Source organism: Pseudomonas sp. RW407 (genome assembly GCF_003176655.1).
Lineage (GTDB): Bacteria > Pseudomonadota > Gammaproteobacteria > Pseudomonadales > Pseudomonadaceae > Pseudomonas > Pseudomonas delhiensis.
This window is the reverse complement of sequence record NZ_QGSL01000107.1, coordinates 951,071-1,000,091: the sequence shown is the minus strand read 5'-3', so window position 1 is coordinate 1,000,091 and position 49,021 is coordinate 951,071. Positions and strand designations below refer to the sequence as shown.

Here is a 49,021-nt window from a genome sequence, read left to right as displayed (position 1 = left end):
GCCCCCACCGTCTACTATTGACGCTGCGCAAGGGAATCCACCCCGGGGAGAGCTAGAGTTTTCCCACCAAGCCACTCATTGAGGGATACATCATGTACGAGCGCATTCTGGTAGCAGTGGACGGCAGCCCGGTTTCGGACCGCGCACTGGGCGAGGCGGTCAAGCTGGCCCAGCTGACCGGCGGCGAGCTGCGCGTCATCACCATCGTCGACAGCCCGCTGCGCCATCTGCCCGACTATGCCGTCTACTACAACCCCGAGCCGCTGCGCGAAGCCGCGCTGAAGGCCGCCGACGACGTGCTGGCCAAGGCCCGCGAGCTGGTGGGCGACAAGGTCAAGGTGAAGTTCGACCGGGTCTGCCAGGAGCGCGCCAGCGAGGAAGTCGCCGAGCGCATCGAGCTCGAGGCCGAGGACGCCAAGTCCGATCTGATCGTCATGGGCACCCATGGCCGCCGCGGCGTACGCCGGCTGATGCTGGGCAGCGTGGCCGAGGGCCTGCTGCGCGTCAGCAACCGCCCGGTGCTGCTGGTTCGCGACAAGTAAGTCCAACCCCAATGAAAAAGGCCGTGCGGGGCGCCTCGCACGGCCTTTTTTCGCCTGCCCCCACCCTGTAGGAGCGAGCTTGCTCGCGAACGAGCCCCACTGCGGACTCTGTTCGCGAGCAAGCTCGCTCCTACGAAAGCATCGGCGTCATTCACCCGCCGCCACGGCATTGCCGCGGCAGGAGTGGAAGATATCCAGGCCGGGCTGGTACAGGCTGGTGCGCACGTCCATCAGGCCGAGCACCGAGTGGAACAGGTTGTCATGGCTCAGGCCCTGCTCGTCGCGCTTGCCGGCCAGGCAGCCACGGTCGATGCCCAGGTCGCGCAGGGTCGAGGGGCCGAACCACATCACCATGGGCACGTGGGTCTGCGCCGCCGGGGCGATGGCGTAGGGCGCGGCGTGCAGGTACACGCCGTTCTCGCCCAGCGACTCGCCGTGGTCGGAGACGTAGAGCATCGAGGTGTCGTACCTGTCGCTGTTCTTGTTCAGCAGCTCGATGACCTTCGCCAGGAAGAAGTCGGTGTAGAGGATGGTGTTGTCGTAGACGTTCACCAGCTCGTCCTTCGAGCAGCTACCCAGCTGGTTGGTGCGGCACACCGGCTTGAAGCGCTCCATGTCCGCCGGGTAGCGGTCGTAGTACTCCGGGCCGTGGCTGCCGTCGGCATGCAGGACGATGATGGCGTTGTCCTTCAGGCCGTCGATGTACGCCTGCAGGTCCTGCAGCAGGGCCTCGTCCAGGCAGCGGTTGCCGTCGCAGAAGGGACCGGGCTGGTTCTTCGGGATGTCGCGGTGCGGCACGCGCAGGCAGGTGCCCTTGCAGTCGCTGTTGTTGTCCAGCCAGAGCACCTGCAGGCCGGCGCGCTGCAGCACGTCCAGCAGGCTCTCGTAGGTCTTCCCCTTCTTGTCGCTGTAGTCCTCGCGGGGGAACTTGGAGAACATGCAGGGCACCGACACCGCGGTGGAGGTACCGCAGGAGTGCACCTGGGTGAAGTTGAGGATGTCCAGCTTCGCCAGTTCCGGGTTGGTCTGCCGGGCGTAGCCGTTGAGGGAGAAGTGGTCGGCCCGCGCGGTCTCGCCGACCACGAAGACGAACAGCGACTTCTTCGCCCGCTGCGAGGCCTTGGCGCCCTGCACCGCGTCCTCGCCGATCTTCTGCACCACCAACTCGGCCTTCTTGATGCCCAGGCGCTGCTTGCCGTACTTGCTCACGGCGTAGATGTAGTTGGTCGGGTTGATGAAGTGGGTCAGCTTGTCTTCCTCGCGGAAGATGGGCGCATAGGTGGAATAGAAGCCGCCCACCATGACCGCCACCGCGGCCACGCAGGCGAACACCACCAGCACCTTGTTCAGCAGCCCGCGCAGGAAGGGCTTGTAGGCCACCGGCAGCGCCCAGACCAGCGCCGACGGCAACGCCCCGAGCAGCAGCAGGTAGGCCACCAGCCGGCCGCTGAACAGCGCCTCGGCCTCGCCCGGGTTGGTCTCGAAGACGTTCTGCACCATCACCGTGTCGATGGTGATGCCATAGCTGTTCATGAAGTAGGCCGCCGCCGCCGAGCACAGCGCCACCAGGGTCAGCACCGGCTTGAGCAGCAGGCGGAAGGACACCAGGGTCAGCAGCAGGGTGAAGGCGGCCCAGAGGAAGACGCCGAAGGACGCGAAGAAGGCGATGCGGTACGCCCCCTGCAACGGCACCAGGCCGTCCAGCGCCTTCCAGGTGGCGAGGTTGTAGAACAGCACCAGGGCCAGGGAAAACAGCAGCACCAGGCGGTTGGAACTGATCGTGGGTAGCAGGCGACGGTTGCCCTCGGACATCGAGGCACTCCTTGACGGTACAGCGGAAAACGGAAAAGCCCGCCGTCCCCGGCGGGCGGGCCGAATCTACTGATCAGTTAGTCAAAAAAGTGTCAAATTCGCCACTGAATCGATACAACGTTTGTCGGCTCAGGCCGGGCGCAGGCGCTCCCGCCAGGCCGGCAGCCAGCCCAGGCCTGCGGCGGTGACGCCCTGCGGACGGTATTCGGCGCCCAGCCAGCCGTCGTAGCCCTGGGCCCGCAGCGCCGCCAGCGCCGGCGCGAAGTCCAGTTCGCCGCTGCCCGGCTCGCCGCGCCCCGGGGCGTCGGCGAACTGCACGTGGCCGATATGCCCTTGCAGCTGGCGCACGCATTCCGCCAGGTCCAGGCCCATGCGCGCCATGTGGTAGAAGTCCAGCTGCGCCGCCAGGTTCGGGTGGCCGACGCGCGCCAGCATGTCCAGCAGGTGCTGCGGAGTGTTGAGCAGGAAACCGGGCATGTCGTGCAGGTTGATCGCCTCCATCAGCACCGCGATGCCGCGCCCGGCGAAGGCCTCGGCGGCCTGCCCCAGGTGTTCGGCGAGCAGCGCCAGCGCCTGCTCGCGTTCGACGCCCTCGGCCAGGCGCCCGGCCAGCACGTTGATCTTCTGCGGGCGCAGCACCTCGGCGTAGTCCAGGGCCTGGCGCAGCCCGGCGGCGAACTGCGCCTCGCGCCCCGGCACCGCGGCCACCCCGGCGCCGCCCTGCATCAGGTCGCCGGCCGGCAGGTTGAACAGCACCAGCGGCAGGCCGCTGCGCTGCAGCTCGGCCTGCAGTGCCTCGGCCGGCACCTCGTAGGGAAACTGGACCTCCACCCCGGCGAAGCCGGCCTCGGCGGCGGCGCGCACGCGCTCCAGCAGCGGCAGCTCGGTGAACAGCAGGGACAGGTTGGCGCAGATCGGCATGGCGGCGTCCTCAATCGCGGGGTTGGCGGTACTGCTCGACCAGGGTGGCCGGGTCGTGCTCCAGGTGGCCCTGGCTGCCGTGCAGGCGCATCAGTTGCGCGGCCAGGCCGCTCATGGGCGTGGCCGAGCCCTGTTCGCGAGACAGCTTCACCGCGGTATCCAGGTCCTTGAGCAGGGTGCGCACGTGCCACTTGATGGGCTCGAAGCGGCTCTCGGCCATCTGCGGGGCGAGGATCTGCAAGGGCCTGGAGTCGGCGAAGCCGCCGGCCAGGGCCGGGGCGATCAGGCTGGCGTCGACCCCGGCGCTCTCCGCCAGGGCCACCACTTCGGCGATCACCAGGGCGTTGCAGGCGACGATCATCTGGTTGCACACCTTGGTCACCTGGCCGGCGCCGACCTCGCCCATGCGCGTCAGGCGCTGGCCGAGGTGGGCGAGAACGGGGCGGATGCGCTCGATGTCGTCCACCCGGCCGCCGGCCATGATCGCCAGGGTGCCGGCCTCGGCGCCCGGCGTGCCGCCGGAAACCGGCGCGTCGACCCAGCGCATGCCGCTGCGCGCCTCCAGCTCGGCGGCCATCTCGCGGGTGGCGGCCGGCTCCAGGCTGGAGAAGTCCACCAGCAGTTGGCCGGGCTTCGCCCCTTCGACGATGCCGCCGGGGCCGAACACCACCTCGCGCACGGCGGCGGTGTCGGCCAGACACAGCATGACGATCTCGGCTTCCGCGCACAGCTCGGCAGGGCTGGCCACTGCGTGGGCCCCCTCCCCGGCCAGCAGCTCGCGCTTGGCGGCGGAGCGGTTCCACACGCTCAGCGGGTAGCCGGCGGCGAGCAGCCGGCGGCTCATGGGCACGCCCATCAGGCCGAGGCCGGCGAAGGCGATGGAGGGCAAGGCAGACATGGACGACTCCTGTCGGGCAAAATGGCGGGCACGGGGGCGGCCATCTTACCGCCCACCAGCGCCTTCGCCGAGCCTGCGAGCCCGCCGCCGTGGTCATTTCCACGCGCACCGGCAGACCGCCACTATACTTCCCAGGCTTTTTCCGCTATTGAACCGGAGACTGCTCCCATGCTGAAACGCACCCTGGCGCTCGCCGCCTGCTTTGCGCTGTCCCTTTCCGCCAGCCTCACCCAGGCCGACACCCTCAAGGAACTGAAGGTCTCGGCAATCCCCGACGAAGCCCCCACCGAGCTGCTGCGCAAGTTCAAGCCGCTGGGCGAATACCTGCAGGAACGCCTGGGCATGCCGGTGAAGTTCATCCCGGTGTCCGACTACGCCGGGGTGGTCGAGGCGCTGGCCGCCGACCGCCTGGACATGGCCTGGCTGGGCGGCTTCACCTTCGTCCAGGCGCGCCTGAAGACCGGCAACGCCATCCCGTTGGTGCAGCGCGAGCAGGACCAGCAGTTCACCAGCAAATTCATCACCGCCGACGCCAGCGTGAAGTCGCTGCAGGACCTCAAGGGCAAGACCTTCGCCTTCGGCTCGGTGTCTTCCACCTCCGGCAGCCTGATGCCGCGCTACTTCATGCAGAAGGACGGCATAGTGCCCGAGCAGTTCTTCTCCCGCGTGGCCTACTCCGGCGCCCACGACGCCACCGTGGCCTGGGTCCAGGCCGGCAAGGTGGACGCCGGCGTGCTCAACGCCTCGGTCTGGCAGAAGCTGGTGGACGCCGGCAAGGTCGACACCGACAAGGTGAAGGTCTTCGCCACCACCCCGACCTACTACGACTACAACTGGACCGTGCGCGGCAATCTCGACCCGGCCCTGGCCGAGAAGATCAAGCAGGCCTTCCTCGACCTGGATCCGAGCAAGCCGCGCGACAAGGCCATCCTCGACCTGCAGGCGGCCAGCCGCTTCATCGAGACCAAGCCCGAGAACTACAAGGGCATCGAGGAGTCGGCCCGCGCCGCCGGCCTGTTGAAGTGAGCCTGCGCCTGACCGGCGTGGAGCACCTCCACGCCAATGGCCAGCGCGCCCTCGCCGGCATCGACCTGCGTGTCGAGGCCGGCGAGCGGGTGGCGATCATCGGCCCCTCGGGCGCCGGCAAGACCACCCTGCTGCGCGTGCTGGCCACCGCCCTGAAACCCAGCCACGGCGAGATCGAACTGCTCGGCAGCCAGCCCTGGCGCCTGGGCAGCCGGGCCCGCCAGCGCCTGCGCGCGCGCATCGGCCTGATCCACCAGGCGCCACCACTGCCACCGCGGCAGCGGGTGGTCAACGCCGTACTGGCCGGGCGCCTCGGCCAGTGGCCGCTGTGGAAGAGCCTGGCCAGCCTGGTCTACCCGCTGGACATCGACGGCGCCCTCGCCGCCCTGCAGCGCCTGGACCTGGGCGACAAGCTGTTCCAGCGCTGCGACCAGCTTTCCGGCGGCCAGCTGCAGCGTATCGGCATCGCCCGCGCGTTGTACCAGCAGCCGGAACTGCTGCTGGCCGACGAGCCGGTCTCGGCCATGGACCCGGTGCTCGCCGGGCACACCCTCGCCCAGCTCACCCACGAAGCCGACGCCCGCGGCCTGACCCTGCTGGCCAGCCTGCACGCGGTGGAACTGGCCCTGGCGCACTTCCCGCGCATCGTCGGCCTGCGCGATGGCCGCATCGCCTTCGACAAGCCGTCCGCCAGCGTAAGCCCGGACGACCTGCGGCAGCTCTACGCCAACGAGCAGTTGAGCGTGGATGCCCCGGCGCCGGTCGAGCCGCTGCACGTGGTGCAGATCCCGCGATGCTGAAACCCCGCGACCCCGCCGCCCTGCCGCGGCTGCTGCTGACCCTGCTGGCCCTGGCCCTGCTGTGGCCCGGCGTGCGCCTGAGCGAGCTGGACATCCCCGGCCTGTTCAGCGGCGACAACGCCCGCACCATGGCCGGCTTCCTCGCCGGCTTCTGGCCGCCGGCCCACGACGCCGAGTTCCTCGCCATCCTCGGCCGCGCCACCCTGGAAACCCTGGCCATCGCCACCGCCGGCATGGCCCTGGCCTGGCTGATCGCCTTCCCCGCGGCCCTGCTGGCCACCCGCGCGCTGTCGCTGTCCGCCCTGCCCCGCGGCGGCCTGCCGGCCTGGTGGGCACGCGCCCTGCGCTGGCCGGTGCGGCTGCTGCTGATCGTGCTGCGCAGCATCCCGGAGATCGTCTGGGCGCTGCTGTTCGTCCGCGCCGTCGGCCTGGGCCCAACGGCGGGTGTCATGGCCATCGCCATCACCTACGGCGGCATGCTCGGCAAGGTCTACGCGGAAATCTTCGAGTCGGTGGACCCGCGCCCCACCCGCGCCCTGCTGCTGGGCGGCGGCTCGCGCCTGGGCGCCTTCGCCTACGGCCTGCTGCCCCAGGCGGCGAGCGAGATGATTTCCTACACCGTGTACCGCTGGGAATGCGCGATCCGCGCCTCGGTGGTCATGGGCTTCGTCGGCGCCGGCGGGCTCGGCCAGCAGGTCGACCTGTCGCTGCGCATGTTCGCCGGCGGCGAGGTGGCCAGCATCCTGCTGACCTTCCTGCTGCTGGTGCTGGGCGCCGACCAGCTCAGCCGCTTCCTGCGCCGGAGGCTGGAATGAACCGCGCCCGCGCAGGCCTGCTGCGCAGCCTGGGCTGGAGCCTGGCGATCCTGGCCGCGGTGGCGGCCTCCTTCGTCTACCTGCAGATCGACAGCGACGGCCTGCTCAGCGGCGAAGGCCTGCGCCAGATGCTCGGCTACGCCCGCGACTTCTTCCCGCCGGACCTGTCCGCCACGCACCTGCGGGCGGTGGGCCGCGGCGCCCTGGAAACCCTCGCCATGTCGGCCCTGGGCACGCTGCTCGCGGCGCTGCTGGGCATGCTCTTCGCCCTGCCGGCCGCCGGCCGCTTCGGCGCCGCCGCGCAGAGCCTGGCGCGCTTCGTTCTCAACGCCCTGCGCGCGGTGCCGGAACTGGTGTGGGGCGCGCTGATGGTGCTGGCCGCCGGCCTGGGCCCGAACGCCGGCACCCTGGCCCTGGCCCTGCACACCGGCGGCGTGCTCGGCCGGCTGTTCGCCGAGGCCCTGGAAAACACCCCGGCGGAACCTGCCGAGGCCCTGCGCCTGGGCGGCAGCGGGCGGGTCGCGGCCTTCGCCTACGGCACCCTGCCGGCGGTCTGGCCACAACTGGTGGCCTACATCCTCTACCGCTGGGAGAACAACATCCGCATGGCCAGCGTGCTCGGCTTCGTCGGCGCCGGCGGCCTGGGGCAGATGCTCTACTTCAGCCTCAGCCTGTTCCAGCAGGCCCAGGCAGCCACGGTGATCCTCGCCATGCTGGTGCTGGTGCTGGGCGTCGACAGCCTCAGCGCCTGGGCGCGGCAGCGGTGGGTCAGCGCCTGAGCCGTGCCGGTGAATGGGGTTGTCGGTGGCATTGGGGTTGGGTTGACGCCGGGATAGTCCGGCGTCGCCAATGAATCCAATCGCGGATGGAGTCCGCTCCTACAGGTTGCTGTGAGACATGGCATTCCCACCGAACTTTTCCGCGATAGCCGGAAATATCGGTGCGATTCGCGAATGAGATCCTACCCCGCCACCGCTGTCCCACCTGTAGGAGCGCGCCCTGCGCGCGATTCGCGGGCAGGGCCCGCTCCTACAATGGGGCGACATGGGAGACACGAATTTCGATCCAGTCACTCCCGCGAACGAGGGAGCCCAGAAGACAGTTGCTCCTACGTTATTTTCTATTCGCGCCGAGGTGCTCTTCGTAGGAGGACCCCGGCACACCAACCATCGAAGTGGCGCATCAGCGGGAGCGGTATTTCCAGAGCAGATACAGCAGATGGGCAATGCGTCTCACATATCGCATGGCGAACATGGCCAATAGCAGAGACACGGCAAAGGCCACGGTGGCATGGAGGTTCACGAAGCTCTCCATCCCATGCAGGCCCAGCGCACCGCTTGCCCAATCCAATGCCTTCACGGGCAACGGGCGATACAGGATGCCCCCCACAAAGGGCGCGAAGAAATAAGTGAGACCTGCAGTAGCAGCGATATACAGAAGGACGAGAGCTGTCTTTTTCATCTTACCTGCAGCACGCCATAGGCACGACTTCCATCGGCAAGCACCATCGGCAAAGTACATTTCAAAGCCGCCGATAGCCAATCGAACTGAACCTGGTATTGCAACACCACACACCCCTTGCTAAGTGCGCCAGGGCCTATCGGATGCAATCTGAAATTGCCTCGACGGATGTGCCGGACAAACGTCCAGTCATCAATCACCTCGTCATCCCTGTAGAACGAAAACCAGCGCTCCTGATCGACGCCGAATACACGGCTTGCCTTGTTGTATAGCCAGCCGAGACGTCCACCGGACTGGCGATCGAATATGTAGTAACGCCCCCTGGGCAGAGGGCCTTCGTCCACCCGGGAAACGAATCTCGGGTCGTTGCGAGTCGCGCTGTCACCGGAAAAGGCCGGAAATCGCCCCACCCCACCACACTCCAGATCACTGAAGAGCTTGCCATTGAGTTCGAACGAGCAATAAACGGGCATGCCTGCATCACCTGAGCAATCCATCCGCTCCCACTTCCGGAAAACCACGGCGGTGGGAAGAGTGATGCCTAGGTTGGTCGTACAAACCTCAGGAAAGAATCGCCCGAATACGTCAAGGGATGTAGGAGCCTGCTGTTCCTTCAGGCGAAACGATCGTCACTTGGGTAGCCATCGCTGTCCGGAAATGAAGAAGCCCAGCACTGGCCATAATGCAAGGCTGCTGGGTTTCTCTCGTCCCTGAGACAGAAACCTCCGCTTCACACGCATGAAAAAACCCGGCATCTGCCGGGCTTCTTCGTATCAGGGCTCACTCGTCGCCATGGATCACCTTGTCCAGGTCCACCGGGTCCCCCGGGTGGGTCCCCAGCTTGACGCGGATGTCCTCGAACATCGCGTCGTATTCCTTGTGGATGCGCACGATGGGCCCGAAGCGCGGGTGCAGGCCATGCTTCTGGGCGATGCGGGTGGCGTCGCTGGCGAAGTTGAAGGCCTGGTCCTTGGGCATGTCGAACTCTTCCTTGAAGGCATTGCCGTCGATGCTGCCGTCCATGGTGAAGTGGACATAGGCGCCCTTCCCGGCGTCGTGGCGAATCTCGTAGTACAGGTTGATATCCAGCGCTTGCTGGTCAAGGCCCGGCAGGGCGTGGAGATGCAGGTGACCAGGCTCGAACATGACATACCTCCTTGCAGTGGTCCCGCAAGTCTAGCTCGCCTGTGGGTAACGCAAGGGGCCCCGGATCAATGCAGGCGGTTTTTTTCCGCACGCTCCTGGACCAGCACCCAGGGCGCCACCACCACCGCCCACAGCTGCGGGTCGCGTTCGAGGAAGTCGCGGGCGCGAGCCTCGTCGACCCTGGCCAGGCCGCCGCTGGCCAGCCAGGCAGCGACTTTCTGGCGGTCGTCCTCGGCCACGGCCTGCGCGGCCTCCACCAGGTCGACGGCCTCGGCCACCTGCAATAGGGCGCCGCGGGCGAAGAACGGCTGCAGCTCCTGCCAGGAAATCATCGCGGTCTCGCCGAGCAGCTTGGCATAGAGGGTGCTAGTTTGTTCAGTCATGGTACTCACCGGGAAATCAGGCGGCGCCATGATACCGCCCGGTCGGCGCCAGGCAAGTTTCCCGGGAGCCGCGTGGGGGCGGATGGACCAAAGGAGGGGTACTGGCACAACGCCGTTTTTCTATACGTTTGTTTCGTCTTTGCGACATGGGTCGAAACGCCCCGCCGCCACCCGCTTTTCAAGCGGCGAAGCGGCACTCTACACTGTACCGGTACAGTTGCCGGCGGATTCCGCCCCGGGCGCAGAACCCGGCGAACCGCGGCCACGAATCACAAGAACGAAAACACAAGAATGAGTGGAGCATTATGAAAAAGGGTACTCAACGTCTTTCCCAACTGTTGACCGCCATGGCCCTGGCCGGCGTCGCCAGCTATTCGATGGCCGCCGATACCATCAAGATCGCCCTGGCCGGTCCGGTGACCGGCGCGGTCGCCCAGTACGGGGAGATGGAGTTCGTCGGCGCCAAGATGGCCATCGAACAGATCAACAAGGCCGGTGGCGTCGACGGCAAGCAGCTCGAAGGCGTGGTCTACGATGACGCCTGCGATCCGAAGCAGGCCGTGGCGGTCGCCAACAAGATCGTCAACGATGGCGTCAAGTTCGTCGTCGGCCACCTGTGCTCCAGCTCCACTCAACCGGCATCGGACATCTACGAGGACGAAGGCGTCCTGATGATCTCCCCGGCCTCCACCAGCCCGGACATCACCAGCCGCGGCTACAAGCTGATCTTCCGCACCATCGGCCTGGACAACATGCAGGGCCCGACCGCCGGCAAGTTCATCGCCGAGCACGTCAAGCCGAAGATCGTCGCCGTCATCCACGACAAGCAGCAGTACGGCGAAGGCATCGCCACCGCGGTCAAGAAGACCCTGGAAAACGCCGGCGTGAAAGTCGCCGTCTTCGAAGGCATCAACGCCGGCGACAAGGACTTCTCCTCGCTGATCGCCAAGCTCAAGCAGGCCAACGTCGACTTCGTCTACTACGGCGGCTACCACCCGGAACTGGGCCTGCTGCTGCGCCAGACCTCCGAGAAGGGCCTGAAGGTCGGCTTCATGGGTCCGGAAGGCGTGGGCAACAAGGAAATTTCCGCAATTGCCGGCCCGGCTTCCGAAGGCCTCTACGTGACCCTGCCGAAATCCTTCGACCAGGATCCGAAGAACCAGGCCCTGGTCGCCGCCTTCAAGGCCAAGAACCAGGACCCGAGCGGCCCGTTCGTGTTCCCGGCCTACGCCGCCGTGCAGGTCATCGCCGACAGCATCAAGAAAGCCGGCAGCGAGGACACCGACAAGGTCGCCGCCGCCCTGCGCGCCAATACCTTCGACACCCCCACCGGTGCCCTGGCCTTCGACGAGAAGGGCGACCTGAAGAACTTCAACTTCGTGGTCTACCAGTGGCACAAGGACGGCACCAAGACCGAAGTCAAATAAGGTCTGCCGCCTGAGTCCAGAGCCCACTGCACCAGCAGTGGGCTTTGTTTATTCCGCGTATTCCGGGGGTCCGTCGCGCCACAAGCGCCGCTTCACGCGACGCCCGAGGAGTTAGGTGATGCCTGAGCTCTATCACTACCTGCAACAGCTGATCAACGGCCTGACCGTTGGCAGCACCTATGCCCTGATCGCCATCGGCTACACCATGGTCTATGGCATCATCGGCATGATCAACTTCGCCCATGGCGAGGTCTACATGATCGGCTCGTACGTAGCCTTCATCGTGATCACCGGCCTGGCCATGATGGGGATCGTCAGCCTGCCGATCGTCATCTTCTGCACCTTCGCCGCCGCCATCATCGTCACCAGTGCCTACGGCTACAGCATCGAACGGATCGCCTACCGGCCGCTGCGCGGCAGCAACCGGCTGATCCCGCTGATCTCCGCCATCGGCATGTCGATCTTCCTGCAGAACGAGGTCCTGCTCGCCCAGGATTCCAAGGACAAGGCCATCCCCAACCTGCTGCCGGGCAACTTCGTCTTCGGCGGCGACGCCGGCGTGACCATCTCGTACATGCAGGTGCTGATCTTCATCGTCACCCTGCTGGCCATGTACGGCCTGAGCATGTTCATCTCCCGTTCCCGACTGGGCCGCGCCTGCCGCGCCTGCGCCGAGGACATCAAGATGGCCAACCTGCTGGGGATCAACACCAACAACATCATCGCCCTGACCTTCGTCATCGGCGCCACCCTGGCCGCCGTGGCCGCGGTGCTGCTGGGCCTGCAGTACGGCGTGATCAACCCGAACATCGGCTTCCTCGCCGGCATCAAGGCCTTCACCGCCGCGGTGCTCGGCGGCATCGGCAGCATCCCCGGCGCCATGCTCGGCGGCCTGGTGCTGGGCGTGGCCGAAGCCTTCGGCGCCGACGTGTTCGGCAACCAGTACAAGGACGTGGTGGCCTTCAGCCTGCTGGTCCTGGTGCTGCTGTTCCGCCCCACCGGTCTGCTCGGTCGTCCGGAGGTGGAGAAGGTATGAACAAGCGACTCAAGACGGCCTTCTTCAGCGCCCTGCTGGTACTGGCGGTGGCCTACCCGATCCTCGGGGTGAAACTCAGCGTCATCGGCATCGGCCTGCAGCTGGAAGGCGTCAGCCCGGCCACCCTGTGGACCATCGCCGCGTGCGCCGTGGGCATGTTCGTCTGGCAACTGGTGCGCGACCGCTTCAGCCTCAGCCGCGGCCGTACCCTGCACCTGGGCGAGAACAACTTCCTGTATCGCTCCCTGACGCGGCCCTCGGTGCAACGCCAGGTGATCGTCCTGATGATCCTGGTCGCCCTGGTCTGGCCCTTCTGGGGCTCGCGCGGCGCGGTGGACATCGCCACCCTGGTGCTGATCTACGTGCTGCTGGGCCTGGGCCTGAACATCGTGGTGGGCCTGGCCGGCCTGCTGGACCTGGGCTACGTCGGCTTCTACGCCGTGGGCGCCTACAGCTATGCCTTGCTCTCCCACTACTACGGCCTGGGCTTCTGGACCTGCCTGCCGATCGCCGGGGCGATGGCAGCGCTGTTCGGCTTCCTGCTCGGTTTCCCGGTGCTGCGCCTGCGCGGCGACTACCTGGCGATCGTGACCCTGGGCTTCGGCGAGATCATCCGCGTGCTGCTGCGCAACTTCACCGACCTCACCGGCGGCCCCAACGGCATCAGCGGCATCGAGAAGCCGTCCCTGCTCGGGCTGACCTTCGAGCGCCGCGCCCCCGAGGGCATGCAGACCTTCCACGAGTTCTTCGGCATCGCCTACAACTCGAACTACAAGGTCGTGTTCCTCTACCTGGTGGCGCTGCTGCTGGTGCTGCTGGTGCTGTTCGTCATCAACCGCCTGCTGCGCATGCCCCTGGGCCGCGCCTGGGAAGCGCTGCGCGAAGACGAGATCGCCTGCCGCGCGCTGGGCCTGAACCCGACCATGATCAAGCTCTCGGCCTTCACCCTGGGCGCCTGCTTCGCCGGTTTCGCCGGCAGCTTCTTCGCCGCGCGCCAGGGCCTGGTGACCCCGGAGTCGTTCACCTTCATCGAGTCGGCGACCATCCTCGCCATCGTCGTCCTCGGCGGCATGGGCTCGCAGCTGGGCGTGATCCTCGCCGCCGTGGTGATGATCCTGCTGCCCGAGCTGATGCGCGAGTTCAGCGAATACCGCATGTTGATGTTCGGCGCCATCATGGTGCTGATGATGATCTGGCGTCCGCAGGGCCTGCTGCCGATGCAGCGCCCGCACCTGGAGTTGCGTAAATGAGTCGACCGATTCTTGAAGTATCCGGCCTGACCATGCGCTTCGGTGGCCTGCTGGCCGTCAACGGCGTCGCGCTCAAGGTCGAGGAAAAGCAGGTGGTCTCGATGATCGGCCCCAACGGCGCCGGCAAGACCACCGTGTTCAACTGCCTGACCGGCTTCTACCAGCCCACCGGTGGCCAGATCCTGCTGCGCGGCGAGCCCATCCAGGGCCTGCCGGGGCACAAGATCGCCCACCGCGGCGTGGTGCGGACCTTCCAGAACGTCCGCCTGTTCAAGGAAATGACCGCGGTGGAGAACCTGCTGGTCGCCCAGCACCGGCACATCAACACCAACTTCTTCGCCGGCCTGCTGAAGACCCCGGCGTTCCGCCGTGCCGAGGCCGAGGCGCTGGACTATGCGGCGCACTGGCTGGAAGTGGTCAACCTGAAGGACGTGGCCAACCGCCCGGCCGGCACCCTGGCCTACGGCCAGCAGCGCCGCCTGGAAATCGCCCGCTGCATGATGACGCGCCCGCAACTGCTGATGCTCGACGAGCCGGCGGCCGGCCTCAACCCGCGCGAGACCGAGGACCTCAAGGCGCTGATCGCCATGCTGCGCGCCGAGCACGGCGTGACCGTGCTGCTGATCGAGCACGACATGAAGCTGGTGATGAGCATTTCCGACCACATCTACGTGATCAACCAGGGCACGCCCCTGGCCGACGGTACCCCGGAGCAGATCCGCGACAACCCGGACGTGATCAAAGCCTATCTGGGGGAGGCCTGAGCCATGCTGAAGTTCGACAAGGTCTCCACCTTCTACGGCAAGATCCAGGCCCTGCACGAAGTCAGCCTGGAAGTGCAGCAGGGCGAGATCGTCACCCTGATCGGTGCCAACGGCGCCGGCAAGTCGACCCTGCTGATGACCCTCTGCGGCTCGCCGCGGGCGGCCTCCGGCAGCATCAAGTACCTCGGCGAGGAACTGGTCGGCCAGGAATCCTCGCACATCATGCGCAAGAGCATCGCGGTGGTCCCCGAAGGCCGCCGGGTGTTCGCCCGCCTGACCGTCGAGGAAAACCTGGCCATGGGCGGCTTCTTCACCAGCAAGGGCGACTACCAGGAGCAGATGGAGCGCGTCCTGGGGCTGTTCCCGCGCCTGAAGGAGCGCTTCAGCCAGCGCGGCGGCACCATGTCCGGCGGCGAGCAGCAGATGCTCGCCATCGGCCGCGCGCTGATGAGCAAGCCCAAGCTGCTGCTGCTCGACGAGCCGTCCCTGGGCCTGGCGCCGATCATCATCCAGCAGATCTTCGACATCATCGAACAGCTGCGCAGCGAAGGCGTGACCGTCTTCCTCGTCGAGCAGAACGCCAACCAGGCGCTACGGCTCGCCGACCGCGGCTACGTGCTGGAGAACGGCCGGATCGTGATGCAGGACACCGGCGCCAACCTGCTGGTCAACCCCAAGGTACGCGACGCCTACCTGGGCGGTTGAGCCCCTGGCGGTAATGCAAAACGGCCCTTCGGGGCCGTTTTTCTTTGCGCGCCGGCCTGGCAACAGCGAGCTTGCCCGCGGACCGGAAATCCATCATGAGGAAACCTGGCTTTGCAGTCCCTCCCCTGTTTCGACAACCGCGCAGGGGACAGAAATGGCGTCAGCCCAAGGCTCCGCAATTGCCGGAAAACACCGTTCGCGAGCAAGCTCGCTCCTACATCCAGCGGCCCGCATTCTTCCTAGCCTGGAACCTCCCACTCAAGGAGGCCAAACATGGAAAGAGGCACCGTATTGCAGAACGACCGCAGCCTGGCCGCAGGCCGCCCCCGCCTGCTCACCCACGCGGGGGCGAGCAGGGGCAACGGTTTCGATGCGGCGAGTCTCAACACCGACTTGTGGCGTAACTCGCACTGGACTAGACTAACCGAACTTAGTCCATCGAGCCCCGCCATGCAAACCGTCAACATCCACGAAGCCAAGACCCATCTGTCCCGGCTCGTCGAGCAGGCCGCCAAAGGCGAATCCTTCGTGATAGCCAAGGCAGGCAAGCCCATGGTCAAGGTCGTTCCGCTGGACGCGCCGGACGCGGGTCAATCGAAGCGACTGGGCTTCATGGCCGGCCAATTCAGCGTCCCGGACGATTTCGAGCGCATGGGCCAGGCTGAAATCGAGCAGCTTTTCGGCAACGACGCATGAAACTGCTGCTGGATACCCATCTGCTGCTGTGGGCAGCCAGCGAGCCGGAGCGCCTGTCGGGGGAAACCCGCGCCTTGATCGAGGCGCCGGAGAACGAACTGTTCTTCAGCCCGGCCAGCCTGTGGGAAATAGCCATAAAACGGGGCCTGGGCCGCAATGACTTCCAGGTGGACCCACGGCTCCTGCGCAGGGGCCTGCTGGACAACGGCTATGGCGAACTGCCCATTGGCAGCGGGCATGCAGTGGAAACCGACAGCCTGCCGTCGATCCACAAGGACCCGTTCGACCGCATCCTGGTCGCCCAGGCCATGGTCGAAGGCATCACCCTGCTGACATCCGATGCCCTGGTTGCGCAGTATCCCGGCCCGGTTCGAAAGGTCTGACAGCAAGAAGAACCCACTGCTTTCTTCAACGCCTCGAGCGACCCCTTCGGGGGTCGTTTTTCTTTGCTCAGGAAACCTGGCTCGCCCGCGCCTCGTCCCCTTCCCGCTGGGCAAGAAACTCCAGCATCTTCTGGCTGCCATCGGTGAGGTCGGCGCAGATGGCCGCGCGGGCCGCGGCGCCATCGCCCTTGCGCAGGGCATGCAGCACTTCCCAGTGGTGCTCCACCGCCATGCGCTCGTTGAAGCTGCCGTAGGTCCGCGCGATCAGCGGCCCGGTGCGCATCCACAGGCTGTCGAGGAAGCCCTTGAGCAGCGGCATGCCGGCGATCTCGGCGAGGGCGAAGTGGAAGGCCTGGTTGAGCTTGAGCGCTGCCACCAGGTCGTCGGCATGGATGGCCGCGAGGTTGTCGCGGATGTTCTTCTCCAGCATCGCCAGTTGCTCGGGCGTGACGCGACCGGCCGCGGTCTCGGCGGCCAGGCCCTCCAGGGCCACGCGGATGCTGCGGATTTCCAGGTACTGCTCGCGGCTCAGCACCGGCACGCGGATGTCCCGCGGCGTGCGGAGCACCAGCGCCTGCTCCTTGGCCAGTTGCAGGATGGCGTCGCGCACCGGCGTCACGCTGGTGCCCAGTTGCTGCGCCAGGTCGCGGATGCGCAGGCGGTCGTCGGGCTGGAAGCGCCCGGTGATCAGTGCCTCGCGCAGCAACGCGTAGACGCCGCTGCCCAGGTAGGCATGGTTGAGGCCGTCGATGGGATAGTTCATGGCTTCCTCGTGGGTCCGGGCGCGATGATGCGGTGCTGGCCGGCGAATTGCCAGCCACCCGCTCAGACGTGCTGGCCGCCGTTGACGTGGATCTCCGCGCCGTTCACGTAGGACGCCCCCTGGGTGCAGAGGAAGTGGATCAGCGAGGCCACCTCCTCCGGCTTGCCCAGGCGGTGCATGGGAATGTCGCGCTCGACGATCAGTTCGGTGCCCGAGGACAGGATCGAGGTATCGATCTCCCCCGGCGCGATGGCGTTCACCCGCACGCCATGGCGGCCGAAGTCGTAGGCCATCTCGCGGGTCAGCGCCGCCAGCGCCGCCTTGGACGAGGCATAGGCCACGCCGGCGAAAGGGTGCACCCGGGAGCCGGCGATGGAAGTGACGTTGATGATGCTGCCCTGGGCCGCCTTCAGTTCCTCGAACAGCCCGCGGGCCAGCAGCGCGGTGGAGAACAGGTTGACGTTGAACACCTTCAGCCAGGTGCCGTAGTCGCTTTCCAGCACGCCCATGCGCTGCCCCTCCGGGCCCTTGGGCGAGATGCCGGCGTTGTTCACCAGGGCGTCCAGGCGCCCGCCAAGCTTCTCGCGGATCGCCGGCAGCGTGGCCTCGACGCTGGCGATGTCCTCCAGGTCCAGGTGGATGTGGTTGAGCAGCCCCTCGGCCCAGGGGCATTCGGCCACCCAGTCCTGGCGCGAGGCGGTGAACACCCGCCAGCCGGCGGCATTGAAGTGCTTCACGGTGGCGTGGCCGATGCCGCGGCTGGCGCCGGTGAGCAGCAGGGTCCTGGGTTCGCTCATGCAGGTATCCGTCCGTTTCGGGCTCGAGGGAGTAGGCTGAATCATGGCTCAAACGATGCGCATTGAAAATATGATGCATCATATTTTATTTGTGATCTAATGGCCGCCAGCACAACCCAGAACGACAAGAACCGGAGTCCAAGCGCATGCCGCTGACCGCCCTCGCCCACGATCCCCTGCTGGAAGCCGCGCCCGCCCAGGTCACCGCGGAACAGGCCGCGGCCATCGCCCGCGACCTCTTCGGCCTGCCGGGCCCGCTGCAACGCCTGGCCGGCGAGCGCGACCTGAACTTCCAGGTCGGCGCCCACGACAGCGCCAGCCGTCTGCTCAAGCTGTCCCACCCGCTGGAGGACCCGCAGGTGGTGGACTTCCAGAACCGCGCCCTGCTGCGGGTGCAGCAGGCCGACCCGAACCTGCCGGTGCAGCGCGTCTACCCGGCCCTCGACGGCCAGTACCAGACCTGGGTGGAAGTGGACGGCCAGCGCATGCTGGCGCGGTTGATGTCCTTCGTCGAAGGCCTGCCGCTGCACCGCGTCCCGCAGCGCTCGCCGGCCCTGCGGCGCAACCTGGGCGAAGCCCTGGCGCGCCTGGACCTGGCCCTGCACGGCTACCAGCACCCCGCCTCCGGCCACGAGTTGCTCTGGGACCTGCAGCACGCCCAGCGCCTGCGCCCGCTGCTGCGCCACATCGAGGAAGCCAGCCTGCGCGAGCTGGTCGAGCGCGCCCTGGACAACTTCGAGGAACACGCCCTGCCGCGCCTGCCGACACTGCGTGCCCAGGTGATCCACAACGACCTCAACCCGCACAACGTGATAGTCGACGCCGCGCACCCCGAGCGGCTGCGCAACATCCTCGACTTCGGCGACATGGTCCACGCCCCGCTGGTCAACGACCTCGGCGTGGCCGCCGCCTACCAGTTGGGCAGCGAGGGCGACGTGCTCGCCCCGGCCCTGGAATTCATCGCTGCCTACCACGCCCGCAACCCGCTGCAGGAAGCCGAGCAGGACATCCTCTGCGACCTCATGGCCACCCGCCTGGTGCTCACCCTGGGCATCACCGCCTGGCGCGCCAGCCTGCACCCGGAGAACCGCGACTACATCCTGCGCAACGCCCGCCAGGCCCGCGCCAGCCTGCAGGGCCTGGCCGGGCTGTCCCGATCCGAGGCGCGCGAGCGCATCGCCCGCGCCTGCCACGAGGAGTCCCCCGCATGACCATGACCAACGGCTACAGCCCGGCCGACGCCGAGCGCCTGAGCGACAAGGAACGCAGCCTGATCGAGCGCCGCGAGCGCCTGCTCGGCCCGGCCTACCGGCTGTTCTACGAACGCCCGCTGCACACCGTGCGCGGCGAGGGCGTGTGGCTCTATGACGAGCAGGGCCGGCAGTACCTGGACGCCTACAACAACGTCGCCTCGGTCGGCCACTGCCACCCGCGGGTGGTCGAGGCCGTCGCCCGCCAGGCGGCGGTGCTGAACACCCACACCCGCTACCTGCAGGAAGGCATCCTCGACTACGCCGAGGACCTGCTCGGCACCTTCCCCGCCGACCTGTCCCAGGTGATGTTCACCTGCACCGGCAGCGAGGCCAACGACCTGGCCCTGCGCATCGCCCGCCACCACACCGGCGGCAGCGGGGTGATCGTCACCCGCTTCGCCTACCATGGCGTCACCGGCGACATCTCCGAACTCTCGCCGGCGCTGGGCAGCGGCATCACCCTGCCCGCCCATGCGCGCACCGTGCGCGCACCGGACGCCTACCGCCTGGGCGCGGAGAACGTCGCCCGCCTGCTCGCCGAGGACGTGCGCGCCGCCATCGCCGACCTGCGCGCCCACGGCATCAAGCCCGCCGCGCTGCTGGTGGACGGCATCTTCGCCAGCGACGGCGTGTTCGCCGGCCCCGCGGGCCTCCTCGCCGAAGCCGTGGCCGTGGCCCGCGCCGAGGGCCTGCTGTACATCGCCGACGAAGTGCAATCCGGCTTCGCCCGCACCGGCGAGCACATGTGGGGCTTCCAGCGCCATGGCGTGCAGCCGGACCTGGTCACCCTGGGCAAGCCCATGGGCAACGGCCAGCCCATCGCCGGCGTGGTGGCGCGCCCGCAGGTACTGGAGAGCTTCGGCCGCAGCGTGCGCTACTTCAACACCTTCGGCGGCAACCCGGTGAGCTGCGCCGCCGGCCAGGCGGTGCTCGACGTGATCCGCGACGAAGGCCTGCAGCAACGCTCGGAACGGCTCGGCAGCTACCTGCGCGAAGGCTTCCAGCGCCTGGCCCAGCGCCACGAGCTGATCGGCGACGTGCGCGGCGCCGGCCTGTTCCTTGGCGTGGAGCTGGTCGCCGACCACGCGACCAAGGCCCCGGCCGCCGCCCAGACGCGCCGGGTGGTCAACGCCATGCGCGAGCGCGGCGTGCTGATCAGCGCCGCCGGCCCGCAGGAGAACATCCTCAAGATCCGCCCGCTGCTGGCCTTCCAGCAGGAGCACGCCGACCTGCTGATCGAGACGCTGGACGCGGCCCTGGGCGACGTCGCCGGCTGAGCGGGGCGCACCGCTACAGGTGCACCCCGACGTTGATCATCCCGGCCGAGTTGCCCAGCACCACGAACTCGCTGGCGAAGCGGCCGACCTGCGCGCCGATCGAGGGAATGACGGCCGGCGCCACGCCGTAGCGGTTCAGCGGGATCTTGTCGCGGTACTCGCCGTGGTAGCCCTGCAGCGCGCCACCGGTGACCTTGAAGTAGAACGGCGAGCCGTCCAGGTCGAAGCGCTTGCCAGCGTATGCGTAGTTGGAGCGCTGGCGGAACGAGTTGCGGAAGGTCGCCCCGCCCCACACCCAGCCATCGGCGCGGTTGCGCTCCAGGCCGACCAGGTCCTGGTGGTTGTTGTGTTCCGGGTCGTGGTTCCAGTGCCGGGTGATGACGCTGGTCTGCAGGTACCAGGAGTCACCCTCGCCCGCCCAGGCGAGGGGCGCCAGCAGCAGCGCGACGAGCGCGATGATCGGCTTCCTCATGACTATGCCTCAGAGCGTGACGCGGCTGGCGCCGTTGACGCTCATGACGCGCACGCGGTCGCCGACGCGGAACACCTGCGCAGGGTCCACGGCCTGCACGTAGGCGCGGGAGATGCCGTCGTCCTCGCGGACCACGATTTCCACGCCCTGGGTGCGGGTGACGCCCTCCTCGATGGCCGAGCCGGCGGCGCCGCCGGCCACCCCGCCGAGGATGGTGGCGATGGCCGCGCCACGGCCACCCCCGATGCCACTGCCGGCGATGCCGCCGACGGCGGCGCCGGCCAGGGTGCCGATCGGCGTCTTGGTGCCTTCGATCCGCACCGCCCGCAGCGACTCCACGGTGCCCATGCGCACGGTCTGCACCGCGCGGGCGTCGGCGCGGGAATAGCTGCTGCCGGACAGGTCGGAGGCACAGCCGGAAAGCGCCAGGGCACTGCCGACGAAGGCGGCCAGCAGCAGGGAGCGGGGGCTTTTCAGGATCGAAGCTTTCATGGACGGAGACTCGCAGAGGGTTGCCAAGGGAATGGGCAAAGCCTATCGATCTACCCCTGAACCTCTCCTGAACCCCGTCTGAACCTTCGCTGAACGAAACTGAACGAAGCTGAACGGCGCCGGTTTCAGCCCTGCAAGCGCAGCAGGCGCTGGCGCGCGCGCTCGAACCAGGCCAGCAGGTAGTCCACCAGCAGCTGCGTGCGCCGTGGCAACCCGCCCTGGTACGGATGCACCAGGAACACCGGCGTGCTGCGCGTCTGGTAGTCGCACAGCAGCCAGCGCAGGCGGCCGTCGGCCAATTCGTCCTGGAGCATGTAGGACGGCAGCCGGGCGATGCCGACGCCGGCCAGCGCGGCCTTCTTCAGCAGGGTGTAGTGGTTGCTCGCCAGCACCCCGCCGACCTCCACGCGGAACAGCTCGTGCTCGCGCTGGTACAGCCACTGGTCGGGGTCCGGGTAGTGGGTGTTGAGCAGGCAATTGTGCCGCGCCAGCTCGGCCGGGCTGCGCGGTTCGCCGTGGGCGGCGAGATAGTCCGGCGTGGCGCAGGTCAGCTCCTGCAGGGCGAACAGCGGGCGCGCCACCAGGCGCTCGTCGCCGGCGAGGCCGGAGCGGATAGCCAGGTCGAAGCCCTCGGCCACCAGGTCGCGGCGCTCGTTGGCCAGGTCCAGCTCCAGGCGGATGCCCGGGTGGCTGCGGGAGAACTCCACCAGCCAGGCATCGAAGAAAGTCTCGCCCAGGGACACCGGCACGCTCATGCGCACCGTGCCGCGCGCTTCCTCCTGCAGCCGCGCCACCGCCTGCCGCGCCCGCGCCGCCTGGGCGTTGAGCGCCTGGGCCTCGGGCAGCAGGGCCTGGCCGGCGGCGGTCAGCGCCAGGCGCCTCGTGGTGCGGTGCAGCAGGGTCACGCCCAGGGCCTGCTCCAGGGCGCTGATGCGCTTGGACAACTGCCCCTTGCTGCACCCCAAACGCTCGGCGGCGCGGGTGAAGCTGCCGCATTCCAGCAGCACGGCGAAAGCCGAGAGGTCTTCCAGCTCGCCCATGATTGTTTCCCCACGAAAACGGAAGGTTGCCGATTGGCCTGGTTATCCAAACAAAATACGTCCCTAGACTGGCTCCGTCACCCACCCGTTCCCGGAGTCAGCATGAAGATCATCCTCGTCGGCGCCAGCGGTACCCTCGGCCAGGCCGTGGCCAGCGAACTGGGCCAGCGCCATGAGATCGTCCGCGTCGGCCGCAGTAGCGGCGACCTGCGCGTGGACATCACCGACAGCGCCTCGATCCGCGCCCTGTTCGAGCAGGTCGGCCCCTTCGACGCCCTGGTCAGCGCCGCCGGCAAGGTGCACTTCGGCCCACTCGCCGAGATGGGCGAAGCCGAGTACGCCGTCGGCCTGCGCGACAAGCTGATGGGCCAGGTCAACCTGGTGCTGATCGGCAGCCGCTACGCCAACGACGGAGCCTCCTTCACCCTGACCACCGGCATCCTCAGCGAGGAGCCGATCCGCCAGGGCAGCTCGGCCACGATGGTCAACGCGGCGGTGGAAGGCTTCGTGCGCAGCGCCGCCATCGAACTGCCCCGCGGGCAGCGGATCAACGCGGTGAGCTCGAACGTGCTGGTGGAGTCCATGGAGGGCTACGGGCCCTTCTTCCGCGGCTTCAAGCCGGTGCCGGCGGCGGACGCGGCGCTGGGCTTCGCGCGGAGTGTGGAAGGGGCGGAGACGGGGCGGGTTTACAAGGTTTGGTGAGCGACGGGGGCGGCTGGCTTTTCGTAGGAGCGAGCTTGCTCGCGAACGGAATTACCTGGTGACTACGGTGTTTCGGGATGACGCCGTCCCCTCTCCCCAACCCTCTCCCTGAAGGGAGAGGGGGCTTGTCCGTGCCGAGAAAAGGAATGGTTTCAGCTGGAAACCTGCGGTGTTGCCGGCTAACACCAGAACATCCAGCCCTACCCAACGGCCCCCTCTCCCTTCAGGGAGAGGGGGCTTGTCCGTGCTGAGAAAAGGAATGGTTTCAGCTGGAAATCTGCGGTGTTGCCGGCTAACGCCAGAACATCCAGCCCTGCCCAACGGCCCCCTCTCCCTTCAGGGAGAGGGTTGGGGAGAGGGAACGGCGTCAACCTCAAACACCGAAGCCACCGGGTAACTCCATTCGCGAGCAAGAACTAGGCGTCCCCCTCGCTCCTGCAAGAAGCCCGCACACCCTCACTCCTTCTTCCCCGCATAGCAAACCGGCGAACTCCCCTCCCCCACCCTTTCCATCTCGTCCTCGAGGAACTCCGCCAGCACCCGCGCGTTGTTGTGCTCGGTGTCCTTCGCCGCGTAGAGCAGCGTCAGGTCGCCCTTGCCGGCGATGCCCAGCAGCTTCCACCAGTGCTCCGGGTGCGCCGCCAGCTCGGCGTGGTAGGCGCGGCGGAATTCGTCGAACAGGCTGGGATCGTGGTGGAAGCGCTGGCGCAGTTCGTTGGACGGCGCCACCGCCTTGAGCCATTCGTCCAGGTGCAATTCCTCCTTGCTGATGCCCCGGGGCCAGAGCCGGTCCACCAGTACCCGGTAGCCGTCTTCCGCGGCCGGGGCCTCGTAGGCCCGCTTGTAACGAATCATCGGATGCCTCCTTTTGCGACAGTCCCTACCACTGTAGCCCTTGAGCGGGTGCCCCCGGCTCGGTAACGTGGGCGCATTTTTCCGGGAGCCCTACCTCATGCGTCCAGCCCGCCTCTTCCTCTATGCCCTGCTGCCCCTGTTCGCCGCCTGCCAGGTGTGGAAGCCCGAGCCCACCCGCCAGGATGCGCCGACGCGGGTCCAGGGCGAGATCACCCGCCAGGACGGCGGCCTGGTGCTGCGGCCGTGCAACGAGCAGCGCCAGTTCAACCTGGTGGACGGCCCCGACAGCGCCGTGGCCCGCGAGTCCCGCGACCTGTTCGCCGATGGCGCCGGCAAGCTGTTCATCGACGCGCGCGGCGCCTACTCCGGCGGCCAGGCCAGCAACACCGACGGCAAGTTCGAGGTGCGCTCGCTGTACCGCCTGCAGAACGAGGGCCATGGCTGCGACGACCCCAACTTCCGCCAGACCATCGTCCAGGCCGGCGGCAACGAGCCGGGCTGGAGCGTGATGGTCAACGCCCAGGGCCTGCTGCTGCAGCGCCCCGGCCAGGCGGACCAGGTGCTGCCCTACGTGGTGGAAAGCGTGCCCGGCGGCAGCAGCAGCTATTCCACCGAGGCCAATGGCGAGAAACTCGAGCTGTGGGTAGCCCCGGCACGCTGCGTCAACGACATGAGCGGCGCGGTGAGCAGCCTCACCGCCGAGCTGCGCCTGGACGACAAGGTCATGCGCGGCTGCGCCTACCCCGGCGCCGCCTACCAGGAGTAGGCCGGCCCGTCACAACCCCAGCGTCGGCAGCGCCTCGGGCAGTGCGCTGCCCTGCTCCACGCAGGCGCGCACCGCGTCGATCAGCGGCTCCAGCTGGAAGCCCTGCTGGATCAGCCACAGCGGGTCGTAGTAGCTGGTGGCATAGCGTTCGCCGCCGTCGCAGAGGATCGCCACCACCGAGCCGGATTCGCCGCGCGCGATCATGCCCTGCGCCGCCAGCAGCGCGCCCACCAGGTTGGTCCCGCTGGAGCCGCCGACGCGCCGCCCCAGGCGCTGCGCCAGGTAATGCATGGCCGCCAGCGACCAGGCATCGGGCACCTTGACCATGGCGTCGAGCACCGCCGGCAGGAAGGAAGCCTCCACCCGCGGCCGGCCGATGCCCTCGATGCGCGAGCCGCAGTCCAGGGTCAGGCTGCGGTCGCCGGTGCGGTAGGCGTCGAAGAACACCGAGCGCTCGGCGTCGGCGCAGAGCACGCGGGTCTGGTGCCGGCGGTAGCGGGCGAAGCGCCCGAGGGTGGCCAGGGTGCCGCCGGTGCCGGGGCTGGAGACCAGCCAGGCCGGCTCGGGAAAGCGCTCGTGGCGCAACTGCTGGAAGATCGATTCGGCGATATTGTTGTTCGCCCGCCAGTCGGTGGCGCGCTCGGCGTAGGTGAACTGGTCCATGAAGTGGCCGCCGCTCTCGCGGGCCAGGCGCTCGGATTCGGCGTAGATCTGCGTGGGGTCGTCCACCAGGTGGCTGCGGCCGCCGTAGAAGGCGATCTGGGCGATCTTCTCCTTCGAGGTGCTGGCCGGCACCACGGCGATGAAGGGCAGCCCCAGCAGGCGCGCGAAATAGGCTTCGGAAATCGCCGTGGAGCCGCTGGAGGCCTCGATCACCGGCGCCCCCGGCTTCAGCCAGCCGTTGCACAGCGCGTAGAGGAACAGCGAGCGCGCCAGGCGGTGCTTGAGGCTGCCGGTGGGGTGGCTGGACTCGTCCTTGAAGTACAGGTCGATGCCGGGCAGGCCCGGCGCCTCCAGGGGGATCAGGTGGGTGTCGGCGCTGCGCTGGAAGTCCGCCTCGATGATGCGGATGGCTTCGCGGGTCCAGTCGCGGATGTCGATGGACATGGGGCGTTTCCTCGTTCGGTCAGTCGAGCACCCCGGCGGGCGCGGGCGTGGCGCTGCGCCACTGGCTGAGGGCGACGCCGGCGAACACCAGGGCGGTGGCCAGCAGTTGCTGGCCGTTTAGGCGCTCGCCCAGCAGCAGCCAGGCGAACACCAGGGTGAACACCGGGATCAGGTTGATGAAGCCGGTGGCCTGGCTCGCCGGCAGCCGGCTGACGCCGAAGTTGTACAGGCCGTAGGCGCCGACGGTGACCACGCTGCCCAGGTACACCAGGGCGAACAGCCCCTGGCCGCTGGGCGCCGGCGGCAGGCCCGAGCCGACGGCCGCCAGCGGCAGGAAGAAGACCGAGCCGATGAAGGCCTGCATGGCGGTCAGGATGAACGGCGAGTAGCGCGCCGACAGGTGCTTGAGCAGCAGCGTGTAGCCGGTGGCGCAGACCATCGCCAGCAGCTCGAAGAAGTTGCCCAGCAGCGGCTGCGGCGCGTGCTGGTCGGGCTCGCCGGCGAGGGTCAGCCAGAGCGCGCCGAGCACCGCCAGGGCGAAGCCGGCCCAGGTGTTGCGCGCCACCCGCTCGTGCAGCAGGAGGAAGGCGCCGACCGCCACCAGCAACGGCAGCAGCGCGGTGATCATCCCGGCCTGGGCGGCGCTGGTGTACTGCAGGGCGAAGGATTCGCAGACGAAGTACAGGCACGGCTCGCACACCGCCAGGCCCACCAGGTACTTCCAGTCGCCGCGCCGGTACTCCATGCGCCCGCGCCAGCGCCAGGCGGCGAGGAAGATCAGGCTGCCGATGGCCATGCGGGCGAAGATCACCCACATCGCCGGCCATTCGGCGAAGGCCAGCTTCAGGGCGATGAAGGAACTGCCCCACAGCGCCATGGCCAGGACCAGGCATGCCAGGGCGAAGGGCCGGGACTGCTGCACGGGACGCTCCGAGAAATGAATCCCCGCAGTATAGAAGCGCGCCGCGGGTGGCTGACAGGCACAGCGCCGGGGGAAAACTGTAATGGCCCCGCCAAGGCTCTTCGTAGGGCGCATAACGCCTACGGCGTTATCCGCCGTTGCCCTCGGCCTCGGTGCTCGAGCCAGCGGCGGATAACCGCGAACGGTTATTCGCCCTACGCGTTCACCTGCCCCGTTCCCAGCGACGGATGATCGCGGATAAATCCGCGCCACCATCCCAAGGAGTGGTCCTACTCCCAAGGCTCCCCGCGGGTACGCGGCATGCGCGGCAGGCGCGCCTGCATGGCAGCCTTGGCCAGCAGGTGGGCGCTGACCGGCGCGGTGATGAACAGGAACAGGGTGATCAGCACCTCGTGCAGGCTCACGCCGCTGCCGCTGCTGAAGTACAGCAGCGAACCCAGCGCCACGCCGCCCACGCCGAGGGTCGAGGCCTTGGTCGGCGCGTGCAGGCGCGTGTAGAAGTCCGGCAGGCGGTACAGGCCCACGGCGCCGAGCAGGGCGAACAGGCTGCCGCCCAGCAGCAGCGCGCTGACGAGGATTTCCACGAACAGGTTCATTCGATGATGTCTCCGCGCAGCAGGAACTTGCACAGCGCCACGGTGCTGACGAAGCCCATCACCGCGATCAGCAGCGCCGCCTCGAAGTACAGGCCGCTGCCGCGCCAGATGCCGAACAGCAGGATCAGCGCGATGGCCTCCACCGACAGGGTGTCCAGCGCCAGGATGCGGTCGGCCGCGCTCGGCCCTCGCACCAGGCGCGCCACCGTCAGCAGCAGGGCCAGGGCGATCAGCGCCAGGCACAGCGGGATCACGTAGGCGAGCATTCGAACACCTCCTTCAGCGGCGCCTCGTAGCGCGCCTTGATGTCCGCCACCAGGGCCTGCGCGTCGGGCACGTCCAGGCCGTGCACCAGCAGGCTGCGGCGGTCGGCGCTGAGGTCGGCGGAGACCGTGCCGGGGGTCAGGGTGATGACGCTGGCGAGGATGGCGATGGGCAGGTCCTCGCGCAGCTCCAGCGGCACCTCGACGAAGCCCGGGCGCAGGTCGCGAGTCGGCCCGAGCACCAGGCGCGCGACCTGCAGGTTGGCCATGACGATGTCGTACAGCACCAGGCCGATGAAACGCAGCAGCAGGCCCGGGCGCTGGATGCGCAGCGGCGCCAGCAGCATGTCGCGGCACAGCAGCGGCAACGCCAGGCCGAGCACGGCGCCGAGCAGCCAGTGGCCGAAGGAGAAGTCGTCGACCAGCAGCACCCAGCCCAGCAGCAGGCACAGGCTGAGCAGCGGATGCGGCAGCAGGCGGCGGATCATGCGCCACCTCCGGCCAGGATCGCCCGGCGGTAGAGGTCGACGTCCAGCAACTGCTCCGCCGTAGCCTGCAGGTAGGCCTGCAGCGGCTTGGCGAACAGCACCAGGAGCACCGCCGAGGCCAGCAGCGCCACCGCCGCCAGCAGGCGCAGCGGGTCACGCTCGGCGCTGCCGAGGACGGTGCGCCCGGTGTTCCAGAACAGCGTGCTGCCGGCGCGGCTGAGGGCCACGGTGACCAGCAGGCCGCTGCTCAGAACGATGGCCCACAGCGCCAGGGCCTCGCCGCCGCTGGCCGAACGCAGGATCAGCAGCTTGGCGAAGAAGCCGGAGAACGGCGGCAGGCCGGCCACCGCGATGGCGCCGACGAAGAACAATGTGCCCAGCAGCTGCGGCTGCAGCAGCGCCGGGCCCTGCACCAGCAGGCCGGCCTTGTCGCCGCGCTGGCGGGCGATCAGGTCGGCGAGCAGGAACAGCCCGCCCACCACCCAGGTGCTGTGCAGCAGGTAGAACAGCAGCGCCGCCAGGGACTGCGCCGAGCCCAGCGCCAGCACCGCCAGCTGGGTGCCGGCGGACACCACCACCAGGTAGGCCAGCAGGCCCTGCAGGCGGGTGGCCGCCAGCGCCCCGAAGGTGCCGGCCAGGATGCCCGCCAGGGCCAGCGGCCACAGCCAGGCCTGGGCCAGGTTGGCCAGCTCGCCGGCGTGGTCGCCGAAGATCAGCGTGTACACCCGCAGGATGGAGTAGATGCCCACCTTGGTCATGATCGAGAACAGCGCAGCCACCGGTGCACTGGCCTCGGCGTAGGCGCGCGGCAGCCAGAAGTACAGCGGCAGCAGCGCCGCCTTGAGGCCGAACACCACCAGCAACAGCAGCGCCGCGGCGCGCACCAGGGGCGCATCGGCCATACCCAGCTGGGCCACGCGGCCAGCCATGTCGGCCATGTTCAGGGTGCCGGTCACGCCGTAGAGCACGCCCACGGCGATCAGGAAGAACGCCGAGCCCACCAGGTTGAGCACCACGTAGTGCACCCCGGCGCGCACCCGCCCCGCCCCGCCGCCGTGCAGCAGCAGCGCGTAGGAGGCGATCAGCAGGATCTCGAAGAACACGAAGAGGTTGAACAGGTCGCCGGTGAGGAAGGCGCCGTTGAGGCCCAGCAACTGGAACTGGAACAGCGCGTGGAAGTGCTTGCCGCGGCGGTCGTCGCCGCGCAGCGCGTACAGCAGCGCGAAACTGGCCAGCAGCGCATTGGCCAGCAGCATCAGCGCGCTCAGGCGGTCGAGCACCAGGATGATGCCGAACGGCGGCTGCCAGTTGCCCAGGGCGTAGAACTGCACCTGGCCACCGGCGGCCTGTTGCAGCAGCAGCACGCTCAGCGGCAACAGCGCCAGGGTAGCCAGCAGCGAAAGCCCCCGCGCGGCGCGCGAGGCGTGCCCGACGAGCAGCAGCAGGCAGCCGGCGAACAGCGGCAGCAGGACCGGGGCGATCAGCAGATGGTTCATTCGCCCTCCTCCCGCGCCTTGCCGTCGACGTGGTCGTCACCGGTCTCGGCCAGCCCGCGCAGGGCCAGGACGATGACGAAGGCGGTCATGGCGAAGCCGATGACGATGGCGGTCAGCACCAGCGCCTGCGGGATCGGGTCGCCGGGATGGGCCACCTGGCCCAGCACCGCCGGCTCGCCGGCCAGGCGGCCCATGGCGAAGAGGAACAGGTTCACCGCGTAGGAGATCAGGGTCAGGCCCAGCACCACCGGGAAGGTGCGCGCGCGCAGCAGCAGGTACACGCCGCTGGCGGTGAGCAGGCCGAGGGTGATGGCGAACAGCGCTTCCATCAGCGGGCCTCCTTGGCCGGCGCCGGCTCAGGCGGCGCGTTCAGCTCGCCGAGGCCGGCGAGGATCAGCAGGGTCGCGCCCACCACCGTGAGGTAGACGCCCAGGTCGAAGAGCATGGCCGTGGCCAGCTCGAACTCGCCCACCAGCGGCAGTTGGAAGTGGCCGAAGGACGAGGTCAGGAACGGATAGCCGAAGGCCCAGCTGCCCAGGCCGGTGAGGCCGGCGACGAACACCCCCAGCCCCGCCCCGCGTGAATAGCTCAGCGGCAGGCGGGTACGCACCCAGCGGCTACCGCAGGCGATGTACTGGAGGATCAGCGCCACCGCGGTGACCAGCCCGGCGATGAAGCCGCCGCCCGGCAGGTTGTGCCCGCGCAGGAAGATGAACACCGCCACCAGCAGCGCCAGCGGCAGCAGCAGCCGGGCCAGGGTGGCGAGGATCGGCGGGTGGGCGTCGGCCGACCAGGCCAGGCCCTCGGCGTCGCGCGCGCGGCGCGGCAGGCGCAGGCCGTCGAGCAGGGCGAAGATGCCCACCGCGGCGATGGCCAGCACGCTGATCTCGCCCAGGGTGTCGAAGCCGCGGAAGTCGACCAGGATGACGTTCACCACGTTGTGCCCACCGCCCCCGGAAACGCTGTGCTGCAGGTAGTAGCCGGCGATGCTGTCGTAGGGCCGGCTGAACACCGCGTAGGCCAGCAGCGCCACCATCACCCCGCAGGCGACGGCCACCAGGAAGTCGCGCAGGCCGCGCAGGCTGCTGCTTTCCTTCGGCGTGCGCTGCGGCAGGTAGTAGAGCGCGAGCATCAGCAACACCATGGTCACCACTTCCACCGCCAGTTGCGTCAGCGCCAGGTCCGGCGCGGCGAAGCGGGCGAAGGCCAGGGCCACCAGCAGCCCGGCGATGCTCAGCACCACCAGCGCCACCAGGCGCTGGCGGTGGAAGACCGCGGTCAGCGGCCCGGCCAGGGCCAGCAGCGCCAGGCACAGCGCGGTGACCGGGTCGACCTCGACGAAGGCGCGGCTTCCGGCCAGCGCGGGCAGGCCCGCCAGGCCGGTGCAGACCACCACCAGCGCGGCCAGCAGCAGCCAGAGCACGTAGCGTTGCAGCGAGCCGTTCTCCAGCAGGGCGGTGAGGCCGCTGGCGAAGCCCGCCAGCCGTTGCACCTGCGCCTCGAACACCTCCTTGGCGTCCACCGCCGGCAGGCCGGCGAACCAGGCGAACAGCGGCCGGCGCTGCAGGTACAGGGCGATGCCGCCGACCAGGGCGATCAGGCTCATCGCCAGCGGCGCGTTGAAACCGTGCCAGATCGCCAGGCTGTAGGCCGGCAGCGCGCCGTTCAGGCTCGCCGAGGCGGCCGCCGCCAGCAGCGGTGCCACCGTCCAGGCCGGGGCCATGCCGACCAGCAGGCACAGGCCCACCAGTATCTCCACCGGCACCTTCATGTAGCGCGGCGGCTCGTGGGGCGTCTTCGGCAGGTCGACCGGCTCGCCGTTGAAGAACACGTCGTGGATGAAGCGCACCGAGTAGCTCACCGAGAACAGCGTGGCGACGGTGGCCAGGGTCGGGATCAGCCAGTTGAAGGCGCCGGCCATGTTCTGCGAGAGGGTCTCGCCGAAGAACATCTCCTTGCTGAGGAAGCCGTTGAGCAGCGGCACCCCGGCCATGGACGCCGAGGCCACCATGGCCAGCACCGCGGTGTGCGGCATGTACTTCCACAGCCCGTTGATGCGGCGCATGTCGCGGCTGCCGGTCTCGTGGTCGATGATCCCCGCGGCCATGAACAGCGAGGCCTTGAAGGTGGCGTGGTTGATGATGTGGAAGATCGCCGCGACGTTGGCCATGGGCGAGTCCAGGCCGAACAGCAGGGTGATCAGGCCCAGGTGGCTGATGGTCGAGTAGGCCAGCAGGCCCTTGAGGTCGTTCTGGAACAGCGCCAGGAAGGCGCCCAGCAGCAGCGTCGCCAGGCCCGTCAGGCCGACCAGGTAGAACCACAGGTCGTTGCCGGCCAGCGCCGGGTACAGGCGCGCCAGCAGGAACACGCCGGCCTTCACCATGGTCGCCGAGTGCAGGTAGGCCGACACCGGCGTGGGCGCCGCCATGGCGTGGGGCAGCCAGAAATGGAAGGGGAACTGCGCCGACTTGGTGAACACGCCCAGCAGCACCAGCACCAGGATCAGCGGGAACAACGCGCTGGCCTGCAGCACCCCGCGCGCGGCGAGCACGTCGCTCAGCTCGAAGCTGCCCACCACCTGGCCGATCAGCAGGATGCCGGCGAGCAGCGCAAGGCCGCCGCCACCGGTGACCGCCAGGGCCATGCGCGCGCCGCGGCGGGCGTCCGAGCGGTGGTTCCAGAAGCCGATCAGGAGGAACGACGACAGGCTGGTGAGCTCCCAGAACACCAGCATCAGCAGCAGATTCTCGCTGAGCACCACGCCGAGCATGGCGCCCATGAACAGCAGCAGGAAACCGTAGAAGCGCCCGGTGGGTTCGCGCTCGGAGAGGTAGTAGCGGGCGTAGAGGATCACCAGCAGGCCGATGCCGAGGATCAGCAGGGCGAACAGGAAGCCCAGGCCGTCCAGGCGCAGGCTGAGGTTCAGGCCCAGTTCCGGCAGCCAGTCGTAGCGCGCCAGCAGCCGTTCGCCGCCGAGCACGCCGCGCTGGGCGAACAGCAGCCCCAGGCCCAGCAACGGGGCGACGGCCGCCGCCGCGGCGCAGGCATTGCGGCCCAGGCGTTCGAACAGGACCGGCAGGCAACAGCCCAGGAAAGGCAGCGCGATCAACAGCGCCAGCATCATGACCTTCTCCTTAATCTTTCAGACACGGCTGACTTACCAGGAAAGCCGTGGAGCCGAGCGATTATCCATATCTATCGAACGCGCGTCTTGGATAGAACTATTACGAAAGGCTGGGAACGGGAAAAAGCGCTGTCCGGAAACGATAGCGCGCGACACCGGAAACCGGGGTCGCGCGCCAGGAGCCGTTGCCGCCCGGATGGGCGGAGCGATCAGTGGGAAACGCGGCTGGTGCCGTTGACGGTCAGGATGCGCACGCGCTCGCCGACGCGGAAGATGGCGCCCTGGTCGACTTCCTGCACGTAGGCGCGGGAACTGCCGTCGTCTTCACGCACGGTGATCTCCACGCCCTGGGTGCGGGTCAGGCCTTCCTCGGTGGCCGCGCCCAGCAGGCCGCCGGCCACGGCACCAATGATGGCGGTCACGTAGCTGCCCTTGCCGCCACCGATGGCGCTGCCACCGATACCGCCCACGGCAGCACCCGCCGCGGCGCCGATCGGCGTCTTGGTGCCCTCGATCTTCACCGGGCGCAGGGCTTCGATGGTGCCCCAGCGTACGTTCTGCACGGTACGGGCCTCGTCACGGCTGTAGGTGTCGCCGGTCAGGCTGGACTGGCAGCCGCCGAGGGCCAGGGCCACTGCAGTGAAACCGGCGAGCAGGAAGGCGGATTTACGCATACGGAAACCTCCGAATAGATATGTGAATATTAGACTCTGCCGCGCCCCTTGCTGTCACGCCGGCCAAATCAAAGTTTTCGTTCGATTCAGCCACCGTACAGCTTCTTCCTACAGCTGCGGCAAAAGCGCACGTTCATCCCCGATTCCGCTTGGGGTAAGGTCAGCGTCCCCGCGAGGAAGGCCCCATGGACTACTTCATCATCGTCGTCACCACCGCCGCCGGCCTGTACTTCCACTGGTGGCTGTTCGTGCGCATCCGCCGCTGGATGGACCGCGACCTGGCGCTGTCGCTGGCCGGCGACGATCCGCAAAAGCGCGAATACCTGCTGCACTGCCTGCAACTGGCCCGTGACGAAGGCGTGTCGCGCAGCGACCTGCCGGCGTGGCTGCAGCGCGCCGCCGACGACTACCGCGCCGGCTGAGCCAGGCTCCACAGGCGCGCCAGCTCCTCGGCGCGCGCCTCCAGTTCCTCCGCGGCGCCCGCCATGGCCTCGGCCAGGCTGACGGGCCCCGGCACCAAACTGAAGGCCGCGGCGATGCCGGCCTCGTGCAAGCGCCCGTAACCCGGCCCCAGGCTGCCGGCCAGGGCGATCAGCGGAACGCCCGCCGCATGCGCCGCCCGGGCCACGCCGATCGGCGTCTTGCCATGCAGGCTCTGCTCGTCCAGGCGGCCTTCGCCAGTAATCGCCAGGTCGGCGCCATGCAGTGCCTCGGCCAGGCCGGAAACCTCGGCCACCAGTTCCACGCCGGGACGGAAGCGCGCCTTGAGGAAGGCCCGCGCGGCAAAGCCCAGGCCGCCCGCCGCGCCGACACCGGGGAACAGGCTGTGATCCTGGCCCAGGGTGCGGGCGGTGACTTCGGCATAGCGCGCCAACGCGGCGTCGAGCTGGCGGACCTGCTCGGGGCTGGCGCCCTTCTGCGGGCCGAACACCGCCGAGGCGCCGTGCTCGCCGCACAGCGGGTTGTTCACGTCGGCGGCGACTTCCACCTCGACCTCGGCCAGGCGCGGGTCGAGGCCCGCCAGGTCGATCTCGTGCAATTCGGCCAGGGCCGCGCCGCCGTCGCCCAGGGGCTCGCCGCTTGTGGCGAGGAAACGCGCGCCCAGGGCCTGCAGCAGGCCCATGCCGCCGTCGTTGGTGGCGCTGCCGCCGAGCCCGAGGATGACCTTGCGCGCCCCGGCATCCAGCGCCGCGCGGATCAGTTCGCCGGTACCGTAGCTGGTGGTGCGCGTCGCATCGCGCTGCGCCGGCGCCACCCAGTGCAGGCCACTGGCGGCGGCCATCTCGATCACCGCGGTACCCTCCTCCAGCCAACCCCAATGGGCCCGCACCGGCGCCCCCAGCGGCCCGCGCACCTCGCATTCGCGGCGTTCGCCGCCGGTGGCCGCCAGCACCGCATCCACGGTGCCCTCGCCGCCGTCAGCCATGGGCCGCAGCAGGATCTCGTCGAGCGGCCGCGCCCGCGACCAGCCTCGAGCGATGGCGGCGGCGACCTCGGGGGCGGACAGGCTTTCCTTGAAGGAGTCGGGGGCGATGACGAGTTTCATGGTCGGGTCCGGTGTCGGTATGTAGGGGGCATCCTACAACGCCGTGCAGCAGGGGAAACGATTGGCGCAGGGCGGATAACCGTTCGCGGTTATCCGCCGCTTGACCTTGGCCGTATCCCACTCGGACTCATGCCGGGAACCGGGGCGGACTGCGGGTTCGGCTCGACCATGGTGTCGATGATGGGATGGGTGTAACGGCGTACAACCGCGAACGGTTGTACGCCCTACGCCTGTAGGAGCAACTGTCTTGCAGGCTGCGCCGGGGCGCTCTTCGTAGGAGCAACTGTCTATTGGGTTTGGGTGTAGCGCGCCGCTCCGAGTGCGTTGATGTCTCTCGTTTCGCCCCCTCGGGCGAGTCACTTCTTTCAAACGCCAAAGAAGTAACCAAGAAGGCTTGCCCCGACATACGGGCCCGATGGAGCCGGGCTACCCTCGCGAACTCCCCCGCCACGGAGGCCCGCCCCGAGGGTACGTCCCTGTAGCCCATCGGGGCTCTAGCGACATCCATGTCGCATGACCTCCTGAGCGCCGGTTTCGCTCGGCCTTCTGAAGGGGCGTTCCGGTGCGCTCGATGGTTCCTCTGGACGTCCCAAACGCAAATGCCAGAGCAAGAGCGCTTTTGCTCTTCGTAGGATCGAGGGGGACGCCTAGTTCTTGCTCGCGAACCTGGCTTCCCGCGTTCGCGATAGTTCGTAGGGCGCATAACGCCTACGGCGTTATCCGCCAAATCGCGGACAGAGTCCGCTCCTACGGTTCCAGGAAGCACGGTCGTAGGAAGCGGGCCCTGCGCGCGAATCGCGGGCAGGGCCCGCTCCTACATAGGAGGGCGCGGAGCTTTGTACGAGCCGGCGTAGGATGGTGTTGAGCGAAGCGATACCCATCACCGTGACCGCATGGGTTTCGCAAGTGTTCTGCCGGGAGACATGGGTAACACAAGCTCACCCCATCCTACGAAAAGTGCCGTGCGGGGATCAGGGCGCCAGGCGCTCGCGTTGCCAGGCGCCATCCACCAGGCGGTAGTTCAGGCGGTCGTGCAGGCGGCTCGGGCGGCCCTGCCAGAACTCGAGGCGCTGCGGCAGCAGGCGGTAGCCGCCCCAGTGGTCCGGGCAGTGCGGGGCGACGTCCATGAAGCGCTTCTCGGTCTCCGCCAGCATCCGCTCCAGTTCCTCGCGGCCGCTGATCACCCGGCTCTGCGGCGAGGCCCAGGCGCCCAGGCGGCTGCCCAGCGGACGCACCCGGTAGTAGGCGTCGGACTCTTCCACCGAGACCTTCTCCACGCGACCCTCGATACGCACCTGGCGCTCCAGCGCCGGCCAGAAGAAGGTCATGGCCGCGCGCGGGTTGGCCGCGAGCTGCTCGCCCTTGGCGCTGTCGTAGTTGCTGAAGAAGGTGAAGCCGCGGTCGTCCAGCCCCTTGAGCAGGAGCACGCGGCAATGCGGCTGGCCGTCGGCGTCCACCGTGGCCAGGGTCATGGCGTTGGGTTCGACCGGCAGCTGCTCGGTCTTCACCGCGTCCTCGAACCATTGCTGGAACAGGACAAAGGGCTCTGCGGGCGCCTGGGTCTCGCAGAGTCCGTCCCGGGTGTATTCGCGGCGCATGTCGGCCAGGGTCTGGGCCATCGTCGTCTCCTCAGGAAAGCCAGTGCCATAGCTTAACCAGTGGAAAGCGGGATTGCTTGACCGGCGACAAGCGCCGCGTGGCTTCAGTTGCTTTGGGCCAGGGCCAGCAGGCCGCCGCGGGGGGTCAGCATGACTTCGACGCGGCGGTTCTTGGCGCGGCCGGCCTTGGTCTTCTCGTCGGCGATGGGCTGTGCGTCGCCGACGCCCTTGTAGCGCAGGCGGTCGTTGCCCAGGCCGCTGAGGCGGAAGATCGCGGCGATGGCCACGGCGCGCTGCTGGCTGACCTTGTCGTTGGTCGCCTTGTCGCCGCTGCTGTCGCTGTGGCCGAGGATGAACACGCCGGCCTGCTGGTCCTTCTCGACCACCTTGGCGACATTGGCCAGCGGCGCCAGGGTGATCGGCAGCAGCAGTTCCGGGCGCTTGGGATTGAAGGAGCCGTCCACCGGCGCGGTCAGCACCAGGGCGTTGTCGCGGCGTTCGACGCTGAACTTGCTGCCGGCCACGGCGGCGCGCACCGAGGCTTCGTACTGGTCCAGCCAGGCCTTGGTGTCCTGGGCGCTGGGCGCGGCCACCGGGTTTTCCGCCTTGGCCTGGGCCGAGGCGGAATCGCCGAAGGGCCACCACCAGTGGCCGCCGGCCGACTTGTCGGTGGCCGCATCCACCTGGGCCACCACCGGACGGGGCGCCTCGGCGGGAGCCTTGGCCTCGGCCCGGGCGCTGGCCGCGGAATCGCCGAACGGCCACCACCAGTGGCTGCCGCCCTCGGCCTTGGCCTGGCTGGGCGCCGGCGCGGCGGCGTCCTGGGACTGGAAGTGGCTGCAGGCGCCCAGGGCGACGCAGAGGGACAGGGTGGAAAGCTTGAGCAGTCTCATGGGCGGACTTCCATTGGACGGTCTTGGGGCAACAGGGGCGGACACAAGTTAATGTCGCGAATCAGGATTCGAACATAACTTACTAAGGGAAATAGGTATTTTGCTCTTCAACTGACGAGCGGTGAAACCCCGACCCTATCAGCGGGGGAAAACCGCGGCCAACGCCAACGGTATTTCCCCATGAAGTCGCCATTCGAGCGGAGCCGCGGCGGAAGGTTCCGCCGCTTCGTCGGCCAGGCGCCGCGGGGCGCCTGGCCGGCGGCTTTCACAGGCAGTCGCCGGCGATGCGCGCCAGTTTCTGCGCGCGCGGGTCCATCAGCACGTAGGGGCCGAGGGTGTTGGTGACGAAGCCGAAAGCCAGGCCGCGCTCGGGGTCGGCGAAGCCCACCGAGCCACCGGCGCCGGGGTGGCCGAAGGCCTGCGGGCCGAGGCCGTAGGTGGCGTTGGCCAGCTCCGGCTGGTCTAGCATGCAGCCCAGGCCGAAGCGGGTACTGGTGAGCAGGGTGCGGTCCTCGCCGCGGGCGTGCTCGCAGGTCAGTTCGGCGAGCAGCGCGGCATCCAGCAGCTTGCCCTGCAGCAGGCCGTCGTAGAAGCCGGCCAGGGCGCGGGCATTGCCGTGGCCGTTGGCCGCCGGCTGCTGCATGCGCCGCCACTCGGGCTTGTTGGTGCTGGTGAGGATCGACGGCGGGTTGGTGAAGGCGCGGGTGCTCAGGGCGGTCGGCTCGCTCATCAGGGTGCGCAGCAGGCGCTGCGCCGCGGCGTCGCCGAGGTTGCCCTTGGCCCGGGCGATGTGCGCCACGCGGGGGAACTCGGCATCGTCCAGGCCGATGTGGAAGTCCAGCCCCAGGGGCCTGGCGGTGCGCTCGACGATGGCGGTGCCGGGCTCGCGGCCATCCACCCGGCGGATCACCTCGCCGATCAGCCAGCCGTAGGTGATGGGCGCGTAGCCATGCTCGCTGCCCGGGGTCCACCAGGGTGTGTCGGCGGCCAGCGCGGCGGTCATCGCCTGCCAGTCGTACAGCGCCTCGGCGGGCAGCATCTCGTGCAGCGCCGGCAGCCCGGCGCGGTGGCAGAGCAACTGGCGCACGGTGATGGCCTGCTTGCCGGCGGCGGCGAACTCCGGCCAGTAGCGCGCCACCGGGGCGTCCAGCTCCAGGCGGCCCTCGCCCACCAGTTGCAGGGCGGCCACGGCGGCGAAGGTCTTGGTGCAGGAGAACAGGTTGAGAAGGGTGTCGGCCTGCCAGGCCTGGCCCTCGTCCTTGCCGGCGTTGCCGGCCCAGAGGTCCACCAGGGTCTCGCCGCCGACCTGGATGCACAGCGCGGCGCCCCGCTCCTGCGGGTCCTCGAAGAGCGCGGCGAAGGCGTCGGCTACGGGGGTGAAGCGGCTGTCGCAATGGCCTTGCAGGGACATGGGGCACTCCAGGCTGGGGACGAAAGGCGCATTCTTCCAGCACCCCGCCGGCTTGTGAACCCGACCAGGGTAGGGCCGCGGCCATCATGGCCGCGGCGAATGCCGTTCTATTGCACCGCCGGCGCCTGCTGCGCGGCGCTGGCGGTGGCGTCCGGATCGACCCGCGGGGTGGGCGCCTCGGGCGCTGCCTTGGCGGCGGCGCGGGCCTCTTCCAGCATGGCCTTCATCACTTGCTGGTTGCCCTTGCGCACCGCGTCGATGAAGCCGGTGAACGGCAGGTCGGTGATGCCGACCAGGCCGATATGGCCGTTCTCGCCGTCGAGCAGGCGGCCGCTGGCGGGCTGGTCGAGGTACTGGAACCAGTGCGCGCCGACGATCTGCGGGTCCTTCACCGCGGCGGCGAGGAACTGCTGGTAGCGCTCGCCGCGCTGCTGCTCGTTGTACACCTCGGAGACGCCGCCCCAGAACGGGCCGCGGTCGCGCGAGCCGAAGTGGAACTCGCTGATCAGCACCGGCTTGTCGAGGCTGCGCACGTAGGCGGCGTCGTAGCCCTGCTGTGGCGTCGGCGCATAGAGGTTGAAGCTCAGCAGGTCGCAGTACTGCGCGCAGGAAGCCAGGGCCTCCGGGGTGTTCACCGAGAAGCGCCCGCCCAGCAGCAGGTGGTTGGGGTCGTGCCAGCTCAGGGAGTCGCGCAGGGTCCTGAAGTACTGGTCGGCGTACAGGCGCAGGAAGGCGCTGTAGTCCTGCTCGATGGCCGGGTGTTCCGCCTGCACCGCGGGGGCCTGGTAGCCCGGCGCGTCCAGGTCTTCCCAGGCGCCCAGCTCGACGCCCCAGGCTTCGGCCAGGGCCTCGTGCTCGTGGTACTTGTCCTTGAGCTGCTTGATGAAGGCGCGCTTGGCCGGGCTGTCGGTGGACAGCGCCAGCGCGCCGAAGGCCAGGGCGTAGTGGTTGCGCGGGTCGCTGCCCTGCCCGGCCCAGGCCAGCTCGTTGTCGGCGTAGTAGCCGAGCAGCCAGGGGTCTTCGCGGTGGTCGCGGGTGGCGATGGCGATGGCGCGCTCGGCGGCCATGGCGAACTTCGGGTCGAAGGGGTCGGGCATGGCGCCCCACCAGTCGTAGCCGGTGCTGACGGTGGCGTAGTCGCCGCCGATGGCCAGCGGCAGGCTGTAGGGGATGCGCGAGGCGCCGGCGAAGGCCGGCTGGCTCCAGTTGCCCAGGCCGTTGAAGCCCCAGGCGTCGAGGCGCGCCAGGGTGCGCTCCAGCCAGGCGTCGGCGGCCTGCTGGCCGCTCAGCCCGGCGGTGGCGCGGTAGCGGTTGGCAGCGTAGAAGTCGTACCAGCGGCCGTGGCCGAAGGCCCTGCCCTGCTGGGCGCCAACGCCGTCGCGGTCGTCGCTCTGGCCGTAGAAGTCGGCCAGCGGTTCACCCTCGGCGGGCAGCTCGTTGAACATGTACTCGCGGCCCTCGACGTAGGTCTGGCTGCTTTCGCTGTTCACCGTGTTCACGCCCAGGGACCAGTACGGGTGCCCGTCCGGCGTCACCAGCCACCAGCGGCCGTTGCGCTTCTCCGTGCGGAAGAAGCCGGTGGCCTGGAAGTCCGGGCCCTCCAGCAAGCCGCCGAAGGTGTCGCTGGGCTGCGCCTGGGCCTGCCATTTCTTCAGTTGCTCGCCTTCGGCCTTCCAGGCGTTGGCCAACTGCTCGACGCTCTTCACCTTCTCCGGCCAGTCGCTGCGGGTGGACTGGCCGTAGGCGTCGATGATGCCGGTGTAGGCCCGGCGCAGCTCGTCGCCGCCGGAACGGGTGCCGAAGCGGCCGACGAGGATGTCCTGGGCCGCCTTCGGGCCGCTCAGGTAGATGCGCACCGCGCCGACCTTGTTGCGCTGCAGCTCGCCGGTGACCACCGGGGCGACGATGACGCGCTGGCCGTCCAGGGTCATCGGCATCGGCACCCCGGCGCGCATGCCGAACAGTTGCGGCGCGGTGGCCTGCAGCGGCACCAGCAGGGTCTGCGCCGGGCCTGCGGGCAGTGCGACGCTGGCATGCAGGCCGGGCGTGCCGTCGAGGTTGTCGATGTCGATCTCCAGGGTCAGCGCCCAGCCCATGGCGCTCTGGATGCGCAGGCTCATGGCGTCGGCCCGGGACCAGTCCCAGCTGCCGCTGGCGGGCTTGAGGGTGAGCGTGGGGCGGGCCGCCGGGTGGAACTTCACCCGCCGCAGGACCTCGCCCTCGGGCGTGGCCTCGGCGGTGGCGCTGGGCAGGTCGGCGTCCTGCAAACCGACGTTGACCACGGCCATCGGCTTGACGAAGTTGAACAGGGTGTCGTCGCTGGGCGCGGCCCACAGCGGGGCGCTGGCGAGGCTCAGGCTGAACAGCAGGGGCAGATGCCAACGGAGTGAACGCATGCAACCTTGTCCTTGGGGCGGCGCCGGGCGCCGCCGGGGTTTGCGAGCGGGGACGGCGCGCCGCCCCCCTGTACCGGGTGCCGCGCCCTACGCGATCTCGCGGCGGAACGGCGGCAGGGCGTTGAGGATGGCCTTGCCGTAGCGCTGCGTCACCACCCGACGGTCCAGCAGGGTGATGGTGCCGCGGTCCTGCTCGGTGCGCAGCAGGCGCCCGCAGGCCTGCACCAGGCGCAGCGAGGCGTCGGGCACGGCGATCTCCATGAAGGGGTTGCCGCCGCGCGCCTCGATCCACTCCGACAGCGCCGCCTCCACCGGGTCGTCCGGCACCGCGAAGGGGATCTTGGCGATCACCACGTGCTCGCAGTAGGCCCCCGGCAGGTCGACGCCCTCGGCGAAGCTGGCCAGGCCGAAGAGCACGCTGGGCTCGCCGTCGTCCACGCGGGCCTTGTGCTTGTTGAGGGTCTCCTGCTTGGACAGGTTGCCCTGGATGAGCACGCGCTTGCGCCAGTCGCGCTCCAGGCCGTCGAAGACTTCCTGCATCTGCTTGCGCGAGGCGAACAGCACCAGGGTGCCGCGCGCGCCCTCGACCATGGCCGGCAGCTCGCGGACGATGGCCGCGGTGTGGGCGGCGGCGTCGCGCGGGTCGGCCTTCAGGTCCGGCACCCGCAGCACGCCGGCCTCGGCATGGTGGAAGGGGCTGGGCACCACGGCGGTGACCGCCGCGCGCGGCAGGCCGGCGCGCATGCGGTAGCGGTCGAAGGTGCCCAGGGCGGTCAGGGTGGCGGAGGTCACCAGCACGCCGTAGGCGACGTTCCACAGGTTGCGGCGCAGGGTCTCGGCGGCGAGGATCGGGCTGGCGTTGGCCTCGATGTCGTAGAAGGTGCCACTCTCGGCCAGGGTCAGCCAGCGCGCCATGGGCGGGCTGTCTTCAGGGTCCTCGCAGGTGAAGGCGGTCCACAGTTCCCAGTTGCCCTGGGCGCGGGACAGCAGGCTGCCGAACAGCGGGTACCACTCCTCGGCCTGGTAGCTGGCGACGCCGGCGGTACCCTCGCCGTCCATGGCCTGCTTGAGCAGTTCGGTGAGGCGGGTGAAGAGGTCGGTGAGCTTGGCGAAGCCCTTCTTCAGCTCGATGCCCATCTCGCGGATGTGCTCGGGGACCACCCCGCCCTCGAAGCGGTGGCGCGGCCGTTCGCGGCCCTCCATGTCCTCGCCGGCGCGGAAGTCGCCGATCTCCTCGCAGGCGGTGAACATGAACTGCTGGTGGGTGCGCAGCTCGCGGGCCAGCTCCGGCACCTGCTCGATCAGCCGGCCGAGGTCGCCGGGCAGCGGGTTCTGCGCCAGCAGCTTGGTGAGGTTCTTCTCCACCTGCCCCAGCCAGTCGGCGGTGGCGCGCAGGCGGGTGAAGTGGGCGAAGTGGCCGATGGCCTTGTCCGGCAGGTGGTGGCCTTCGTCGAAGACGTAGAGGGTTTCCCGCGGGTCCGGCAGGATGGCGCCGCCGCCCAGGGCCAGGTCGGCCAGCACCAGGTCGTGGTTGGTGACGATGACGTCGACCTTGGTCATGCCCTCGCGCGCCTTGTAGAAGGCGCACTGCTGGAAGTTCGGGCAGTGGCGGTTGGTGCACTGGCTGTGGTCGGTGGTCAGCTGTGCCCAGTGGGCGTCCTCGATGGCTTCCGGCCAGGAGTCGCGGTCGCCGTCCCAGCGGTTGCCGGCCAGGCGCTCGATCATCTGGTTGAACAGCTTGGTGCCGCTCTCGTCGACGTCGATGCGAAAGCCCTCTTCCTCGAACAGCTGGGCGGTGGCGTTCTGCGCCTGGCCCTCCTGCAGCAGGTGGTCGAGCTTGGACAGACACAAGTAGCGGCCGCGGCCCTTGGCCAGGGCGAAGCTGAAGGCCAGGCCGCTGTTGCGCAGCAGGTCGGGCAGGTCCTTGTGGACGATCTGCTCCTGCAGCGCCACGGTGGCGGTGGCGACCACCAGGCGCTTGCCGGCGGCCTTGGCGCAGGCGATGGCGGCCAGGCTGTAGGCCACGGTCTTGCCGGTGCCGGTGCCGGCTTCCACGGCGACCACCGCGGCCTCGCCGGTGCGGTGGCCTTCCTCGTCGGCCTGGATGGTGCCCAGGACCTTGGCCACTTCGGCGATCATCAGGCGCTGGCCATAGCGCGGCTTGAGTTCCTTGGCTTCCAGGAAGCGCGTGTAGGCGCCCTGGATGGTGGCCTTGAGTTCGTTGCTGAGCATGGAGTTCCCGGGCATCGGAACACATTCCGATGCTGGATAAATTTTCAGTGGTTCGATTGGGCCGCTATCATAGCGCGCTTATTTCCAACCGCCAGCGGAGATCGCCGAATGACCGCCTTTGCCCCCGTCTACGCCCTGCACGTCCTGGCCGCCCTGGTCTGGGTCGGGGGCATGTTCTTCGCCTGGGTGATCCTGCGCCCGGCGGCCGTCGCCGCGCTGGATGCGCCGGCGCGGCTGAAGCTGTGGAGCGAGGTGTTCCGGCGCTTCTTCGTGTGGGTCTGGGTAGCGGTGCTGGTGCTGCCGGTAACCGGTATCGGCATGTTGCAGCTGAGCTTCAACGGCGTGGCCGGCGCGCCGCGCTACGTGCAGGTGATGATGGGGCTGTACGTGGCCATGCTGGCGCTGTTCCTGCGGGTGCAGGCGCTGCAGTTGCCGGAGCTGCGCCGCGCCATCGAGGCGGCCGACTGGCCCGCCGGCGGCGCGGTGCTGGGGCGCATCCGCCGCACCGTGGGCAGCAACCTGCTGCTGGGCCTGGCGCTGGTGGCGATAGTCGCCGCGCGCCCGCACTGGTAGGTACTGGCGCGGGCCGGGCCCGCGCCGGCCGGGTTCAGAAGCGCACCACGTCCAGGCGGCCCTGGGCACCACCGGGGCCGGCCTTGCCGGCGCCGCCGTCGTGGCCGGCCTTGCCGCCGTCCACCGAGTACAGCAGGCAACCCTTCTCGCCGCTGCGCGCGCCGGCCTTGCCCGGCTTGCCCGGGGCACCGCCGGCGCCGCCTTCCAGGCGCACCTTCACCTGTTCCACGGGGAATTGCTGGGGCACCTCCAGGCGCACCACGCCGCCGGCGCCGCCGGTCTGGCCATCACCGGCATCCTGGCCGTCGCCGCCCTGCTGCGCGCCACCCCACAGGCAGCCGCCGCTGCGCGCGCTGGCGCCGTCGAGGCCGTCGTAGCCCGGCGCACCGACGCCGCCCCGTACGTCGACCATCAGGTTCTCCACCTGCACGTCCTGCAGGCGCAGGGTCAGGGTGCGCCCCGGGCTGGCCGGGCGGTGGAAGCTGCCGGAAGCGCCCTGGGCGGCGATCACGCTGCCGTCGGCCAGGGTGCCGTGGACGACCTCGATACGCAGCGGCTGCTCGCCGGGGAACACACCCAGGCGGGCATTCTTCTGCAGGTCGAGTTCGTCGATGTGCAGCACCTTCACCCGCGACGGGATCAGCAGCGCGCCGCCCTCCGCCACGCGGACGCGCTCCAGGCTCAGGGACTCGCCCTTCACCGGCAGGCGCAGCACGGTATTGGCCTCCACCTGCACGGAAGCCGCGCTGGCGGCCTCGATCGGCGCCAGCAGCATCAGGCCCAGCAGCAGCTTACGCATGGCTGCCCTCCTTGGCCTGGGCCGGCAGCGAGAGGAAATGGAAGACGCCGAACAGCAGGACCTGGATGCGGTCCAGCCAGGGGTGCGCCCGCCCCTTCAGGCGCGCGCCGAGCGCCAGCAGTTCGACAATGTGGATCAGCAGGACGAGGCCCCCGGCGACCTGCAGCAGGGTCGCGAACGGATGGGCGAAGGAATGCAGCAGATTGGCCAGCACCGCCAGCCAGAACAACAGGGCAACGACCTTGCCCAGCCCTACGAAAGCCTTCATGAAGATGCTCCCCCGATTTCTTGTGCCGGCACCATACCCCGGAGGCGGGTGACGATGCCATAGCCTGCCGCGCAAACACGAAGGGGGCCCAACGGCCCCCTTCGCTTCAACGCACGCCGGATGTCACTGGCGCTTGATCAGGATCTCCACGCGACGGTTTTCCGCGCGGCCTTCCTTGGTCTTGTTGTCGGCGACCGGTTTGCTTTCGCCGTAGCCTTCCACCGACTTGATGCTGCTGGCGGATACACCGGCATCGACCAGGTAGTCGGCCACCGCGTGGGCGCGGCGTTCGGACAGTTTCTGGTTGTAGGCGTCGGTGCCGACGCTGTCGGTGTGGCCGGAGATGTCCAGCGTGGTGGTGGAAGCCTCGCCTTTCAGGCGGGTGGCGATGGTGTCGAGCTTGTCCTTGTCACGGTTGTCGATCTTCGACGAGTCGAAGGCGAAGTGCAGGTCCCTGACCACGATGGTCTCTTCCTTCGGCAACGGAGCCGGTTCGGGAGCCGGTGCGGGCGGCGGCGCTTCGACCACCTTCTCGCCTTCGCCATGAACCCAGCAGTAGGACGCGCCGAGCACGCCGCCGATCAGCGCGCCCCAACCCGCCCAGGCACTGCTCTCGATGGAGCCCAGGCCAGCGCCCCCTACACCGCCGACCAAAGCGCAGGTCGGCCAGTCGGACTTCTGCAACCCTGCGCAACCGGTGAGCAGCGTGCTTACCAGCAGCAGGGGTAAAGCGGTCCTTTTGATGCTCATATATCAGTCTCTCCTGTGAGATGGGTCTGAACCGACAATTACCGAGTAAAGACGGCGATGCACGAATACGCCAGCACTAGGCCATGAAGGGGTTCACAGGCTAGTCTCTGCGCATTCCGAACGAGAGTTTGCGCACACCGATGATTTCCGATCGCACGCCCCAGCAGGCGCTGGCCGCCCTGCTCGACCGCTACGCCCCGCAACGCCTGCTGCTGGTAGGCGCCCAAGGCATCCCCGCCGTGGAAGCCTTCCGCCAGGCCCACCCCGACTGCCAGGTGCACGGCGCCGCCGCGGGCGCCCTGCCGACGGAACTGGCGGCGCAGCGCTACGACTTGGCGCTGCTGGCCGACTGCCTGGAACACCTGGAGCGCCGCGCGGCGCTGCAACTGGTCGGCGGCATCCGCAACCTCAACAGCAGCCGCGTCGCCGTGCTGGTCGACCTGGCCGAGGCCGGCGTCGCCGAGATCGACTTCTATGCCCTGGGCATGCAGGCCAGCGAACGCTTCCAGCGCGACGATCAGACACTCACGCTGTTCACCTATGATCTGCGTGAATACAAGCAGGTCCCGGATTGGCTGAACGCCAAGTTCTGGGCCAACCCGGAAAACTTCGGCAAGTACTGGTGGTGACCATGACCGAGCCCAGCTGCCCCTGCGGAAGCGGCCTGCCCCTGGCGGACTGCTGCGGCCGCCTGCACGCCGGCCAGCCGGCGGCCACCGCCGAGGCGCTGATGCGCTCGCGCTACAGCGCCTACGCCCTGGGCCTGGTGGACTACCTGCGCGACACCACGCTGCCGGCCCAGCAGGCCGGCCTGGACCTGGACGCCATCCGTGCCTGGAGCCTGGGCAGCACCTGGCTGGGCCTGGAGGTGGAAGGCCACGAGGTGCTCGGCGGCACGCCGGAGCATGCGCGGGTGACCTTCACCGCGCGCTGGCACGACGCCAACGGCGAGCACAGCCACCGCGAGTGCTCTGGCTTCGTCCAGCGCGACGGCCGCTGGTACTTCCTCGACCCGACGGTGCCGCTCAAGCTCGGGCGCAACGATCCCTGCCCGTGCGGTGCCGGCGGCAAGCTGAAGAAATGCTGCGGGCCGTGGATCGGCTGAAGGGAGCGTAGGGCGTACGATCGCGAACGGTTGTACGCCCTACCAACGAGCGACACGGCGTGCACCCATTGGGTGCATGTTCCCCTTCGGCTAGAATGCGCGCTTTTTCGCGGGCCCCGCCATGCTGCTGACCGTTCTCTACATCATCGCCATCACCGCCGAGGCCATGACCGGCGCGCTTTCCGCCGGGCGCCGCAGCATGGACCTGTTCGGCGTGGTGCTGGTGGCCTGCGTCACTGCGCTGGGCGGTGGCTCGATGCGCGACATGCTGCTGGGGCACTACCCGCTGACCTGGGTGCGCCACCCGGAGTACCTGGTACTCACCGCCGGTGCTGCACTGGTCACGGTGTTCATCGCGCCGCTGATGCGCCACCTGCGCTCGCTGTTCCTGGTGCTCGACGCCATTGGCCTGGTGGCCTTCACCCTGATCGGCTGCCAGGTCGGCCTGGAAGTGGGCCACAGCCTGCTGATCGCTGCGGTCAGCGGGGTGATCACCGGAGTGTTCGGCGGCATCCTGCGCGACATCTTCTGCAACGACGTGCCGCTGATCTTCCGCCGCGAGCTGTACGCCAGCGTGTCCTTCGCCAGCGCCTGGTGCTACCTGATCTGCATCCAGCTGGAGCTGCCCAACGAGCAGGCCATGCTGATCACCCTGTTCGCCGGCTTCCTGTTCCGCCTGCTGGCGATCCGTTTCCACTGGGAAATGCCCAAGTTCGTCTACAAGGACGATCCCCAGCAGAACGGCTGAGCGCGCTCAGTCGGCCAGCTTCAGGTGGCTGGTGTCGGGCGCGGGCGCGGCGGGGTCCGGCTTGGCCTGGCCCATGTCGCTGCCCACCGGGGCCAGGCTGAACTGGCTGAGGTCGACCTGCGGCGCTCGCGGCTCGGCCCTGTCGTCCTGCAGGTCCGCGCCCACGGGGGCCAGGCCGAAGTCCGGTGCGTCCACCTCGGCAAAAGCCGCCATGTATTCGTCGCGCGGGGCCACCTTCAGGCGCCCCGGGGTGGCCGCGGCCGGTGCTGCTGCGGGCTCGGCCGGCGGCGGAGCCAGCTCGATCTCCTCCACCGCGGGGGCCATGTCCACCACCTCGACCTGCGCGCCGGCCCGTTCCAGAGCGCCGCGGTACTTGTCGGCAGCGGCCGCGTCGAGGTTATTCTTCAGCACCAGGCGGCGGCCGGAAAACAGCAGGGCGATGCGTTGCGCATCGGCCTGGAACAGCTTGGCCAGGTTGGCCTTCACCGCTTCCGGATCGGCGCCTGGAAGCGTCTGACCGGAAAAGACGATTTCGTAACGGCTCATCCATCACACTCCTGTGTTTGCCCGTCTGCCGAGGGCCGGCCCAGTATGGGACAACTTCTTTTAACGTAACAACAACTTGCGGCCAAGCAGCCGCTTGGTACACTGGGGCGTCTTGGGGGACTGACATGAATTATCAGGCGCAAACGATAAGAATTATCAGCCTAGTCTGGGTTTTCGCGCTTCTCTCCGGCTGCAGCTGGATGACCGGCAGCTTCGAAAGCCCCGACGTGAAGCTGATGAAAGTGGACGTGGTGAAGGCCCGCCTGCTCGAGCAACAATTCACACTGCACTTCCGTATCGACAATCCGAACGACTTCAGCCTGCCGGTGCGCGGCCTGGCCTACAAGGTCAAGCTCAACGACGTCGACCTGGCCGAAGGCGAGTCCAGCCTGTGGTTCACCGTGCCCGCCAACGGCCGGCAGAACTTCGAGGTGCCGGTGAACACCAACCTCTGGCGGCACATGAAGTACATCGTCAAGCTGCTGGAAACCCCCGACAAGCCGATCAAGTACCGCCTCGAAGGCGAGGTGAAGACCGGCCTGCTGTTCGGCCGCACCGTGCATATCGCGCGCAATGGCGAGATAATCCCCGGCGATTTCATCCCGGAGTGAGGCACCCATGAGCCAGGAACCCCATGTGCATGGTCCCGACTGCAACCACGACCATGATCATGACCATCACCACCACGTGCACGGCCCGCACTGCAACCACAGCCACGAGCCGGTGCGCAACCCGCTGAAGGACGTTGGCCGCAACGACCCCTGCCCCTGCGGCAGCGGCGCCAAGTTCAAGAAGTGCCACGGCGCCTGAGGCGCTGGCCCCGCCTGGCGCGGGTGGGCTAGGCGAGAACGCCGTTTCTTCCGTGAGGGGGGGAACGGCGTTTTCGTACCCGGCTGGAACAAAAGCCCCTGTAGGAGCGAGCTTGCTCGCGAACCTTGCCCTCTCGCTCCTCCCTTGACCTTGTCTTTCCCGCGAACGCGGGCCCCAAAAAAGATGTCGGGTTC

The 49,021-nt window shown here is 68.5% G+C and carries 55 protein-coding genes; 23 read left to right on the top strand and 32 right to left on the bottom strand.

Going from position 1 to position 49,021, the window contains the following annotated elements:
• Positions 1–92 precede the first annotated feature (92 nt).
• Positions 93–542, top strand: coding sequence for a universal stress protein (locus DK254_RS28655; RefSeq protein WP_109936539.1), 450 nt, complete (start codon positions 93–95; stop codon positions 540–542).
• 147 nt (positions 543–689) lie between these two features.
• On the opposite strand, the gene DK254_RS28650 is transcribed toward DK254_RS28655, so the two are convergent.
• From DK254_RS28650 to DK254_RS28640, 3 genes are all read right to left on the bottom strand, one after another.
• Positions 690–2,354 carry a phosphoethanolamine transferase gene (locus DK254_RS28650; protein WP_109936538.1) on the bottom strand — a complete coding sequence of 555 codons (1,665 nt, stop codon included), beginning with the start codon at positions 2,352–2,354 and terminating at the stop codon, positions 690–692.
• 129 nt (positions 2,355–2,483) lie between these two features.
• Positions 2,484–3,275 (bottom strand): hydroxypyruvate isomerase family protein, encoded by a 792-nt coding sequence (locus tag DK254_RS28645; RefSeq protein WP_109936537.1) that lies wholly within the window; start codon positions 3,273–3,275, stop codon positions 2,484–2,486.
• A gap of 10 nt (positions 3,276–3,285) precedes the next feature.
• Positions 3,286–4,173 carry an NAD(P)-dependent oxidoreductase gene (locus DK254_RS28640; protein ID WP_109936536.1) on the bottom strand — a complete coding sequence of 296 codons (888 nt, stop codon included), beginning with the start codon at positions 4,171–4,173 and terminating at the stop codon, positions 3,286–3,288.
• Between the two features lie 168 nt (positions 4,174–4,341).
• On the opposite strand from DK254_RS28640, the gene DK254_RS28635 reads away from it, so the two are divergent.
• From DK254_RS28635 to phnE, 4 genes are read left to right on the top strand one after another with little or no spacing between them, the layout of a single operon-like run.
• Entirely contained in the window at positions 4,342–5,199 is an 858-nt protein-coding gene (locus DK254_RS28635) for a putative selenate ABC transporter substrate-binding protein (RefSeq protein WP_109936535.1), read from the top strand.
• Entirely contained in the window at positions 5,196–5,999 is an 804-nt protein-coding gene (locus DK254_RS28630; RefSeq protein WP_109936534.1) for a phosphonate ABC transporter ATP-binding protein, read from the top strand. Before DK254_RS28635 ends, DK254_RS28630 begins: the two co-directional genes overlap by 4 nt.
• Complete coding sequence (locus DK254_RS28625) at positions 5,993–6,814, top strand: ABC transporter permease (protein ID WP_109936533.1); 822 nt, start codon at positions 5,993–5,995, stop codon at positions 6,812–6,814. Before DK254_RS28630 ends, DK254_RS28625 begins: the two co-directional genes overlap by 7 nt.
• Positions 6,811–7,593: a phosphonate ABC transporter, permease protein PhnE gene (phnE, locus tag DK254_RS28620; RefSeq protein WP_109936532.1), complete on the top strand. Its 783-nt coding sequence runs from the start codon at positions 6,811–6,813 to the stop codon at positions 7,591–7,593. The genes DK254_RS28625 and phnE overlap by 4 nt, the downstream gene beginning before the upstream one ends.
• Positions 7,594–7,996: 403 nt before the next feature.
• Here phnE and DK254_RS28615 read toward each other — a convergent pair whose 3' ends face one another.
• The 4 genes from DK254_RS28615 to DK254_RS28600 form a co-directional block, all read right to left on the bottom strand.
• Positions 7,997–8,275, bottom strand: coding sequence for a hypothetical protein (locus tag DK254_RS28615; protein WP_109936531.1), 279 nt, complete (start codon positions 8,273–8,275; stop codon positions 7,997–7,999).
• Positions 8,272–8,748, bottom strand: coding sequence for a DUF2778 domain-containing protein (locus tag DK254_RS28610; protein ID WP_109936530.1), 477 nt, complete (start codon positions 8,746–8,748; stop codon positions 8,272–8,274). The genes DK254_RS28615 and DK254_RS28610 overlap by 4 nt, the downstream gene beginning before the upstream one ends.
• Before the next feature lie 307 nt (positions 8,749–9,055).
• Complete coding sequence (locus DK254_RS28605) at positions 9,056–9,421, bottom strand: DUF5064 family protein (RefSeq protein ID WP_109936529.1); 366 nt, start codon at positions 9,419–9,421, stop codon at positions 9,056–9,058.
• 65 nt (positions 9,422–9,486) lie between these two features.
• Entirely contained in the window at positions 9,487–9,804 is a 318-nt protein-coding gene (locus tag DK254_RS28600; RefSeq protein ID WP_109936528.1) for a DUF2288 domain-containing protein, read from the bottom strand.
• Between the two features lie 305 nt (positions 9,805–10,109).
• Here DK254_RS28600 and DK254_RS28595 point away from each other — a divergent pair, with 305 nt between their 5' ends.
• The 7 genes from DK254_RS28595 (at position 10,110) to DK254_RS28565 (ending at position 16,065) form a co-directional block, all read left to right on the top strand.
• Complete coding sequence (locus DK254_RS28595) at positions 10,110–11,231, top strand: branched-chain amino acid ABC transporter substrate-binding protein (protein ID WP_109936527.1); 1,122 nt, start codon at positions 10,110–10,112, stop codon at positions 11,229–11,231.
• 118 nt (positions 11,232–11,349) lie between these two features.
• The gene (gene livH / locus DK254_RS28590; RefSeq protein ID WP_109936526.1) at positions 11,350–12,267 is read left to right on the top strand and encodes a high-affinity branched-chain amino acid ABC transporter permease LivH; all 918 of its coding nucleotides are present in this window, start codon (positions 11,350–11,352) and stop codon (positions 12,265–12,267) included.
• Positions 12,264–13,517: a high-affinity branched-chain amino acid ABC transporter permease LivM gene (locus tag DK254_RS28585; RefSeq protein WP_109936525.1), complete on the top strand. Its 1,254-nt coding sequence runs from the start codon at positions 12,264–12,266 to the stop codon at positions 13,515–13,517. Before livH ends, DK254_RS28585 begins: the two co-directional genes overlap by 4 nt.
• A complete protein-coding gene (livG, locus tag DK254_RS28580; protein ID WP_109936524.1) occupies positions 13,514–14,281 on the top strand; it encodes a high-affinity branched-chain amino acid ABC transporter ATP-binding protein LivG in 768 nt (255 codons plus the stop codon). The genes DK254_RS28585 and livG overlap by 4 nt, the downstream gene beginning before the upstream one ends.
• 3 nt (positions 14,282–14,284) lie before the next feature.
• Positions 14,285–14,986 carry an ATP-binding cassette domain-containing protein gene (locus tag DK254_RS28575; RefSeq protein ID WP_109936523.1) on the top strand — a complete coding sequence of 234 codons (702 nt, stop codon included), beginning with the start codon at positions 14,285–14,287 and terminating at the stop codon, positions 14,984–14,986.
• A 273-nt stretch (positions 14,987–15,259) separates the two neighbouring features.
• A complete protein-coding gene (locus tag DK254_RS34960; RefSeq protein ID WP_256595979.1) occupies positions 15,260–15,682 on the top strand; it encodes a type II toxin-antitoxin system Phd/YefM family antitoxin in 423 nt (140 codons plus the stop codon).
• The gene (locus DK254_RS28565; protein WP_109936521.1) at positions 15,679–16,065 is read left to right on the top strand and encodes a type II toxin-antitoxin system VapC family toxin; all 387 of its coding nucleotides are present in this window, start codon (positions 15,679–15,681) and stop codon (positions 16,063–16,065) included. The genes DK254_RS34960 and DK254_RS28565 overlap by 4 nt, the downstream gene beginning before the upstream one ends.
• 67 nt (positions 16,066–16,132) lie before the next feature.
• On the opposite strand, the gene DK254_RS28560 is transcribed toward DK254_RS28565, so the two are convergent.
• Together DK254_RS28560 and DK254_RS28555 are read right to left on the bottom strand one after the other, a co-directional pair.
• Complete coding sequence (locus DK254_RS28560) at positions 16,133–16,828, bottom strand: GntR family transcriptional regulator (protein ID WP_109936520.1); 696 nt, start codon at positions 16,826–16,828, stop codon at positions 16,133–16,135.
• 62 nt (positions 16,829–16,890) lie between these two features.
• On the bottom strand, positions 16,891–17,625 hold the full coding sequence (locus tag DK254_RS28555; RefSeq protein ID WP_089394399.1) for an SDR family NAD(P)-dependent oxidoreductase: 735 nt from the start codon (positions 17,623–17,625) through the stop codon (positions 16,891–16,893).
• Positions 17,626–17,771: 146 nt separating this feature from the next.
• Between DK254_RS28555 and DK254_RS28550 the strand changes: the two genes are divergently transcribed.
• Entirely contained in the window at positions 17,772–18,836 is a 1,065-nt protein-coding gene (locus tag DK254_RS28550; RefSeq protein WP_109936519.1) for a phosphotransferase, read from the top strand.
• Positions 18,833–20,155 carry an aspartate aminotransferase family protein gene (locus tag DK254_RS28545; protein WP_109936518.1) on the top strand — a complete coding sequence of 441 codons (1,323 nt, stop codon included), beginning with the start codon at positions 18,833–18,835 and terminating at the stop codon, positions 20,153–20,155. Before DK254_RS28550 ends, DK254_RS28545 begins: the two co-directional genes overlap by 4 nt.
• A gap of 13 nt (positions 20,156–20,168) precedes the next feature.
• Here the strand turns inward: DK254_RS28545 and DK254_RS28540 are convergent, their stop codons facing one another.
• The 3 genes from DK254_RS28540 to DK254_RS28530 all read right to left on the bottom strand — a co-directional run bounded on the left by DK254_RS28540 (position 20,169) and on the right by DK254_RS28530 (position 22,159).
• A complete protein-coding gene (locus DK254_RS28540) occupies positions 20,169–20,627 on the bottom strand; it encodes a sn-glycerol-3-phosphate transporter (protein ID WP_109936517.1) in 459 nt (152 codons plus the stop codon).
• 9 nt (positions 20,628–20,636) lie between these two features.
• Positions 20,637–21,119: a glycine zipper 2TM domain-containing protein gene (locus tag DK254_RS28535; RefSeq protein WP_109936516.1), complete on the bottom strand. Its 483-nt coding sequence runs from the start codon at positions 21,117–21,119 to the stop codon at positions 20,637–20,639.
• A gap of 125 nt (positions 21,120–21,244) precedes the next feature.
• Positions 21,245–22,159 carry a LysR family transcriptional regulator gene (locus DK254_RS28530; RefSeq protein ID WP_109936515.1) on the bottom strand — a complete coding sequence of 305 codons (915 nt, stop codon included), beginning with the start codon at positions 22,157–22,159 and terminating at the stop codon, positions 21,245–21,247.
• 102 nt (positions 22,160–22,261) lie between these two features.
• Between DK254_RS28530 and DK254_RS28525 the strand changes: the two genes are divergently transcribed.
• Complete coding sequence (locus DK254_RS28525; protein ID WP_109936514.1) at positions 22,262–22,861, top strand: short chain dehydrogenase; 600 nt, start codon at positions 22,262–22,264, stop codon at positions 22,859–22,861.
• Between the two features lie 456 nt (positions 22,862–23,317).
• Here the strand turns inward: DK254_RS28525 and DK254_RS28520 are convergent, their stop codons facing one another.
• Positions 23,318–23,716: a DUF488 domain-containing protein gene (locus tag DK254_RS28520; RefSeq protein WP_089394392.1), complete on the bottom strand. Its 399-nt coding sequence runs from the start codon at positions 23,714–23,716 to the stop codon at positions 23,318–23,320.
• 97 nt (positions 23,717–23,813) lie between these two features.
• Between DK254_RS28520 and DK254_RS28515 the strand changes: the two genes are divergently transcribed.
• Positions 23,814–24,482: a COG3650 family protein gene (locus DK254_RS28515; RefSeq protein ID WP_109936513.1), complete on the top strand. Its 669-nt coding sequence runs from the start codon at positions 23,814–23,816 to the stop codon at positions 24,480–24,482.
• 9 nt (positions 24,483–24,491) lie between these two features.
• Here the strand turns inward: DK254_RS28515 and DK254_RS28510 are convergent, their stop codons facing one another.
• The 9 genes from DK254_RS28510 to DK254_RS28470 form a co-directional block, all read right to left on the bottom strand.
• Positions 24,492–25,589, bottom strand: a complete 1,098-nt coding sequence (locus tag DK254_RS28510; RefSeq protein WP_109936512.1) for a PLP-dependent cysteine synthase family protein — start codon at positions 25,587–25,589, stop codon at positions 24,492–24,494.
• Positions 25,590–25,608: 19 nt separating this feature from the next.
• Positions 25,609–26,511 carry a DMT family transporter gene (locus tag DK254_RS28505; RefSeq protein WP_109936511.1) on the bottom strand — a complete coding sequence of 301 codons (903 nt, stop codon included), beginning with the start codon at positions 26,509–26,511 and terminating at the stop codon, positions 25,609–25,611.
• A gap of 269 nt (positions 26,512–26,780) precedes the next feature.
• A complete protein-coding gene (locus tag DK254_RS28500) occupies positions 26,781–27,107 on the bottom strand; it encodes a Na+/H+ antiporter subunit G (protein ID WP_109936510.1) in 327 nt (108 codons plus the stop codon).
• Positions 27,104–27,373, bottom strand: a complete 270-nt coding sequence (locus DK254_RS28495) for a K+/H+ antiporter subunit F (RefSeq protein WP_089394387.1) — start codon at positions 27,371–27,373, stop codon at positions 27,104–27,106. The genes DK254_RS28500 and DK254_RS28495 overlap by 4 nt, the downstream gene beginning before the upstream one ends.
• Entirely contained in the window at positions 27,358–27,858 is a 501-nt protein-coding gene (locus tag DK254_RS28490; RefSeq protein WP_109936509.1) for a Na+/H+ antiporter subunit E, read from the bottom strand. Before DK254_RS28490 ends, DK254_RS28495 begins: the two co-directional genes overlap by 16 nt.
• Positions 27,855–29,354, bottom strand: coding sequence for a monovalent cation/H+ antiporter subunit D (locus DK254_RS28485; RefSeq protein ID WP_109936508.1), 1,500 nt, complete (start codon positions 29,352–29,354; stop codon positions 27,855–27,857). The genes DK254_RS28490 and DK254_RS28485 overlap by 4 nt, the downstream gene beginning before the upstream one ends.
• Positions 29,351–29,683, bottom strand: a complete 333-nt coding sequence (locus DK254_RS28480; protein ID WP_109936507.1) for a Na+/H+ antiporter subunit C — start codon at positions 29,681–29,683, stop codon at positions 29,351–29,353. Before DK254_RS28480 ends, DK254_RS28485 begins: the two co-directional genes overlap by 4 nt.
• A complete protein-coding gene (locus DK254_RS28475) occupies positions 29,683–32,478 on the bottom strand; it encodes a monovalent cation/H+ antiporter subunit A (RefSeq protein WP_109936506.1) in 2,796 nt (931 codons plus the stop codon). Before DK254_RS28475 ends, DK254_RS28480 begins: the two co-directional genes overlap by 1 nt.
• Positions 32,479–32,687: 209 nt before the next feature.
• A complete protein-coding gene (locus DK254_RS28470; RefSeq protein WP_009620666.1) occupies positions 32,688–33,152 on the bottom strand; it encodes a glycine zipper 2TM domain-containing protein in 465 nt (154 codons plus the stop codon).
• Positions 33,153–33,337: 185 nt separating this feature from the next.
• On the opposite strand from DK254_RS28470, the gene DK254_RS28465 reads away from it, so the two are divergent.
• Positions 33,338–33,574: a hypothetical protein gene (locus DK254_RS28465; RefSeq protein WP_089394382.1), complete on the top strand. Its 237-nt coding sequence runs from the start codon at positions 33,338–33,340 to the stop codon at positions 33,572–33,574.
• Here the strand turns inward: DK254_RS28465 and DK254_RS28460 are convergent.
• The 6 genes from DK254_RS28460 to dinG all read right to left on the bottom strand — a co-directional run bounded on the left by DK254_RS28460 (position 33,559) and on the right by dinG (position 43,228).
• On the bottom strand, positions 33,559–34,698 hold the full coding sequence (locus DK254_RS28460; RefSeq protein WP_109936505.1) for a glycerate kinase: 1,140 nt from the start codon (positions 34,696–34,698) through the stop codon (positions 33,559–33,561). The two genes, DK254_RS28465 and DK254_RS28460, sit on opposite strands and share 16 nt — an antisense overlap.
• Positions 34,699–35,669: 971 nt before the next feature.
• Positions 35,670–36,317, bottom strand: coding sequence for a pyridoxamine 5'-phosphate oxidase (pdxH, locus tag DK254_RS28455; RefSeq protein ID WP_089394379.1), 648 nt, complete (start codon positions 36,315–36,317; stop codon positions 35,670–35,672).
• Positions 36,318–36,400: 83 nt separating this feature from the next.
• Positions 36,401–37,189, bottom strand: a complete 789-nt coding sequence (locus DK254_RS28450) for an OmpA family protein (protein ID WP_089394378.1) — start codon at positions 37,187–37,189, stop codon at positions 36,401–36,403.
• A gap of 265 nt (positions 37,190–37,454) precedes the next feature.
• Positions 37,455–38,600, bottom strand: coding sequence for a serine hydrolase domain-containing protein (locus DK254_RS28445; protein WP_109936504.1), 1,146 nt, complete (start codon positions 38,598–38,600; stop codon positions 37,455–37,457).
• Between the two features lie 107 nt (positions 38,601–38,707).
• Positions 38,708–40,996 carry a beta-galactosidase gene (locus tag DK254_RS28440; RefSeq protein ID WP_109936503.1) on the bottom strand — a complete coding sequence of 763 codons (2,289 nt, stop codon included), beginning with the start codon at positions 40,994–40,996 and terminating at the stop codon, positions 38,708–38,710.
• A gap of 87 nt (positions 40,997–41,083) precedes the next feature.
• Positions 41,084–43,228 (bottom strand): ATP-dependent DNA helicase DinG, encoded by a 2,145-nt coding sequence (gene dinG / locus DK254_RS28435; RefSeq protein ID WP_109936502.1) that lies wholly within the window; start codon positions 43,226–43,228, stop codon positions 41,084–41,086.
• 108 nt (positions 43,229–43,336) lie between these two features.
• On the opposite strand from dinG, the gene DK254_RS28430 reads away from it, so the two are divergent.
• Complete coding sequence (locus DK254_RS28430) at positions 43,337–43,801, top strand: CopD family protein (protein WP_089394374.1); 465 nt, start codon at positions 43,337–43,339, stop codon at positions 43,799–43,801.
• Between the two features lie 34 nt (positions 43,802–43,835).
• Here DK254_RS28430 and DK254_RS28425 read toward each other — a convergent pair whose 3' ends face one another.
• The 3 genes from DK254_RS28425 to DK254_RS28415 form a co-directional block, all read right to left on the bottom strand.
• On the bottom strand, positions 43,836–44,600 hold the full coding sequence (locus tag DK254_RS28425; protein ID WP_109936501.1) for a hypothetical protein: 765 nt from the start codon (positions 44,598–44,600) through the stop codon (positions 43,836–43,838).
• Complete coding sequence (locus DK254_RS28420) at positions 44,593–44,868, bottom strand: DUF1145 domain-containing protein (protein WP_109936500.1); 276 nt, start codon at positions 44,866–44,868, stop codon at positions 44,593–44,595. The genes DK254_RS28425 and DK254_RS28420 overlap by 8 nt, the downstream gene beginning before the upstream one ends.
• Positions 44,869–44,991: 123 nt before the next feature.
• Positions 44,992–45,618 carry an OmpA family protein gene (locus tag DK254_RS28415; protein ID WP_089394371.1) on the bottom strand — a complete coding sequence of 209 codons (627 nt, stop codon included), beginning with the start codon at positions 45,616–45,618 and terminating at the stop codon, positions 44,992–44,994.
• Between the two features lie 140 nt (positions 45,619–45,758).
• Here DK254_RS28415 and DK254_RS28410 point away from each other — a divergent pair, with 140 nt between their 5' ends.
• The 3 genes from DK254_RS28410 (at position 45,759) to DK254_RS28400 (ending at position 47,471) form a co-directional block, all read left to right on the top strand.
• On the top strand, positions 45,759–46,247 hold the full coding sequence (locus tag DK254_RS28410; RefSeq protein WP_109936499.1) for a DUF6231 family protein: 489 nt from the start codon (positions 45,759–45,761) through the stop codon (positions 46,245–46,247).
• A gap of 2 nt (positions 46,248–46,249) precedes the next feature.
• On the top strand, positions 46,250–46,723 hold the full coding sequence (locus DK254_RS28405; RefSeq protein ID WP_109936498.1) for a YchJ family protein: 474 nt from the start codon (positions 46,250–46,252) through the stop codon (positions 46,721–46,723).
• A 121-nt stretch (positions 46,724–46,844) separates the two neighbouring features.
• Complete coding sequence (locus tag DK254_RS28400; RefSeq protein ID WP_109936497.1) at positions 46,845–47,471, top strand: trimeric intracellular cation channel family protein; 627 nt, start codon at positions 46,845–46,847, stop codon at positions 47,469–47,471.
• Between the two features lie 6 nt (positions 47,472–47,477).
• On the opposite strand, the gene DK254_RS28395 is transcribed toward DK254_RS28400, so the two are convergent.
• Positions 47,478–48,017, bottom strand: a complete 540-nt coding sequence (locus tag DK254_RS28395) for a hypothetical protein (RefSeq protein WP_109936496.1) — start codon at positions 48,015–48,017, stop codon at positions 47,478–47,480.
• A 125-nt stretch (positions 48,018–48,142) separates the two neighbouring features.
• On the opposite strand from DK254_RS28395, the gene DK254_RS28390 reads away from it, so the two are divergent.
• Complete coding sequence (locus DK254_RS28390; RefSeq protein ID WP_109936495.1) at positions 48,143–48,628, top strand: LEA type 2 family protein; 486 nt, start codon at positions 48,143–48,145, stop codon at positions 48,626–48,628.
• Between the two features lie 7 nt (positions 48,629–48,635).
• Positions 48,636–48,827, top strand: coding sequence for an SEC-C metal-binding domain-containing protein (locus DK254_RS28385; RefSeq protein WP_009620699.1), 192 nt, complete (start codon positions 48,636–48,638; stop codon positions 48,825–48,827).
• Positions 48,828–49,021 lie beyond the last annotated feature (194 nt).

Bases quoted from the DNA above. Each gene is read 5' to 3' on its own strand.
- DK254_RS28410 (WP_109936499.1), top strand. From the start codon at position 45,759: ATGATTTCCGATCGCACGCCCCAGCAGGCGCTGGCCGCCCTGCTCGAC.
- DK254_RS28440 (WP_109936503.1), bottom strand. From the start codon at position 40,996: ATGCGTTCACTCCGTTGGCATCTGCCCCTGCTGTTCAGCCTGAGCCTC.
- DK254_RS28545 (WP_109936518.1), top strand. From the start codon at position 18,833: ATGACCATGACCAACGGCTACAGCCCGGCCGACGCCGAGCGCCTGAGC.
- DK254_RS28400 (WP_109936497.1), top strand. From the start codon at position 46,845: ATGCTGCTGACCGTTCTCTACATCATCGCCATCACCGCCGAGGCCATG.
- DK254_RS28540 (WP_109936517.1), bottom strand. From the start codon at position 20,627: ATGAGGAAGCCGATCATCGCGCTCGTCGCGCTGCTGCTGGCGCCCCTC.
- DK254_RS28390 (WP_109936495.1), top strand. From the start codon at position 48,143: ATGAATTATCAGGCGCAAACGATAAGAATTATCAGCCTAGTCTGGGTT.
- DK254_RS28450 (WP_089394378.1), bottom strand. From the start codon at position 37,189: ATGAGACTGCTCAAGCTTTCCACCCTGTCCCTCTGCGTCGCCCTGGGC.
- DK254_RS28645 (WP_109936537.1), bottom strand. From the start codon at position 3,275: ATGCCGATCTGCGCCAACCTGTCCCTGCTGTTCACCGAGCTGCCGCTG.
- livG (WP_109936524.1), top strand. From the start codon at position 13,514: ATGAGTCGACCGATTCTTGAAGTATCCGGCCTGACCATGCGCTTCGGT.
- DK254_RS28480 (WP_109936507.1), bottom strand. From the start codon at position 29,683: ATGGAAGCGCTGTTCGCCATCACCCTCGGCCTGCTCACCGCCAGCGGC.
- DK254_RS28510 (WP_109936512.1), bottom strand. From the start codon at position 25,589: ATGTCCATCGACATCCGCGACTGGACCCGCGAAGCCATCCGCATCATC.
- DK254_RS28625 (WP_109936533.1), top strand. From the start codon at position 5,993: ATGCTGAAACCCCGCGACCCCGCCGCCCTGCCGCGGCTGCTGCTGACC.
- DK254_RS28635 (WP_109936535.1), top strand. From the start codon at position 4,342: ATGCTGAAACGCACCCTGGCGCTCGCCGCCTGCTTTGCGCTGTCCCTT.
- DK254_RS28530 (WP_109936515.1), bottom strand. From the start codon at position 22,159: ATGGGCGAGCTGGAAGACCTCTCGGCTTTCGCCGTGCTGCTGGAATGC.
- DK254_RS28550 (WP_109936519.1), top strand. From the start codon at position 17,772: ATGCCGCTGACCGCCCTCGCCCACGATCCCCTGCTGGAAGCCGCGCCC.
- DK254_RS28520 (WP_089394392.1), bottom strand. From the start codon at position 23,716: ATGATTCGTTACAAGCGGGCCTACGAGGCCCCGGCCGCGGAAGACGGC.
- DK254_RS28585 (WP_109936525.1), top strand. From the start codon at position 12,264: ATGAACAAGCGACTCAAGACGGCCTTCTTCAGCGCCCTGCTGGTACTG.
- DK254_RS28420 (WP_109936500.1), bottom strand. From the start codon at position 44,868: ATGAAGGCTTTCGTAGGGCTGGGCAAGGTCGTTGCCCTGTTGTTCTGG.
- DK254_RS28555 (WP_089394399.1), bottom strand. From the start codon at position 17,625: ATGAGCGAACCCAGGACCCTGCTGCTCACCGGCGCCAGCCGCGGCATC.
- DK254_RS28605 (WP_109936529.1), bottom strand. From the start codon at position 9,421: ATGTTCGAGCCTGGTCACCTGCATCTCCACGCCCTGCCGGGCCTTGAC.
- DK254_RS28610 (WP_109936530.1), bottom strand. From the start codon at position 8,748: ATGCCCGTTTATTGCTCGTTCGAACTCAATGGCAAGCTCTTCAGTGAT.
- DK254_RS28415 (WP_089394371.1), bottom strand. From the start codon at position 45,618: ATGAGCATCAAAAGGACCGCTTTACCCCTGCTGCTGGTAAGCACGCTG.
- DK254_RS28575 (WP_109936523.1), top strand. From the start codon at position 14,285: ATGCTGAAGTTCGACAAGGTCTCCACCTTCTACGGCAAGATCCAGGCC.
- DK254_RS28465 (WP_089394382.1), top strand. From the start codon at position 33,338: ATGGACTACTTCATCATCGTCGTCACCACCGCCGCCGGCCTGTACTTC.
- DK254_RS28500 (WP_109936510.1), bottom strand. From the start codon at position 27,107: ATGAACCTGTTCGTGGAAATCCTCGTCAGCGCGCTGCTGCTGGGCGGC.
- DK254_RS28405 (WP_109936498.1), top strand. From the start codon at position 46,250: ATGACCGAGCCCAGCTGCCCCTGCGGAAGCGGCCTGCCCCTGGCGGAC.
- DK254_RS28595 (WP_109936527.1), top strand. From the start codon at position 10,110: ATGAAAAAGGGTACTCAACGTCTTTCCCAACTGTTGACCGCCATGGCC.
- DK254_RS28445 (WP_109936504.1), bottom strand. From the start codon at position 38,600: ATGTCCCTGCAAGGCCATTGCGACAGCCGCTTCACCCCCGTAGCCGAC.
- DK254_RS28485 (WP_109936508.1), bottom strand. From the start codon at position 29,354: ATGAACCATCTGCTGATCGCCCCGGTCCTGCTGCCGCTGTTCGCCGGC.
- DK254_RS28470 (WP_009620666.1), bottom strand. From the start codon at position 33,152: ATGCGTAAATCCGCCTTCCTGCTCGCCGGTTTCACTGCAGTGGCCCTG.
- DK254_RS28650 (WP_109936538.1), bottom strand. From the start codon at position 2,354: ATGTCCGAGGGCAACCGTCGCCTGCTACCCACGATCAGTTCCAACCGC.
- DK254_RS28475 (WP_109936506.1), bottom strand. From the start codon at position 32,478: ATGATGCTGGCGCTGTTGATCGCGCTGCCTTTCCTGGGCTGTTGCCTG.
- pdxH (WP_089394379.1), bottom strand. From the start codon at position 36,317: ATGGCCCAGACCCTGGCCGACATGCGCCGCGAATACACCCGGGACGGA.
- DK254_RS28395 (WP_109936496.1), bottom strand. From the start codon at position 48,017: ATGAGCCGTTACGAAATCGTCTTTTCCGGTCAGACGCTTCCAGGCGCC.
- DK254_RS28425 (WP_109936501.1), bottom strand. From the start codon at position 44,600: ATGCGTAAGCTGCTGCTGGGCCTGATGCTGCTGGCGCCGATCGAGGCC.
- DK254_RS28655 (WP_109936539.1), top strand. From the start codon at position 93: ATGTACGAGCGCATTCTGGTAGCAGTGGACGGCAGCCCGGTTTCGGAC.
- DK254_RS28615 (WP_109936531.1), bottom strand. From the start codon at position 8,275: ATGAAAAAGACAGCTCTCGTCCTTCTGTATATCGCTGCTACTGCAGGT.
- DK254_RS28430 (WP_089394374.1), top strand. From the start codon at position 43,337: ATGACCGCCTTTGCCCCCGTCTACGCCCTGCACGTCCTGGCCGCCCTG.
- DK254_RS28525 (WP_109936514.1), top strand. From the start codon at position 22,262: ATGAAGATCATCCTCGTCGGCGCCAGCGGTACCCTCGGCCAGGCCGTG.
- DK254_RS28565 (WP_109936521.1), top strand. From the start codon at position 15,679: ATGAAACTGCTGCTGGATACCCATCTGCTGCTGTGGGCAGCCAGCGAG.
- DK254_RS28535 (WP_109936516.1), bottom strand. From the start codon at position 21,119: ATGAAAGCTTCGATCCTGAAAAGCCCCCGCTCCCTGCTGCTGGCCGCC.
- DK254_RS34960 (WP_256595979.1), top strand. From the start codon at position 15,260: ATGGAAAGAGGCACCGTATTGCAGAACGACCGCAGCCTGGCCGCAGGC.
- livH (WP_109936526.1), top strand. From the start codon at position 11,350: ATGCCTGAGCTCTATCACTACCTGCAACAGCTGATCAACGGCCTGACC.
- DK254_RS28460 (WP_109936505.1), bottom strand. From the start codon at position 34,698: ATGAAACTCGTCATCGCCCCCGACTCCTTCAAGGAAAGCCTGTCCGCC.
- DK254_RS28495 (WP_089394387.1), bottom strand. From the start codon at position 27,373: ATGCTCGCCTACGTGATCCCGCTGTGCCTGGCGCTGATCGCCCTGGCC.
- DK254_RS28600 (WP_109936528.1), bottom strand. From the start codon at position 9,804: ATGACTGAACAAACTAGCACCCTCTATGCCAAGCTGCTCGGCGAGACC.
- DK254_RS28560 (WP_109936520.1), bottom strand. From the start codon at position 16,828: ATGAACTATCCCATCGACGGCCTCAACCATGCCTACCTGGGCAGCGGC.
- DK254_RS28385 (WP_009620699.1), top strand. From the start codon at position 48,636: ATGAGCCAGGAACCCCATGTGCATGGTCCCGACTGCAACCACGACCAT.
- DK254_RS28490 (WP_109936509.1), bottom strand. From the start codon at position 27,858: ATGATCCGCCGCCTGCTGCCGCATCCGCTGCTCAGCCTGTGCCTGCTG.
- dinG (WP_109936502.1), bottom strand. From the start codon at position 43,228: ATGCTCAGCAACGAACTCAAGGCCACCATCCAGGGCGCCTACACGCGC.
- DK254_RS28640 (WP_109936536.1), bottom strand. From the start codon at position 4,173: ATGTCTGCCTTGCCCTCCATCGCCTTCGCCGGCCTCGGCCTGATGGGC.
- phnE (WP_109936532.1), top strand. From the start codon at position 6,811: ATGAACCGCGCCCGCGCAGGCCTGCTGCGCAGCCTGGGCTGGAGCCTG.
- DK254_RS28515 (WP_109936513.1), top strand. From the start codon at position 23,814: ATGCGTCCAGCCCGCCTCTTCCTCTATGCCCTGCTGCCCCTGTTCGCC.